This is a genomic window from Alteromonas sp. KUL106 (genome assembly GCF_009811415.1).
Taxonomy (GTDB): domain Bacteria; phylum Pseudomonadota; class Gammaproteobacteria; order Enterobacterales; family Alteromonadaceae; genus Alteromonas.
Genome location: NZ_BLIG01000037.1, coordinates 57,672 through 115,342 on the forward strand (window position 1 = coordinate 57,672; position 57,671 = coordinate 115,342).

The 57,671-nt window shown below is 45.5% G+C and carries 54 protein-coding genes (2 of these 54 cut by a window edge); 19 read left to right on the top strand and 35 right to left on the bottom strand.

What is annotated here, in order from left to right:
• From parC to GVO63_RS13380, 3 genes are all read left to right on the top strand, one after another.
• Positions 1 to 1,466, top strand: the 3' portion of a protein-coding gene (parC, locus tag GVO63_RS13370; RefSeq protein ID WP_159580504.1) for a DNA topoisomerase IV subunit A. 814 nt of this gene lie to the left of the window's left edge; only the last 1,466 of its 2,280 coding nucleotides appear in the window; the start codon falls outside the window, past its left edge; it ends in the stop codon at positions 1,464 to 1,466.
• A 121-nt stretch (positions 1,467 to 1,587) separates the two neighbouring features.
• Positions 1,588 to 2,124 (top strand): heme NO-binding domain-containing protein, encoded by a 537-nt coding sequence (locus tag GVO63_RS13375; protein ID WP_159580506.1) that lies wholly within the window; start codon positions 1,588 to 1,590, stop codon positions 2,122 to 2,124.
• A gap of 11 nt (positions 2,125 to 2,135) precedes the next feature.
• A complete protein-coding gene (locus GVO63_RS13380; protein WP_159580508.1) occupies positions 2,136 to 4,304 on the top strand; it encodes a bifunctional diguanylate cyclase/phosphodiesterase in 2,169 nt (722 codons plus the stop codon).
• A gap of 56 nt (positions 4,305 to 4,360) precedes the next feature.
• Here GVO63_RS13380 and GVO63_RS13385 read toward each other — a convergent pair whose 3' ends face one another.
• From GVO63_RS13385 to rpe, 8 genes are all read right to left on the bottom strand, one after another.
• Positions 4,361 to 5,167, bottom strand: a complete 807-nt coding sequence (locus GVO63_RS13385; RefSeq protein WP_159580510.1) for a DUF1338 domain-containing protein — start codon at positions 5,165 to 5,167, stop codon at positions 4,361 to 4,363.
• A 116-nt stretch (positions 5,168 to 5,283) separates the two neighbouring features.
• A complete protein-coding gene (gene astD / locus GVO63_RS13390) occupies positions 5,284 to 6,753 on the bottom strand; it encodes a succinylglutamate-semialdehyde dehydrogenase (RefSeq protein ID WP_159580512.1) in 1,470 nt (489 codons plus the stop codon).
• A 14-nt stretch (positions 6,754 to 6,767) separates the two neighbouring features.
• Complete coding sequence (astA, locus tag GVO63_RS13395; protein WP_159493157.1) at positions 6,768 to 7,805, bottom strand: arginine N-succinyltransferase; 1,038 nt, start codon at positions 7,803 to 7,805, stop codon at positions 6,768 to 6,770.
• 20 nt (positions 7,806 to 7,825) lie between these two features.
• Complete coding sequence (locus GVO63_RS13400; RefSeq protein ID WP_159580514.1) at positions 7,826 to 9,034, bottom strand: aspartate aminotransferase family protein; 1,209 nt, start codon at positions 9,032 to 9,034, stop codon at positions 7,826 to 7,828.
• Between the two features lie 471 nt (positions 9,035 to 9,505).
• A complete protein-coding gene (locus GVO63_RS13405; RefSeq protein WP_159580516.1) occupies positions 9,506 to 10,663 on the bottom strand; it encodes an HDOD domain-containing protein in 1,158 nt (385 codons plus the stop codon).
• A 291-nt stretch (positions 10,664 to 10,954) separates the two neighbouring features.
• On the bottom strand, positions 10,955 to 11,539 hold the full coding sequence (locus tag GVO63_RS13410; RefSeq protein ID WP_159580518.1) for an aminodeoxychorismate/anthranilate synthase component II: 585 nt from the start codon (positions 11,537 to 11,539) through the stop codon (positions 10,955 to 10,957).
• A 100-nt stretch (positions 11,540 to 11,639) separates the two neighbouring features.
• Positions 11,640 to 12,647 (bottom strand): tryptophan--tRNA ligase, encoded by a 1,008-nt coding sequence (trpS, locus tag GVO63_RS13415; RefSeq protein WP_159493160.1) that lies wholly within the window; start codon positions 12,645 to 12,647, stop codon positions 11,640 to 11,642.
• Between the two features lie 37 nt (positions 12,648 to 12,684).
• Positions 12,685 to 13,362: a ribulose-phosphate 3-epimerase gene (gene rpe, locus GVO63_RS13420; RefSeq protein WP_159493161.1), complete on the bottom strand. Its 678-nt coding sequence runs from the start codon at positions 13,360 to 13,362 to the stop codon at positions 12,685 to 12,687.
• Between the two features lie 408 nt (positions 13,363 to 13,770).
• Here rpe and GVO63_RS13425 point away from each other — a divergent pair, with 408 nt between their 5' ends.
• From GVO63_RS13425 to GVO63_RS13435, 3 genes are all read left to right on the top strand, one after another.
• Complete coding sequence (locus GVO63_RS13425) at positions 13,771 to 14,496, top strand: TorF family putative porin (RefSeq protein WP_159580520.1); 726 nt, start codon at positions 13,771 to 13,773, stop codon at positions 14,494 to 14,496.
• 173 nt (positions 14,497 to 14,669) lie between these two features.
• The gene (locus tag GVO63_RS13430) at positions 14,670 to 14,978 is read left to right on the top strand and encodes a hypothetical protein (protein ID WP_159493163.1); all 309 of its coding nucleotides are present in this window, start codon (positions 14,670 to 14,672) and stop codon (positions 14,976 to 14,978) included.
• A 9-nt stretch (positions 14,979 to 14,987) separates the two neighbouring features.
• On the top strand, positions 14,988 to 15,188 hold the full coding sequence (locus tag GVO63_RS13435; protein WP_159493164.1) for a DUF2970 domain-containing protein: 201 nt from the start codon (positions 14,988 to 14,990) through the stop codon (positions 15,186 to 15,188).
• A 74-nt stretch (positions 15,189 to 15,262) separates the two neighbouring features.
• On the opposite strand, the gene GVO63_RS13440 is transcribed toward GVO63_RS13435, so the two are convergent.
• The 9 genes from GVO63_RS13440 to pilM all read right to left on the bottom strand — a co-directional run bounded on the left by GVO63_RS13440 (position 15,263) and on the right by pilM (position 24,428).
• Complete coding sequence (locus tag GVO63_RS13440; protein ID WP_159493165.1) at positions 15,263 to 16,141, bottom strand: Dam family site-specific DNA-(adenine-N6)-methyltransferase; 879 nt, start codon at positions 16,139 to 16,141, stop codon at positions 15,263 to 15,265.
• A 225-nt stretch (positions 16,142 to 16,366) separates the two neighbouring features.
• Positions 16,367 to 17,833, bottom strand: coding sequence for an SPOR domain-containing protein (locus GVO63_RS13445; RefSeq protein ID WP_159580522.1), 1,467 nt, complete (start codon positions 17,831 to 17,833; stop codon positions 16,367 to 16,369).
• 164 nt (positions 17,834 to 17,997) lie between these two features.
• Complete coding sequence (gene aroB / locus GVO63_RS13450) at positions 17,998 to 19,065, bottom strand: 3-dehydroquinate synthase (protein ID WP_159580524.1); 1,068 nt, start codon at positions 19,063 to 19,065, stop codon at positions 17,998 to 18,000.
• A gap of 30 nt (positions 19,066 to 19,095) precedes the next feature.
• Positions 19,096 to 19,611: a shikimate kinase AroK gene (aroK, locus tag GVO63_RS13455; protein WP_159493168.1), complete on the bottom strand. Its 516-nt coding sequence runs from the start codon at positions 19,609 to 19,611 to the stop codon at positions 19,096 to 19,098.
• Positions 19,612 to 19,881: 270 nt separating this feature from the next.
• Positions 19,882 to 21,654 (bottom strand): type IV pilus secretin PilQ, encoded by a 1,773-nt coding sequence (locus GVO63_RS13460; RefSeq protein WP_159580526.1) that lies wholly within the window; start codon positions 21,652 to 21,654, stop codon positions 19,882 to 19,884.
• A gap of 2 nt (positions 21,655 to 21,656) precedes the next feature.
• Positions 21,657 to 22,184, bottom strand: coding sequence for a pilus assembly protein PilP (locus GVO63_RS13465; RefSeq protein WP_159493170.1), 528 nt, complete (start codon positions 22,182 to 22,184; stop codon positions 21,657 to 21,659).
• Positions 22,181 to 22,792 (bottom strand): type 4a pilus biogenesis protein PilO, encoded by a 612-nt coding sequence (locus GVO63_RS13470; RefSeq protein ID WP_159493171.1) that lies wholly within the window; start codon positions 22,790 to 22,792, stop codon positions 22,181 to 22,183. The genes GVO63_RS13465 and GVO63_RS13470 overlap by 4 nt, the downstream gene beginning before the upstream one ends.
• Positions 22,792 to 23,373, bottom strand: a complete 582-nt coding sequence (locus GVO63_RS13475) for a PilN domain-containing protein (protein WP_159493172.1) — start codon at positions 23,371 to 23,373, stop codon at positions 22,792 to 22,794. Before GVO63_RS13475 ends, GVO63_RS13470 begins: the two co-directional genes overlap by 1 nt.
• Positions 23,361 to 24,428: a type IV pilus assembly protein PilM gene (gene pilM / locus GVO63_RS13480; protein ID WP_159493173.1), complete on the bottom strand. Its 1,068-nt coding sequence runs from the start codon at positions 24,426 to 24,428 to the stop codon at positions 23,361 to 23,363. The genes GVO63_RS13475 and pilM overlap by 13 nt, the downstream gene beginning before the upstream one ends.
• Before the next feature lie 135 nt (positions 24,429 to 24,563).
• Between pilM and GVO63_RS13485 the strand changes: the two genes are divergently transcribed.
• From GVO63_RS13485 to yghU, 3 genes are all read left to right on the top strand, one after another.
• Entirely contained in the window at positions 24,564 to 27,227 is a 2,664-nt protein-coding gene (locus tag GVO63_RS13485; protein ID WP_159580528.1) for a penicillin-binding protein 1A, read from the top strand.
• Between the two features lie 77 nt (positions 27,228 to 27,304).
• Positions 27,305 to 28,996 (top strand): NAD-dependent malic enzyme, encoded by a 1,692-nt coding sequence (locus GVO63_RS13490; protein WP_159580530.1) that lies wholly within the window; start codon positions 27,305 to 27,307, stop codon positions 28,994 to 28,996.
• Between the two features lie 649 nt (positions 28,997 to 29,645).
• Positions 29,646 to 30,503 (top strand): glutathione-dependent disulfide-bond oxidoreductase, encoded by an 858-nt coding sequence (gene yghU / locus GVO63_RS13495; RefSeq protein WP_159580532.1) that lies wholly within the window; start codon positions 29,646 to 29,648, stop codon positions 30,501 to 30,503.
• Positions 30,504 to 30,636: 133 nt separating this feature from the next.
• Here yghU and GVO63_RS13500 read toward each other — a convergent pair whose 3' ends face one another.
• The 9 genes from GVO63_RS13500 to argC all read right to left on the bottom strand — a co-directional run bounded on the left by GVO63_RS13500 (position 30,637) and on the right by argC (position 41,302).
• Positions 30,637 to 31,128: a hypothetical protein gene (locus GVO63_RS13500; RefSeq protein WP_236552149.1), complete on the bottom strand. Its 492-nt coding sequence runs from the start codon at positions 31,126 to 31,128 to the stop codon at positions 30,637 to 30,639.
• A 209-nt stretch (positions 31,129 to 31,337) separates the two neighbouring features.
• Complete coding sequence (locus GVO63_RS13505; protein WP_159493178.1) at positions 31,338 to 31,910, bottom strand: TetR/AcrR family transcriptional regulator; 573 nt, start codon at positions 31,908 to 31,910, stop codon at positions 31,338 to 31,340.
• Positions 31,911 to 32,120: 210 nt separating this feature from the next.
• Positions 32,121 to 34,343, bottom strand: a complete 2,223-nt coding sequence (locus GVO63_RS13510; RefSeq protein WP_236552150.1) for an EAL domain-containing protein — start codon at positions 34,341 to 34,343, stop codon at positions 32,121 to 32,123.
• 221 nt (positions 34,344 to 34,564) lie between these two features.
• Positions 34,565 to 35,875: an amino-acid N-acetyltransferase gene (gene argA / locus GVO63_RS13515; protein ID WP_159493180.1), complete on the bottom strand. Its 1,311-nt coding sequence runs from the start codon at positions 35,873 to 35,875 to the stop codon at positions 34,565 to 34,567.
• A gap of 18 nt (positions 35,876 to 35,893) precedes the next feature.
• Positions 35,894 to 37,276 (bottom strand): argininosuccinate lyase, encoded by a 1,383-nt coding sequence (gene argH / locus GVO63_RS13520; protein ID WP_159580536.1) that lies wholly within the window; start codon positions 37,274 to 37,276, stop codon positions 35,894 to 35,896.
• 40 nt (positions 37,277 to 37,316) lie between these two features.
• Positions 37,317 to 38,528 (bottom strand): argininosuccinate synthase, encoded by a 1,212-nt coding sequence (locus tag GVO63_RS13525; protein WP_159493182.1) that lies wholly within the window; start codon positions 38,526 to 38,528, stop codon positions 37,317 to 37,319.
• Between the two features lie 25 nt (positions 38,529 to 38,553).
• On the bottom strand, positions 38,554 to 39,465 hold the full coding sequence (locus GVO63_RS13530) for an ornithine carbamoyltransferase (protein WP_159493183.1): 912 nt from the start codon (positions 39,463 to 39,465) through the stop codon (positions 38,554 to 38,556).
• The gene (argB, locus tag GVO63_RS13535; protein ID WP_159580538.1) at positions 39,462 to 40,292 is read right to left on the bottom strand and encodes an acetylglutamate kinase; all 831 of its coding nucleotides are present in this window, start codon (positions 40,290 to 40,292) and stop codon (positions 39,462 to 39,464) included. Before argB ends, GVO63_RS13530 begins: the two co-directional genes overlap by 4 nt.
• Positions 40,289 to 41,302 (bottom strand): N-acetyl-gamma-glutamyl-phosphate reductase, encoded by a 1,014-nt coding sequence (argC, locus tag GVO63_RS13540; protein ID WP_159580540.1) that lies wholly within the window; start codon positions 41,300 to 41,302, stop codon positions 40,289 to 40,291. The genes argB and argC overlap by 4 nt, the downstream gene beginning before the upstream one ends.
• A gap of 593 nt (positions 41,303 to 41,895) precedes the next feature.
• Between argC and GVO63_RS13545 the strand changes: the two genes are divergently transcribed.
• Positions 41,896 to 42,306, top strand: a complete 411-nt coding sequence (locus tag GVO63_RS13545; RefSeq protein WP_159493186.1) for a methylglyoxal synthase — start codon at positions 41,896 to 41,898, stop codon at positions 42,304 to 42,306.
• Positions 42,307 to 42,435: 129 nt separating this feature from the next.
• On the opposite strand, the gene GVO63_RS13550 is transcribed toward GVO63_RS13545, so the two are convergent.
• Complete coding sequence (locus GVO63_RS13550; RefSeq protein WP_159580542.1) at positions 42,436 to 43,317, bottom strand: Spy/CpxP family protein refolding chaperone; 882 nt, start codon at positions 43,315 to 43,317, stop codon at positions 42,436 to 42,438.
• A 210-nt stretch (positions 43,318 to 43,527) separates the two neighbouring features.
• Between GVO63_RS13550 and GVO63_RS13555 the strand changes: the two genes are divergently transcribed.
• The 5 genes from GVO63_RS13555 (at position 43,528) to GVO63_RS13575 (ending at position 47,861) form a co-directional block, all read left to right on the top strand.
• Positions 43,528 to 44,271, top strand: a complete 744-nt coding sequence (locus tag GVO63_RS13555; protein WP_159580544.1) for a response regulator transcription factor — start codon at positions 43,528 to 43,530, stop codon at positions 44,269 to 44,271.
• 77 nt (positions 44,272 to 44,348) lie between these two features.
• A complete protein-coding gene (locus tag GVO63_RS13560) occupies positions 44,349 to 45,644 on the top strand; it encodes an ATP-binding protein (RefSeq protein ID WP_236552151.1) in 1,296 nt (431 codons plus the stop codon).
• Positions 45,645 to 45,694: 50 nt separating this feature from the next.
• Complete coding sequence (locus GVO63_RS13565) at positions 45,695 to 46,672, top strand: alpha/beta fold hydrolase (RefSeq protein WP_159493190.1); 978 nt, start codon at positions 45,695 to 45,697, stop codon at positions 46,670 to 46,672.
• A 176-nt stretch (positions 46,673 to 46,848) separates the two neighbouring features.
• The gene (gene trmL, locus GVO63_RS13570) at positions 46,849 to 47,313 is read left to right on the top strand and encodes a tRNA (uridine(34)/cytosine(34)/5-carboxymethylaminomethyluridine(34)-2'-O)-methyltransferase TrmL (protein ID WP_159493191.1); all 465 of its coding nucleotides are present in this window, start codon (positions 46,849 to 46,851) and stop codon (positions 47,311 to 47,313) included.
• A 155-nt stretch (positions 47,314 to 47,468) separates the two neighbouring features.
• Positions 47,469 to 47,861 (top strand): NAD(FAD)-dependent dehydrogenase, encoded by a 393-nt coding sequence (locus GVO63_RS13575; RefSeq protein ID WP_159493192.1) that lies wholly within the window; start codon positions 47,469 to 47,471, stop codon positions 47,859 to 47,861.
• Between the two features lie 42 nt (positions 47,862 to 47,903).
• On the opposite strand, the gene gpsA is transcribed toward GVO63_RS13575, so the two are convergent.
• From gpsA to GVO63_RS13595, 4 genes are all read right to left on the bottom strand, one after another.
• Positions 47,904 to 48,920 carry an NAD(P)H-dependent glycerol-3-phosphate dehydrogenase gene (gene gpsA / locus GVO63_RS13580; RefSeq protein ID WP_159580548.1) on the bottom strand — a complete coding sequence of 339 codons (1,017 nt, stop codon included), beginning with the start codon at positions 48,918 to 48,920 and terminating at the stop codon, positions 47,904 to 47,906.
• A 10-nt stretch (positions 48,921 to 48,930) separates the two neighbouring features.
• Complete coding sequence (gene secB, locus GVO63_RS13585; protein WP_159493194.1) at positions 48,931 to 49,440, bottom strand: protein-export chaperone SecB; 510 nt, start codon at positions 49,438 to 49,440, stop codon at positions 48,931 to 48,933.
• A gap of 61 nt (positions 49,441 to 49,501) precedes the next feature.
• Entirely contained in the window at positions 49,502 to 49,762 is a 261-nt protein-coding gene (grxC, locus tag GVO63_RS13590; RefSeq protein WP_159580550.1) for a glutaredoxin 3, read from the bottom strand.
• A 12-nt stretch (positions 49,763 to 49,774) separates the two neighbouring features.
• On the bottom strand, positions 49,775 to 50,200 hold the full coding sequence (locus GVO63_RS13595; protein WP_159493196.1) for a rhodanese-like domain-containing protein: 426 nt from the start codon (positions 50,198 to 50,200) through the stop codon (positions 49,775 to 49,777).
• A gap of 257 nt (positions 50,201 to 50,457) precedes the next feature.
• Here GVO63_RS13595 and GVO63_RS13600 point away from each other — a divergent pair, with 257 nt between their 5' ends.
• The 3 genes from GVO63_RS13600 (at position 50,458) to GVO63_RS13610 (ending at position 53,293) form a co-directional block, all read left to right on the top strand.
• On the top strand, positions 50,458 to 51,621 hold the full coding sequence (locus GVO63_RS13600; protein WP_159493197.1) for a murein hydrolase activator EnvC: 1,164 nt from the start codon (positions 50,458 to 50,460) through the stop codon (positions 51,619 to 51,621).
• Between the two features lie 176 nt (positions 51,622 to 51,797).
• Complete coding sequence (locus GVO63_RS13605) at positions 51,798 to 52,709, top strand: divergent polysaccharide deacetylase family protein (RefSeq protein WP_236552152.1); 912 nt, start codon at positions 51,798 to 51,800, stop codon at positions 52,707 to 52,709.
• Between the two features lie 155 nt (positions 52,710 to 52,864).
• On the top strand, positions 52,865 to 53,293 hold the full coding sequence (locus GVO63_RS13610) for a MerC domain-containing protein (RefSeq protein WP_159493205.1): 429 nt from the start codon (positions 52,865 to 52,867) through the stop codon (positions 53,291 to 53,293).
• Positions 53,294 to 53,361: 68 nt separating this feature from the next.
• Here GVO63_RS13610 and GVO63_RS13615 read toward each other — a convergent pair whose 3' ends face one another.
• The 4 genes from GVO63_RS13615 to rsgA all read right to left on the bottom strand — a co-directional run bounded on the left by GVO63_RS13615 (position 53,362) and on the right by rsgA (position 57,177).
• Entirely contained in the window at positions 53,362 to 54,051 is a 690-nt protein-coding gene (locus GVO63_RS13615; protein ID WP_159580552.1) for a glycerophosphodiester phosphodiesterase, read from the bottom strand.
• A gap of 33 nt (positions 54,052 to 54,084) precedes the next feature.
• Positions 54,085 to 54,960 (bottom strand): DMT family transporter, encoded by an 876-nt coding sequence (locus tag GVO63_RS13620; protein ID WP_159493199.1) that lies wholly within the window; start codon positions 54,958 to 54,960, stop codon positions 54,085 to 54,087.
• A 3-nt stretch (positions 54,961 to 54,963) separates the two neighbouring features.
• Complete coding sequence (gene asd, locus GVO63_RS13625; RefSeq protein WP_159580554.1) at positions 54,964 to 55,890, bottom strand: archaetidylserine decarboxylase; 927 nt, start codon at positions 55,888 to 55,890, stop codon at positions 54,964 to 54,966.
• 243 nt (positions 55,891 to 56,133) lie between these two features.
• Positions 56,134 to 57,177 carry a small ribosomal subunit biogenesis GTPase RsgA gene (gene rsgA / locus GVO63_RS13630; RefSeq protein ID WP_159580556.1) on the bottom strand — a complete coding sequence of 348 codons (1,044 nt, stop codon included), beginning with the start codon at positions 57,175 to 57,177 and terminating at the stop codon, positions 56,134 to 56,136.
• Between the two features lie 86 nt (positions 57,178 to 57,263).
• On the opposite strand from rsgA, the gene orn reads away from it, so the two are divergent.
• On the top strand, positions 57,264 to 57,671 hold the 5' portion of the coding sequence (gene orn, locus GVO63_RS13635; RefSeq protein WP_159580558.1) for an oligoribonuclease. Its footprint extends 138 nt past the window's final position; 408 of the gene's 546 nt are visible here — the first part of the coding sequence; its start codon is at positions 57,264 to 57,266; its stop codon lies beyond the right edge, outside the window.

Consider the following 57,671-nt stretch of genomic DNA (forward strand, 5'->3'; position numbering starts at 1 on the left):
AGATCCTAGAGCAAATTGCCGCGCAAATGCAGGCGAAGAAGTTGCCCATGGTGAGTGACCTTCGCGATGAATCTGACCATGAAAATCCAACGCGTCTGGTCATTACTCCGCGTTCAAATCGAATTGATGTTACTCAATTGATGCAGCATTTATTCGCCACCACAGATCTTGAGAAAAACTATCGCGTTAATTTAAACATGATTGGTTTGGACGGTCGACCTCAGGTTAAAGACCTGCGCACTATCTTATCTGAGTGGTTGCAGTATCGAAAAGATACAGTGACCCGCCGATTGCAATACCGACTCGACAAAGTGCTCGCGCGCCTTCATATACTTGAAGGTTTGCTGATTGCTTTTTTAAATATCGATGAAGTTATTGAAATTATCCGAACCTACGACAAGCCCAAACTGGAATTGATGTCGAGATTCGGGTTGAGCGATAAGCAAGCGGAAGCGATTTTAGAATTAAAGCTACGGCATTTAGCGAAGTTAGAAGAAATCAAAATAAAGGGTGAGCAGGATGAGCTTGCCGAAGAGCGCGATAAGCTTCAACAGCTTCTGGGCTCAGACCGCCGCTTAAAAACGCTGATCAAAAAAGAAATTCTTGCTGACGCTGAAAAGTATGGCGATGACAGACGTTCACCCATCGTTGAACGTGGGGAGGCTAAAGCCTTATCTGAAAAAGAACTGGTTCCAGCTGAGTCTGTCACCGTGGTGCTGTCAGAAAAAGGCTGGGCTCGCTGCGCCAAAGGCCACGATATAGATGCAGAAGGACTGAGCTACAAAGCGGGTGACGGTTATCTCTCTAGTGCTGAAGGAAAAAGCAATCAGCCAGCTGTCTTCATGGATAGCTCCGGCCGCACTTTCTCCTGTGATGCCCATGGACTGCCTTCTGCGCGCAGTCAAGGAGAGCCATTGACCGGGCGGTTTAGTCTTGTCGGTGGTGAGTCATTCCAGCATGTCATCATGGCGCATGACGAAAGCAAGTTCTTGGTTGGTTCCGATGCAGGCTATGGCTTTGTCGGTACGTTTAAAGACATGGTCAGTAAGAACAAAGCGGGTAAAGCGTATTTGTCGTTACCTACCGCGGCGAAAGTGATGAAGCCAACGCTTGTCACTAACCCTGACTCCGACTGGTGCCTCAGTATCTCTAACGAAGGGCGCATGTTGATGTTTCCGCTACGCGATTTACCAAGCCTAGGCAAAGGTAAGGGGAATAAACTTATCAATATCCCATCTGCAAAATCTCAGTCGCGCGAAGAGTATGTGAAAGTGCTCGCTGTGGTACCTGATGGTGCGGCGATAAAAGTGGGTGCAGGTAAACGGAGTATGACACTCAGCGCCGCTGATCTTACCCATTATCACGGTGAAAGAGGGCGACGAGGCAATAAGTTACCGCGAGGACTTCAGCGCGTCGACTTTGTTGAAGTCGTGATAGCAAGCAAGGATGAGGAAACAGAAAACTAGGGCGTGTTGATCTTCGCTGCAAAAGTGCACGGCAAAGTTCAACATGCCCTAGGCACAAAGTTTTGTTTGTTCTTATGCTTAGGTGGACTAAACTCAACGAAGGATTTGTTGAGGATTATGTATGCTAGGAATCGTTTTTACGTCGTTAATCGATATGTTAGAGGAGAAAGTGTCTCCCGATTTCGCTGACGACGTTATCATGGAAGCTGAACTAGAAAATGACGGCGCTTATACCGCTGTTGGATACTACCCGTTTGAGCAAATGGAGCGCCTGATAGGTGTTTTAGTTGAAAAAACGGGTAAGTCAGCCAATACGTTGCTTTACGACTTTGGCTATTACCTGTTTGGAAAGCTTGGTGCGGTACATGGAGATGTCCTTGCAAACACCAACGATATATTAGGAATGTTAGAGCATCTTGATGGAGATATTCACGTTCAGGTAAAGAAACTTTATCCCGATGCAGACCTACCGCGATTTAAAGTTCTATCTCGCACCGATAATACCATGCGTTTACAGTATTACTCTGAAAGAGAATTATATCCGCTAGCCGAAGGCTTAATGGACGCAGCTGCAGAGTACTATAACTGTAAGTTAGAGAGAGAAACGCATCAACTCGATATCCCACATACATACGAGTTCAGTATTTCTATCGTGTAACTGGAGGCGCAATGGCACAGGACACTTCGTACGACTCGGCTGAACACAAAGCTCGCACTGAGGTAATGGAGCGGCGTTTAAAACGCGAGCGACGGGCGAGGGAGCAGGCAGAACAATTACTACGAGAAAAAACACAGAGCTTGTATGAGGCGCTCAAAGAAAGCCAAGGTGCCCAAAAGGATTTAGAGCTTGCGCTATGGGCTTCCCAAGAGTCGTTCTGGAGCTGGAAAGCGGATACCGACGTCATGGAGATTCGCTCTTTTTCACTGCACAGTGAAAGCGAGTCGACCTGGTCAGGCACCCTAATCCAAATGATGGAGCGAGTGCATGAAGATGACCTTGATGGCCTACAATTTCACTGGACTATGGCATTGCACGGAAACCGCGATCGCATTGAGTTTTCATTTCGGTTGAGACTCACACGTGAGTATCAGTGGGTGAGGTTAAGGGGAAGGGTGCTGAAGCGTGGGCAGACTGATGAAGCCCTACATATTGTTGGCACCACCAAAGATATCACCGCTCAACGCCAGGCCGAGCAATCTTTTCATTTAATGGCCTCGGCCTTTGCTAGCTCACGAGAGCCTATGCTTGTGCTATCGCCTCAACTTGTCATTACAGAGTGTAATGAAGCGTTCATCCAATTACTTGGCGCCTCTGTTAAAGAGCAATGTATTGGGATGGACTTCAATCAGATATTTCTTGCAGAAAAAGTTGACGAAGCAGTGCTTGCAACAAATAAACAAGCACGTTTTGAATCGTCAATAAAGGTACAAAACGGCAAAGTAAAGAGCGTCGATGTTTCCATTGCTTTATTTGAAACTTATCAGCAAACGTCCTCTTACTTAATCGCTACAATGCGCGACATTACCGATAGAAAACGCAACGAAGCGAAGCTGCGCCAACTCGCGCTTAACGACGAGTTAACCGGTCTTTCAAATAGAAATGCCCTGCGCGAGTCTATCTCTCAATTAGTAAAAAATAAGCAACAATTTACTTTAGCGTTTATTGATTTAGATGGCTTTAAAGCGATCAATGACGCTGCGGGACACGAACAAGGTGATGCCGAGTTAAAGCGCGTTGGTACAGTGCTGATGAATCTATTTGAACCTATTGGCAGCGTAGGCCGATGGGGAGGCGATGAGTTTATAGCCGTGCTACCTCGCCAAAAAGTTGAGAATGTGGCAGAAAAATCTACGCAGCTTATTCAGAAAATTGAAGAAAACGTAATACGCACACAGTCTTCACAGCTCAGGCTATCAGCAAGCATAGGCATTGCTGAGTTTCCTGAACACGGCGACAATATAGAAAGCCTGATACAGTGTGCAGATGCCGCCATGTATAGAGCAAAAGAGCTGGGTAAAGGACAGGCATTTATTTACGAAGCGGGGTTATATGAAAGTATGACCCGACAAGTGAGTATGGTGAATGATTTGCGCAGGACAGTAGAAAATCACCTGTTAGATTTTTATATCCAAGGAAAATACGACCTGCGTGGAGAACTGAAAGGGGGAGAAGTGCTATGCAGATGGATATCCGGTCTGCATGGTGTTGTGTCGCCTGCGATCTTTATCCCCATCGCTGAGGAACATAAATTAGATGGTGAGATAGGCTTACAGGCTTTAGAAGCGGCCTGTGACTACATTTCTATTATGGAATCGCAACAAGGTGAGGCAATTCCGCTATCTGTGAATGTGAGTGCTAATCAGATACTCGATCCGCATTTTCCAGAACAAGCGGCTTCTATTTGTGAAAGTAATCATGTATCTCCTGAATATATCGAACTGGAGCTCACAGAATCTGTATTTCTAAAAGATGAAAAAGCAGCATTTAGAGCATTAAATCGTTTACGAGGTTACGGTTTTAGGCTTTCTCTCGACGATTTCGGCTGCGGCTTTTCTTCACTGAGTTATTTGAGAAGTTTTCAGTTTGAAGTGGTTAAAGTGGATAAAAGCTTGGTGCAAGGCATTCACCAAGATAGCAAAGCCAATGCCCTATTCATGGGGTTAGTGGCGATGTTAAGAAGCCTCAAGATAGATATAGTCGCTGAGGGAATAGAATTAGAGTCTTATCTTCCCTTCATGGAACAAGCAGAAATTCAACTGATGCAGGGTTTCTATTTCGATAAGCCTATGCCCTATGACCAGTTTTTAGCAAGGCACACGACAGAACCGAACCGTTGACATCGCTAAGTTAAAAAAAGCCCAATAATGGGCTTTTTCTTACCTAGATACTGTTGCTATTTCGCATTAGTACTTTCAAAGATTTTATCCGCTGATGCAGCAACAAAACCGGTGTAAAGCTTGCCATTAGGCATTTCATAACGTTGCGCAAATTCATAGAAGCAGCTGGGGATCGCGATTGTCTCGTCGCTGAACGCTACATCGGCACGGTCAGCCATGGTTGAAGACTGCGCTAAGAATACGTCGGGCCCGCCTTTGATTTCGCCGCCTGAGGTGTTTAGCACAAAGCCCGCTTCTTTAAGCAATGTATTCACGTCGGTAAGCTCGTCGGTGCGGCTTAAGTGATTTACACTCACAGTGAAGTGGTTTGCTCGAAATCCCCAAGCTGCCATCCACGCAGCGTATTCTGATTCATTGAGCAAGGTGTCGTATTCTGCCTTGGTCACTTCCCAGTGCTTACCTGAGTATAAGAAGTTATCCGCTTCCACTACGGATTCAGGCATTTGATCAACAAGCTTCTTGATAATGGTTTGGGCTGTCTCAGAAAGCTCGTTTACGCGAAGCTCACTGATGAATACCTTAGGCTTTGTATCGTCAGGGTGCTCGTAGTGTTTCGCCGTAAGCTTTTTCGCTTCAAAGTCATAGTCGCCTTTCGCTTCGTAACCAAGCGCTAAGAAGTGCGCAGCAAGTTTGTCTAAGCGTGTTTTATCAAGAGCAAAAGTTCGAAAAGCTACATGGTCATTGACGATGTCGTTCGTATTTTCTTCACCCGCAAGTAGTGCATGAATTTTATGCGCAGACGGGGTGATGGTCACGTAATCGTCCCACATGTTGCTAAACAACGTATCAATGTTGCTATGCATAGCGGTAGGGTCCTTTCTGTCGTTGACTATTTTAGAAACAATAGTTCGTATAGGGTTGTACTAAATTGGCCGACACGTCATTCGTATCGGCCTTTATCTGACGGAATACGTCTTGGCTACATCGACAAGCCTGGGCTCAATTGACCCGGCAACGTCACTTTCTCAAGTTCAACGGATGCAACGGGATAGGCACAGTAATCTGCCGCATAAAACGCGCTTGCTCTGTGGTTACCGCTGTCGCCTATGCCACCAAATGGCGCAGCGCTGCTTGCACCGGTAATAGGCCTGTTCCAGTTAACAATGCCCGCGCGAATGCGTGCGAAGAAGTAGCGATAATCTTCTTCGTTGTCGCCTAATAATCCGGCTGATAAGCCAAAGCTGGTGTTGTTAGCTTCCTCAATAGCCGCATCGAAGTCGCTGTAGCGGATAACTTTGAGCAAAGGCCCAAAGTGCTCTTCGTCTGGCAATGACGACAGCATGTCGGTGACATCGATAATGCCTGGGGTCACAAAGCCTTTGTTTTCGTCTTTCTGCTGAAGACGAACTAACACCTTCCCGCCTAAATTTTCTAGTTCTTGCTGCGCTTTAACCATAAGCGCTGCAGCGTTGCTTGAGATCATCGCCCCCATAAATGGCTGTTCTTCCGCATCGTAATCGCCAACTTTAATATTATTGGTCACTTCGATTAAACGAGCGAGAATGGCATCACCTTGTGCATCGGCGGGCAAGAACAGGCGGCGAGCACAGGTGCAGCGCTGACCTGATGTAATAAAAGCTGATTGAACGATGTCATGTACCGCAGCATCAATGTCAGCCACATCTTTTACGATGAGTGGATTGTTCCCCCCCATTTCAAGGGCCAATATTTTACCGGGGTGCCCAGCAAACTGCTCATGTAAGATTTTTCCTGTACGTGAACTACCCGTAAAGAAAAGGCCATCGATGTCATTGTGCGAAGCTAATGCTTTGCCTGTTTCCACTTCACCTTGCACCAGGTTAAGTACACCAGCGGGTAAACCTGCAGCGTCCCATAACTTCACCATTTCTTGTGCAACCATAGGCGTTAAATCGCTAGGCTTGAACACAACAGTATTGCCGGCAATAAGTGCTGGAACAATGTGTCCATTAGGAAGGTGCCCTGGGAAATTGTATGGACCGAATACCGCCACAACACCGTGAGGCTTGTGGCGAATAAACGCTTTACCTACAGGCATCGGGTTTTCAACATTGCCAGTTCGCTCAAAGTAAGCTTTTTCCGAGATGCCGATTTTACCCATCATGGCACCCACTTCAGTGGCGGTTTCCCATTCTGGCTTACCGGTTTCTTTTGCCATTACCTTTGCGAGATGCGCTTTGGATTCTTCTAGCTTGGTGCCGTAAACCTTTATAATTTCAAGGCGTTCTTCAACGGTTTTCATGCTCCACGCTACAAGTGCTGTGCGAGCGGCGCTGATAGCCTCATCAATTTGAGAAGCCGTTGCAGACTTACCTTCCCAAATCACTTCGTTTTTTGCAGGGTCAACTGACGTTAAGTCGTGACCTTGTCCGGCAACCCATTCACCGTTTATAAAATGTGTATGTAGCATAGCGGGTGTCCTTTTTAATCTCTGAATGTAACGGGGGCGAAGCGAACGTGCTCGCCCTCTTTGACATTCAATGCAGCAGCAGCTTGGCGAGAAAGCACGGCAACTTGCTTTTCTTCGCTTACCGTCATTTCGGTGGCGACTGCACGAAAATCAGATACTGATGTATTGATGATGTAGTGTGTTTGACCTTGAGCCGCCGCAGTATCATCAATGACAACAGGAAGTTTTAAACTTGCCTGAGCGGTGCGGATATGGCTAAGGTTTGCTTCTACCGTCGGGCCTGCATCGAAAATATCTACGTATCCGCGACATGAAAAGCCTTCTTCCTCTAAAAGCTGAAGTGCAGGACGGGTTTTTTCGTGTACCTCGCCAATAACCTCTTGTGCTTCTTTGCTAAGCAAATTTACGTAAATAGGATATTTCGGCATAAGTTCGGCAATAAAGACTTTATTACCAATACCGGTCAAGTAATCTGCTGTTGGGAAGTCCATTGAGAAGAAATGGGTTTCTAGCCACTCCCAAAACGGTGAGCGGCCTTTTTCATCGCTCACACCGCGCATTTCTGCAATCACTGTTTCCGAGAACCGCTCGCGATGCTCCATCATAAACAAGAAGCGAACCTTAGAAAGGAAGCGGCCGTTTATGCCGCCACGGGCTTGCTCACGAAGAAATAGCGTGCATATCTCGGTGACGCCTGTGTAGTCATTGCAAAACGTTAGGATGTCCACTGTATTGTGAATGTTGAGCTCACGCGACGCATGCACAACTTTACTCAGGTGGTAGTGATAGAACGCATCTTCAATGCCGACAGCAGCTTCAATACCGGTTGTACCTACGACCGTACCGGTCGTAGTATCTTCCATAACAAACAAGTACGACTCATCGCCAGGTTCAGTAACGTTTGGTTTGTTGAACGCGGTTTCTGCACGATCAATTTTACGCTGTAAAAGCTCGTCGTTAACGGGCAAAGACGTAAAGCCAATGCCCGATTCAACGGCAATTTCTTTTAACGCGTTGTAGTCGGCCTTTGTGATAGGGCGAATGATATTCATGTTCGCTACTCGTGTTGTAATTATTCGGCGTTTACAACGGCGGCAACGGCGCGCTCAAAACGTGCAAGACCTTCTTTGATGTCTTCATCAGGGATGACGAGTGAAGGCGCAAAACGAATCACATTCATACCGGCTATCAGACACATAAGATGCTCTTTGGTCGCTGCCATCATGAAGTCACGGGCACGGCCCTGGTATTTTTCATTTAGCGCGCAGCCAAGCAGCATGCCTTGACCACGAATTTCCTCAAACACGTTGTACTTCTCGTTGATCGCACCTAATAGCTCACGGAAAAGCGCTTCTTTTTTCAGTACTCCTTGAAGTACTTCAGGCTGATTAATGATATCTAACGCTTTTTCTGCTACCGCACAAGCGAGTGGGTTACCACCGTACGTACTGCCGTGCGTACCAGGCTTCAAGTGTGCCGCAATATCGGCCGTGGTTAACATTGCACCAATTGGGAAGCCGCCACCAAGGGATTTCGCTGTTGTTAAGATATCTGGGGTTACGCCTAGACCCATATAAGCATATAAATGACCAGTACGACCTACGCCTGACTGTACCTCGTCAAAAATGAGAAGTGCATTGTATTTGTCACACAGTTCACGCACGCCTTTTACGAAATCAACATCAGGCGGGATAATACCCCCTTCGCCCTGAAGAGGTTCCATCATTACTGCACATGTTTTATCAGAGATAAGTGCTTCAAATGCAGCAAGGTCATTGTAGTCACAGTGTTCAATCGCGCCTGGTTTTGGACCAAATCCATCAGAGTAGGCTGCTTGGCCTCCTACTGTCACAGTAAAGAAAGTACGGCCGTGAAAACCTTTGTTAAAGGCAATGATTTGGTTTTTATCCTCACCATGCTTATCTAATGCCCAGCGGCGTGCCAGCTTTAACGCAGCTTCGTTGGCTTCCGCACCAGAGTTAGCAAAATAAACCTTGTCAGAGAAAGTGGCATCGTTAAGCTTTTTGGCAAGACGAAGCGCAGGTTCATTTGTGAATACGTTGCTCAAATGCCAAAGTTTGTTCCCTTGGTCATTAAGTGCTTTCACAAGCTCTGGGTGGCAGTGACCTAAAACGTTAACTGCAATACCGCCTGCAAAGTCGATGTACTCAGCCCCATCTTGGTCCCATACACGAGAACCTTCACCGCGCACAGGAACCATATCTGCCGGGTTATAGTTAGGAACCATTACATCATCAAATGTAGCGCGAGTTACGTTCATCTTTGTTACCTCTGCATTGGGCGCTTAATCACACTATGTGGACATGCGTATCGAGAAGGCGGGTTTATATCGATCTTGACCCTTTCACGAAACGCTATTTCAGCGCATAAAAACTAATCGGAATTGATTGACAGTATGCCATTTTTTTTAACATTTGTCTTCTTTCAAAAAGGCTGCAGCCCTTTATTTACAAGGACTGTGGCTTATTTTGCAGGAAAAGTGAATAACTATTAACTACTGGGCTATATCATTTAGTAATAGTTGTTAACACGCACGTAAAAAGGCACGGCGGTGGTATTGAGTGCTCTGTTGGGCGCCCTTATAAAAGGGGGAAGGGACAAAACAACATTGTAACCAATGAGCGTCGAGACGGCGATAGCACGAGAAAACGCGGATTTCGATTTTGCTCAGTGCTGATGTTTGGCAACTTGCATAATAGATGCATGAATATCCACTAAATTTTTAATGATTTTATTCATTTTTCACCAATGGAAGGGTGAAAATATCGACAGATTTAAGTTTTTCGAGGGCGCCAGTAGGGAACTTTTGCTCGTTAAAAAGCGGCGTTACTTCCTTCTTTTCAACCAGTTTAAGTTGGTGCAACATTCTTACCTGCGTGTATGTACGCGATTGATGTAGAACTTTGCAAAGCGTTCCTCGTTCCGCGGGCGCCTTGTTAGCACACGCACGCATAGGAGCCGCTATTGGAAGACGTTTTAATTGCATCGATTCCAATATGTCAGCACTCACTGCGTCAGCAAACTCTTGTTGCATTGCAATAAGGTGATTGGCGGATGGGACGATTTTTAGCAGAGCATCGTGTCGCTTTTGCTCTTTATCTTTTTGACATTCTTGTAAAAGGTGAAGCTGAATTTTGTCAAATAACTTGAAGTAAAGCCGGGTTACCGCACAGCGACCTAAGTTACTAAGAACGCCTAGTGTGTAGGCTTCATTTTTATTGATGTCACTCATGGCCGCTAATCGTTTTGCCGTAAGCGCTACACCCGTAGCGTACTGGACGAGCTTCTGTTTGATCAGAGGGTGAGGATCTGTAATTTGCGGAATGGCGCGTTTTAAAATAAGCGAAGGAATTAATGTACGAAGGTTTTCAATACCTAAAAAGCTAAGTGCTGTTCGCAGAGTTTCCACAATTATGATGCGACCGCGAGAGTCTTTGCGTCGGAACTGAGGAGTATTGACGATGACAATAAGTTCATCAAAGAGCCACGGCATCGTCGCCGCAATAGGTTCCAATTTGGAAACAGAGCACGCTCTTACAGAGAGCGCGTCAAGCAGCTCACCTACATTTTCAGGTAAATTAAGAATGTTTTGAACCAGTTCATCGGTAGCGCTTAATTGTTCAGTCAGTTCTTCTAGCAGCACTTCATGAAGCTGGTGGCTAACTGATTCAAGGTAAGATGCCTCTGTTTTTGCCTGCAGTCGTTTATTTTCGATCGCGATTTTTTCGACGTTGAGAAGCAATCTGCGCGCATCGCCTTGTTCAGATTGTTCAAAAGTGACTTCACCAACGCGACGTTTCCCTAGCATTTCGAGTACCCGCTCGGGCGAAATGAGCATATTTTCAAAACGATCATCAATAGTGGGCGATGTCGTTGCACCCATTGTCATAGTAAAAGCTCTCCTGCTCATAACTTTTTGGTGAACGGCAATATTATCGTACATCAGGGGCCTTATCGTTTTCTTATCAGCAATGCATTAACTGATGGTTAACTTCAAGGACAATACAGTCCCTTGCAATCATTGATTACCCGTACGCTCTACATTTCATTTTTTATCTGAACTGCCAATACAAAACAGATTGAAGAAAGTTAAACGAAAAATCAGTAAATTGCGAGCAGTACTGCTCGGGAAGCATCACCCTTTACACTATAAGAGCGTATCGGCCCAACTCCAAATATCTTAAGGGGTTTTGAACTGTAAAAAAGCGTCTAATACACTGTGGCCATGCTCAGTGAGCAGAGACTCAGGATGGTACTGCACCCCCCAAATAGGGTGGAGCTTATGTGAAACTGCCATAATTTCCTTTGTACCATGAGCGGTTTCACACCATGCATCAACACGAAGTGATAAGGGCAGCGTCGCTGGCTCTAATACCAATGAATGATAGCGTGTGACGTTAAACGTTGTGGGGAGTCCTTTGAATAGACCGGTATTGCTATGGGTTAAAGACGAGACTTTTCCATGTTTAATTTCTTGTGCGCCAACCACATTAGCACCGAACACCTGCCCAATGGCTTGATGACCTAAGCAAACACCGAGAATAGGAATTTTGCCGGCAAAGTGTGAGATAGCAGATAAACTGATCCCCGCTTCATTGGGTGTACAGGGGCCCGGCGAGATAACAAGCTGAGAAGGGGCTAAGCGCTCGATATCACTGAGGGTTAGCGCATTATTTCGAACCACTTCTACGCTAGCGCCAAGCTCTGTGAAGTAACGGGCGAGGTTATGGGTAAATGAATCGAAGTTATCAATTAACAGCAACACAGCAGCGCTAATCCTTGGTATTTCTCATGTGCGATGCGCAGGCGTGTGAAGGGAAACGCAAACCCTTCACAGCGTGTACATATGCGTTACGATCTTACGGTTATGGCTTTGGAATAAAGCCAACAGCGTTGTAAACTTTCGCTAGTGTTTCAGCCGCGCGTGCAGAGGCTTTTTCAGCACCTTGGCGCATTACATCATCAAGGTACGCTCTGTCGGCGCGAATTTCAGCGTAGCGGGTTTGAATGGGTTCAAGTAACGCAACCACAGCGTCTGCAACATCGCCTTTAAGGTGGCCGTACATTTTATCGGTATATTCAGGTTCAAGATCTTTCACTGATTTACCTGTGGCAAGAGAAAGCAGGGTAAGTAAGTTCGATACGCCTGGTTTTTCTGCTGGATTAAAATAAATATTGGCCTGTTCGTCAGAGTCAGTCACCGCACGTTTAATTTTCTTAGCCAGCTTCTTAGGCTCTTCTAATAGGCCGATAAAGTTATTCGGATTGCTGTCTGATTTAGACATCTTCTTTTCTGGTTCTTGCAGGCTCATGATGCGAGCGCCAAACTCTGGAATATAAGGGTCTGGTAAGCGGAAAACGTCGCCGTATAAATTATTGACGCGTGTTGCAATGTCGCGCGTTAACTCAAGGTGCTGCTTTTGGTCCTCACCCACTGGCACTTTATCCGCTTGATAAAGCAAGATGTCCGCCGCTTGAAGCACTGGATAGCTATATAAGCCGACGTTAATGTTGTTCTCGTTTTTTGCAGACTTATCTTTGAACTGGGTCATGCGGTTTAGCTCACCCATTTGAGCATAGCAATTTAATACCCACGACAGCTGCGCATGCTCTGGCACGTGCGATTGTAAAAATAGCGTACTTTTTTGCGGGTCAATGCCACAGGCCAGATAAAGAGAAAGGCCATCTAAGCAAGCTTCGGCTAGCTGCTTCGGATCTTGTCTGACGGTTATCGCATGCAAATCTACAATCATATATAAACAGTCGTGATCGTCTTGCATGGAAACCCACTGTTTAAGTGCACCCATATAATTACCAAGGGTAAGTTGTCCTGAAGGCTGACAGCCACTTAATACAACGGGTTTATTACTCATTTCTTTTTACCTGTAATACGTTAAATTCTGTTAAAAACTATGCTTTAGAGAGTGATGAAAGTTCACTGCGCATTTGTGCAATGACATCGTCGTAATTGTCTTGAGAAAAAATGGCTGACCCAGCCACGAACATATCTGCACCAGCCTCTGCTATTTCGCGAATGTTATCGACTTTTACGCCACCGTCAATTTCAATTCGAATATCATAGCCACTATCCAATACGCGCTGTTTAACTGCGCGCACTTTATCTAGGGTAGTAGGAATAAACTTCTGCCCGCCAAAGCCAGGGTTCACCGACATAACAAGAATGTGGTGCAGCTTATCCATGACATGGTCAAGATAATGTAATGACGTGGCAGGGTTAAACACCAAACCCGGTTTGCAGCCTGAATCAATAATTAGCTGAAGAGAACGGTCGATATGCTCAGACGCTTCCGGGTGAAAACTAATATAGCTTGCACCGGCATCAGCAAACTTCTCAATAAGATCATCTACCGGCTTAACCATAAGGTGAACATCAATGGGCGCGGTAATACCGTATTTTCGTAATGCCTCGCAAATCATCGGCCCAAACGTAAGGTTTGGCACATAGTGGTTATCCATTACATCGAAATGCACCACATCGGCGCCAGCGTCTAGTACTTTCTCTACGTCTTCACCAAGCCTTGCGAAGTCTGCAGAGAGTATTGATGGTGCAATTAAAAACGGTTTCATTGCATGTCCTTTAAATCAAAAATAACAAGGTGCGTTGACACTTACGTTTAAGGTAGTGAAAGTTTACCCAAAACCGTCCTTCTTTACTATGTAAAGGACTCATCAACGTTAAACTCACAAGAAATTAAGACGAATAATAAAACGAGGACAGCACAAACGAAAAATTGCCCTACTTTGGTGAGGGTGCGTTTAATTGGTGCGACCACGATCGTCTTACACGTTATTTAAAATTCGCTGACAATAAAATAAGCATTTATAAATCCTTTAAATACAATGATTTAAAATATTTTTTGTGATTTTTTTTGATGAACCATAAATGGGCACCAACTTTGCGTTATCCAGTCCAAAAAGAAAACACAGACAGAAAAAACGAATTACAACAAGTTTGAATTTGACTGGAGAACACACATGAAAACATCTACAAAAAGAACTCTACTTGCCGCTGCTATATCTTCAGCGTGTTTACTAACTGCAATGCCTAGCTACGCAGAAGGTTCATTCACAGCGAATGCTAGCGCGACCAGTAACTACATTTGGCGTGGTTTAACACAAACCGTTAACGAAGCGGCTGTTCAGGGCGGTATCGATTACGCGCACGAAAGTGGCTTCTATGCAGGTACTTGGGCGTCAAACGTGAGCTACGCATCAGATGACATTTATTCATATGAGCACGATATGTATTTTGGTTTCTCTGGTGAGTCTGACGGCATTTCATACGATTTCGGTTACCTTTACTACAACTACGACGCAGAAGCAGAATTTGATTTTGCAGAAGTCTACGGCTCAGTAGGCATGGGTGGTTTAAGCCTGACGGTTTACCTACTAGCGCACACGGAAGCTGACGAAGGTGAAGGACAAGACTTTGGTTTTGCACAAGCATCTTACACATCACTTGATTACAGCATGGAAGTATTGAATGGCACCGAACTCGGTTTCCATGTCGGTTACCACGAAGGTGATTTTGCTGAAGCGTTCAATGGTGTTGAAGGTTATGTTGATTACGGCGTTTCAATTGCCAAAGACGGATTTAGTTTCGCGATAACAGGTACAGACGTTGACGATGTTGGTGCTGACGCACTAGATAACGACGAGTTGAAATTCACCGTTGCTTATTCAGTTGATTTCGAACTTTAATGGTTGATAGGGGCCGCTAGACAGGCCTCTTAATAAGAACGTTGAGTAGTAAGAGCCTAATGTATTTTCATTAGGCTTTTCATTTTTTTAAGGCAATGCAATTTTAGCTTGTTCGTAACCTACTTTTGTCTATAATGAGTTTAAATTTTAAACGAGTGTAAGGGGTCATAGGGATGAAAATTCTTCCTTTTTTCGCGGTATGTGGAGCCGTAGCGCTAGCTAGCGTTGCTGTTACTAGTGCGCCGAAGTCACACTCGTCTGTTTGCGAATTTCAACCTGTCACTGAGTTTAACCCCAAACTTCCCGCAAGCCACATTCAAAATCAATGCGCCCGTTATCAAGAGGGTGTTGAAGAAGTAAGCTGGCTTTCATGGATAGCTGGTAAGTCATTTTCTTTTCAGTTCCACTTTTTAGATCTACTTGAGTTGTTGCACAGCGACGAAAGTAATCGAGATTTCACCTCACCCTCAAACGACGCGTAAGGGGGCATTATGCAATCTGGTACTGGTTTTTGGTCAGTTCTAGGTAGTGTAGTGGCCAGCTTGTTTGGTGTTCAAAGCCAGAAAAATTATGAACGCGATTTCACTAAAGGCACGTTTATTAGCTTTGCGATTATTGGCGTTATTTTGGTTGGCTTGTTCGTTGTTTCACTTTTCATGTTTGTGAAGTGGTATACCGGATTAAGCGGGTAGCACATTTCCCTATCATCGCTTATTAGACGCAAGGGTGCGGCTCCGTTTTTTTCTTACGTGATTTTCTCTTTAAACTAGGGCGTGTTGCTCTTTTTTGTTCGCTTTTTCAGCAGTTTGTGCGCCCTAACGTCAGAAGGGGGGAAATAAGCCAATATTTCGTCTACCGGTTGTCGCTTGGCGCCATTTTGGCTAATAGAACGTTTCACGGACAGCATACTAAAATCGGCACCTTGATATAGCGCACGAGTAACAGGCAAGTCATGATTCGACACCAGCACTGGAATACCGCGCTTTTTCGATGCCCGCGAGGCAAGTTCAGCGAGCTTTTCTTGAGATTCTTGGCCAAAGCTGCGAGCTGCATAACTTGTAAATGCCGCCGTTTTACTTATCGGTGCATAGGGTGGGTCGCAATAAATGACGTTGCCGCGTCTGGCTCGAGAAAACACCTTTTCAAAAGGCAAACAGGTAAACGTGGCTTTTTGTGACTTCTCAGCAAAAACAAACATTTCGTCTTCGGGAAAGTAAGGTTTCTTGTAACGACCAAAGGGGACGTTGAAACGGCCTTGAAGGCTATAGCGACACAAACCGTTATACCCGTGTCGGTTCAAATAAAGAAAAAGGATCGCGCGATAGTATTCGTCTTGCGTTGCGTTGAATTCTTCTCGCAAGTCATAGTACATTTTCTCTTCATTACGCTTGCCGTCAAAAAAGGTGCGCGCGTCGTTAATAAGCGCGTCTGGTTGCGCTTTTAAGAAGTTATACAGGTTAATGAGGTCGGGGTTGATGTCATTTAGCAGGTAGCGTTTGTATTGGGTATTCAAAAATACAGAGCCTGCACCAACAAACGGTTCGATGAGTTTGTTAGCTTGCGGTAATCTGGCCTGAATATGCTCAACCAAGCTGTATTTGCCACCGGCCCATTTTAAAAAGGCCCGGTTTTTTTTCTGCATCATGCTTAAACGTTACTACCTAGACGGAATGAAGACGGTGGTTTTTCCGTGCGCCGCCGTTCCAAGGGAAAGGGTCGTCTTTATACTTTTATGCTGAACAGTATCAGATATCACCACGCTAAAAGTAGATTGTAACTTTCATCAGTAAAACGGACAACCAACAAGTGTCGCCAGAACCGATTTTTGCGTATTTAGCGCGTAGAACCGTCGATAATCATAAGAAACGATTTAATTTTCTACTTTGTTTATTTCTGAACGGATTTGGCGGCCACTTTTCACAAATGCATTTTGTTGGCCTGGGTAGTTCGGTAAGGCAGCGCGGCCCTTCTGAGCTTGAGAGGCTGATGAATAAATCTGCTTATCTACAACCACAAACCAGTCACCGCCATAACGCACGGTCTTGTATATTCTTGTGCGTTTTAGTAAGTCATTTTCGCTAAGGAAAGCGTTAAGCACAGATTCATCCTTCATGGCGAGCATTTGAATAGCGTAATCATTATCCGTTATCCAGTCGACTTTCTCAGATGAGGTGAGTTCACCCCGGTTGATCGTTGTTTGGGTATTAGGACTTAGGGAGTTCGATTGTGCGATTTCTTTTGAATTATCGCTTATAACTTCTTGGTGCTTGAACGCCTTTTCTTGGTCACGCTCATTGCTCTCGGTAGCAATGCCATCTGTTGTGGCTTGGGCGTCGTCTTGTTGCTCTGGTGCGTCAGAGGCTGATGGGAGTGCAGACACTGCGTCATTCCAACCGGTGACAAGAGGATCAGATTCAGTCGTCACCGTTGTTGTTTTTTCTCTACCTTGCTCTGCTAAGAGAGCGTCCACGTTAGTCGTTTTATCCACTGGTGCGACGGTCATTGGATTGTCATTACTGGCGGAATCATTAATTTGTGAATAAGTGCCACTAAGCAAAGTGTCGTAAGCAGAACCTGGTTCAACCTGCGCTGTCTCAGACGCTGCTCTTTGCTTGTCTATTGGAGAGAATAGGCTCGCTAGCTTGTCACCATACTGCCAATAAATTAACCCTGAAAAAGTCATAAGGAAAAGGCAAGCGACTACCACGTAAAACCAAGTAGTTTTCAGTGGATTGCTAAAGGACGGCGTATTATCACGCTGTCTATTTTCTAGATGTGCTTGAAATGCTTCCCGCCTTGAGGCAATCATTTTGTCGAGGTCAGACGCAAAGCTTGGTTGCTCACTCATGACCGACTGGCTGCTTATAATAAGCGGTGTTTCGGTATTTTTAGCGGGAAGCCATTGTTTAGCGCGCTCTGCCCAATCATTGTTAGCAAATAGTAATACATTTAAATGTTGTTTATTGCCTGCAAATCGACTCTGCAGTACCAGGTCCCACAATTCTTGCAGTAAAACGTCTGGGAGATTGTGCGCCTGGGTTATCGCTAAAAGAATAGGCCCTTCATGGTTATTTAAGTCGGAAAGGAGTTCATTGAGCGGTCTGACAAAACTACCTACTACTTGACCGAGTAGCTGTCTACAGAGCTGCCGACGGTAATCTGACGGCTCCATATTATCTTGTGCGGTCAAGTATGCAATTTCAGTATCGTCGTGTTGTTGAAAAACAAAGGCTTCTAAGGTTTTTTGCTGTTGAGCAATAGAGTCACCGCTGACAAAAATCAGTTGAGATGAGTAATTGACCAAGTATTCCAAACGATCATGCAGTTCGCTTTGCATGGGAGTTTGCCCTTATAAACCGTTGCTATTCAACTTATTGACGACCGAACGCTGCGTTGTATCCGAAGATTCAAACGGGGTGGCTCAAGTCGTAATCAATACCAGAGCCAAACAACCGCAGATGCAGCGAAAACGTTCTTTGACAATGTTTCGCGATTGATTAACTAGGAAAGGATGTCGGTAAGGATGTTGTCGGTAACATCCTTAGTAACCACCGCTTTGCCAATACCCTGAGGAAGTACAAATCGAATGCTGCCTGCTTCCACTTTTTTATCGCGCTTCATATGTTTAACGTAGTCATCCTTCGTCATACTAGTTGGCCCTTTAATAGGCAACGCAAATGCCTCAAATAATGCAGACACGCGACGTGTTTCTGACGCCGTAAACCACGATAAACGTTCAGCTGCTATACAAGCAATAATAGTACCAGCTGCTACTGCTTCACCGTGCAGCCAGTTTCCATAACCTTGTTCGGCTTCAATAGCGTGACCAAAGGTATGGCCGAGATTAAGGATAGCGCGCAGGCCACCCTCTCGTTCATCTTTTGCTACCACTTCAGCCTTGATTTCACAGCAACGCGATATCGCTTGGGTAAGAATGTGGGTATTGAGTGAGGTAAGCGCATCAACGTTGTTTTCGAGCCACGTAAAAAACTCGGCGTCGTAGATAATGCCGTATTTGATGACTTCAGCCATCCCTGCTGCGAATTCCCGTGGGGGTAAAGTCGCAAGTGAGTCAGTGTCGATAGCTACATAAACGGGTTGATAAAACGCGCCAATCATGTTTTTGCCAAGCGGATGGTTCACAGCGGTTTTTCCACCCACCGAAGAATCTACCTGAGACAATAACGTCGTCGGAACTTGAATAAACGGGACGCCGCGTTGATAGGTTGCAGCGACAAAGCCAGTGAGATCGCCGATAACACCGCCACCTAATGCGATAAGCGTGGTGTCTCGCGCAGCGTTAAGTTCGAGAAGCCGTGTCATAACGACTTCAAATTGCGCTAAATTCTTGTACTGCTCACCGTCTGGCAAAACTATTGTTTCAACCTGAACGTTGCCACACGCCGCTTTAGCGGTTTCTAAATACAGTGGAGCAACGGTTTCGTTAGTAACAATAACGGCGAGCGGGCCTTTTATGTAGGCACTAAAAAGGCCGGGTTGCGAAAGCAGCCCAGCCTCTATCTGTATAGGATAGCTACGTTCTCCAAGTTCCACAGTTAAGGTTGACATTGGCGCAGCACCTCCTATTACATATTTAATTTATAAACCGATTTTACTAATGATTTGATTTGCTACAGCACGCGCGCTTTGGTCGTCTGTATCAACAATGTAGTCAGCAACCTCTTCATAAAGCGGGTTGCGCATCTCTGCAAGCTCGCGAAGTACTTGCTCTGGATCATCGTTTTGTAGCAAAGGGCGACGCTTGTCGCGTTGTGTACGGGCAACTTGCTTGTCTATCGTAGTTTGTAAGTAAACCACGATGCCACGGGCAGATAAACGATTGCGCACAGCTTTGGTCACAATAGAACCGCCACCAGTGGCCAGTACGATCCCTTGCTTATCTGTCAAATCATTGATGACGTTCTCTTCGCGTACACGAAAGCCGTCTTCGCCTTCAAGATCAAAGATCCAAGCGATGTCAGCACCTGTTCGGCGCTCAATTTCCTGATCAGAATCAAAAAAGTCTAGGTGAAGTTCGTCTGCTAGATGTCTACCGATGGTACTTTTGCCAGCACCCATTGGGCCAACTAAAAAGATATTACGTTTTTCAGCCATATTTGCTTATATCACAACTTAATCATGTTAGGGGCAGTGCACTGTTGCCTTACCAGCCTACCCATTGACTCGTGCCTATTTAGTGTCCAATAAGCACCACTCCTTAAACCTCGCTTAAATTTCGAGGCGGGGATTATCTCAGTTTCATGCAAGGCGTTGCAAGTTTTGTTACTAACAAATAGTGTATACCTGTAAATTTAGTTACAAAAAAGACCTTAAAATAAAAAATGCGCCGTTAAAAGCGCATTTTCTTTTCTAAAAAACTAACAGTTAGGGTCTTTCAGTCACAATCTTGGGCGTAACAAAGATAAGAAGCTCTCGTTTTTGCTGCAACTGTGATGAATTTCTAAAAAGAGCCCCTACAACGGGTAGGTCTCCAAATAGAGGAACTTTAGAAACGCCATCAGAACTGGTTTGTTGGAATATTCCGCCTAGCACGATGGTTTCCCCATTTTCCACTAACACCTGCGTTTTGATTTCTTGAGTATCAATAGCAACAGCATCACCTGTTGAGGTTGACACTGTCTCACCGCGCGTATCCTGTGTAACAACCAAGTCAAGAATAATGCGATTATCAGGCGTGATATGAGGCGTTACTTTGAGTGACAATACCGCTTTTTTAAATTCCACTGACGTGGCACCACTTGACGTCGCCTGTACATAGGGGATTTCGGTACCTTGCTCAATGTAAGCCTCGTGCTGGTTCGCAACGGTAATGCGCGGGCTTGCGATAATTTCACCTTTATTTTCCGATTCTAAAGCAGAAAGCTCCAAATCGAGTATGGTGCCATCGACTAAACTGGCAATTTGAAAACCAATGCTGCCAGCAGCGCTGCTTACAGGGAGATTCACATTCAAGCGATTCTCAATACTAGGTACTACGCCGCCAGCAATGGTGTCTGCCCCTTCAATGCTACCAGAAACACCGTTATCATCTTGGCGGTCACTGAAGCCCCAGCGCACACCTAGCTGCTCGTCTACATCGTCTAGCACTGTAACCATGCGGCTTTCGATAAGAACTTGTTTAACAGGAATATCTAACGCTTCAATGGTTTTTCGTGCTTCGTCAATGGATGCGAGAGTGTCACGAATGAGCAAGGTGTTGGTGCGCTCGTCTACTGTAACGCCTCCTCTTTCAGACAAAATCCCGCCCTCAGTTGATTTTAAAATCGTAGCAAGAGCCGCAGCTTTAGCGTAATTAACCGAGATATTGACGGTGTGAAGTGGCGCAAGGTCTGACACTTGTTTTTTAGACTGAAGTGCTTGGGTCTCTCGAGCGGCAAGTTCTTCCGCAGGCGCAATCAACAAAATATTCCCTTCTAAACGCTTATCTAGCCCTTTGACTCGCAGAATCATATCTAAGGCTTGATCCCATGGCACACCAGATAAACTAATTGTTACGTTTCCTGACACCGTATCTGTAGTGACGAGGTTAAAACCATTAACCTGCGCAATTATCTGTAAAACTTGTCTAACGGGTACGTCTTGGAAGTCGAGAGAAATAGGGTCGCCCGTATAGACTTTCTCTGCTTCAAGGGCTTCTTGCTGCGCGCTGTCCATAGGTGAAATGGTCACGCTCAACACACCCTCTTTAACCGTGTTTCTCACCGTGACCTGACCGGTGTAATTGACTTCTATTCGCGCGCCATTCTTTTCCTCGAAGGTTTCTATAGTAGAAACCATGGTGCCAAAGTCAGCAACGTTCAGCTCTAATAATTGATCTTCGCCCAACGCAGTATCAGGAAGGGTGAGTGTTACCTTCCCCTGTGATTCTATCAACTGCACTTTTGGTGCCTGGCCATCAAAATTGACGACCGTTACCGCTGTGTTGTTCGCAGCTTGGGTAAAGTCGATATTGGTGATCGTTGTGCCGAATGTAGCAGCATTGCGCTTACTGTTTGGGTCTACCAATAGCGGCTCTTGCGCTTTAACTGGCGAGATAAGCACAGTGAGTGAAAGTACAGCCGTTGCCGTTAAGGCTAGCCAATACCATTTTGTAGCTCTACGATTCAGAGACTTATTGAATATGTATCGTTCGGCCATGCTTACTCTCCCGCCTTCGATGCTGTAGTCATTGTTGTTGTTTTCCTTTGCCAGCAGCCTGCACCATCAGGTAATAATTGTTCAATAGTAATCGAGTCGGCGCCAATTTGTGTAATTTTGCCATAAAACAAGCCGATACGACTCCCTACTTTAGCTTTATGTAAAACGCCATCGTTACTTTTCAAAAGCGCCCACTTGTCTCCCTTCACCACAAAACTACCAGACAGAGCGAGGGCATCTACGCCATAGGCCTCCAATGCCTCTTTACGACGTTGAAATTCAGGTTGTAGACAGTTTTCAACGCGGGGCGATGCGACGGGGGCCGCTTCGTTGCGAAGTCGGTCAAACGGGCTGCGCAGTTCACTTGCTGAATAGTTAAAAGGTGGATGACTCTTAAATTCCGGATAGGGCTCAACCTTCGGCTGGGCACGCTCTTTTACGCTTTGCGTATACGCTTGCAAGTCGTCAAGTTTAGGTGAGCAACCTGTCACTAAGAGCAGAACGATAAAAGGTAAAAACGAACGGATCATTTTTCGTCTCCTTCAAGTTCTGATGCGCTTTCAGAGCGATAGGTTTTAGCCTGCAGCTTGAGCGATAAGGTATTAGCCTGACGCTTTATTTCAAAGTCGTGAAGCGTCACAATGCGTGGTAAATCAGCCACCTTTGAAACAAATTCGCCAAAATTATGGTAGCCACCGCTTACTTCCATTTCGATGGGGAGCTCGGTGTAAAATTCCTTCGGAACCTCTTGCTGCCAGTTGAGCAGTTCAAATGTAAGGCCTGAAGCCGTACCTACATAAGTAATGTCATCGAGTAGCCCTGGGGTTTCATTGCTGGTAGGCAGGCTTTTCAGCATGGAAGAAAAGTCTTCTCTTATCTGTTTTAACTGCGCTTCATAGGCCTCTAAATTCGCTGCGATGCGATACTTTGCTTCAAATTGAAGCTTCAGTTCTTGCTCTTTCAACTCGACCGCATCTTTTATGGGTAGCTTAGGACTCACTAACATGTAGTAACTTATCGCACCCACCAAAATAGCCACAAACGCTGCCACAACAATGCGCACTTCGTTTGGCCATATCGCTATCTGTTCGAAATCGAGTTCGTTTAATTCTTTTAGTTTTGAAACGTCAAACTTCATTATTTTTGCGCCTCACTATCTTCACGTTCCACAGGAGCAACATTCGGATTAATTGAGAAGGTAAGCGTGAAATTGCTGATTGCTCTGGCTGCGCTGCTGTCAGACTTAATCGTAGAGAGTTCTGCAGAAACGAACACCTTCGAGTTGTCTAAAGCGCGCATGAAGTCAGACAGACGATTATTGGAATCGCTGATACCTTCTATCTCAATGCGATTGTTGCTACGTGTCATTGTTTCGAAAGCAACACCTGGCGGGACTAACTTGGCGAGCTCATCGAACACAATAGGTGCAATATTGCGGCTGGCCTGGAGCTGTTCGATTAATGCCATTCGTTGCTCCACCGCACTTTTTCTTTCTTTTACTTTCTTAATCTCACCAATCTGGGCATCGAGAATGGCGATTTCACGTTCGAGAAATTGGTTGCGGGAGTTTTGGTTGCTGATCTGTTGATCGATGGCTTGACCGATAAACCAGAAAATGAGACCTACGATGGCGGCAACGGCCACCAAGCCAGCAAGATATTGTTGTTTTTGATGTTGACGCTGCTTTTCACGCCAAGGCAATAAGTTTACATGTGCCATGGCGTAAAGCTCCGGCTAGCCAGTCCTGCAGCAATCGCAAGTTGAGGCGCTATTTTATTAAGTCTTGTGACATCAAGTTTAGGGTTAATTGTCATATTACTAAAGGGATTAAAGCAATTAACATCTAGTCCCAGGTCTTGTTTTAAAATATCGACAAGAGGTTCAATTGTCGCTGCACCGCCGCAGAACAGTATATTCGTGGGTCGCTCAGCATGCAGTGTACTCATATACATCTGTATCGCACGATTAATGTTTTGCTGTAGGTTTGCCGCGAATATGGGGAGTGTATCCTCAACCCAATTGCCTGAAAGCGTGCCGTCTAGAAGCTGTCTCTCTGCGCTTTCCCGCTCTACCATGTGAATGGCGCTGATATCATTGATGAGTTGGTTGAGGCCGAATGCGTGTTCCTTGGTGTATACAACGTCGCCATTTTTAATAACGCATATTTGCAGCAGTGACGCTCCAACGTTAATACAGCAAAGCGGCGTGTCCTCTTCATGGGCGGAAGAAAAGAAGTCAAGGGCATTGCCTAAGGCAAAATTTTCCATATCGACAATTTTGGGCTCAAAGTTAGCTTCTCTAGCTAACAGTAGTCTGCTGTCCACCAAATCCTTGTGAGCCGCCGTTAAAAGTACGTTTACTTTCCCTGTATGGGTAGCGCTAGGCCCCAGTTCTTCAAAGTCTAAATACACTTCCTCGAGCGGGTAAGGGATAAGACTGTCTGCTTCTATTTCGATTTGATTTTCTAAATCATAATCGTTTTGCTCAGGGTCCATATAAACGATTTTGCTAATTACCGACGTGCCTGCAACGGCGACATTAGCCAGCTTTATTTTCGTTTTTAGCGATTTACGGATCTTTTTCAGCGCAATACTGATTGACTCATAGTCTTTAATATCACGCTCTGAAAATGCAATCTTACTTATCGGTTCACAGGCATACCCTTGAAGGATGAATCCGTCTTTTGATTGCTCTAACCACACCGCTTTTATTTGACGCGTGCCTATGTCTAAGCCCACAATGGGTGGCAGCTTTTTCTTGAACAGCGATTTCATGTGTAAGTGTCCAGTTTCAAAGGTAGTTGCTCTAAAGTACAATATTACTCTATTAGTATAATGCGTATGGTTCTAATGTAAGCACATACGTATAAATATACGTCATTTCAACACAATGTCTTGGTATCCGTTACAGTGAAGTACATCAAACCATTAATTTTATTTAGTTTCCTATCAGGCCTTATTGGTTTCGCTGCGCTGGTAGGTATTTACTTTTATATCAAACCTGACCTACCAAGTGTTACTGTACTTAAGGATGTACGGCTGCAAACGCCAATGCAGATATATACCAAAGATGGAAAACTTATTTCACAGTATGGAGTTAAACGGCGGATCCCAGTAAAACTTGAGGAAGTTCCGCAAGAATTAATCGACGCCATACTCGCCACCGAGGACAGTCGTTTTTACGAACATCACGGAATTGATCCCATCGGCATCGTTCGAGCGGCGGTGAGCCTTGTGCTGACCGGCGAGAAACGACAAGGGGCAAGTACGCTTACCATGCAGCTAGCGCGAGGCTTCTTTTTAAGCCGTGAAAAAACCTATGTGAGAAAGGTAAAAGAAATTTTTATCGCTCTGCATATGGAGCAAGAGCTGTCAAAGCAAGAAATCTTAGAGCTGTACTTAAACAAAATCGAGTTAGGCCATAGAGCGTTTGGTTTTGGCGCCGCAGCTCAAGTGTATTACGGAAAAGAGCTTAACGAGCTCACGCTGGCACAAATTGCAACCATTGCTGGTCTTCCTAAAGCGCCTTCGGTGTTAAACCCAGTGAGTGGACCCGAGCGTTCCGTAGAGCGCAGAAGAGTGGTGTTACTTCGTATGCTTGACGAAGAATATATTACTAAGGCCCAATTTGACGAAGCCGTGAGTGCGCCGGTGACAGCCAGAAAACACGGTGCGGAAATTGAAGTCGATGCGCCTTATCTAGCAGATACCATTTACAATGAGATGGTGGAAATCTACGGTAAGGAAGAAGCGGAAACTGGCGGTTATCAAGTTTTTGCAACCGCTACGTCAGACATGCAGCTAGCCGCTCAAAGAGCCGTGGTAAGAAATCTTCATGATTACGATGAACGCCACGGATATAAAGGTGCACTCGGCTATCTATGGGATATTCCCGAATCCGAAACAAAAGACGATGCTATTCCTCAACTGGCATTAAGTTTTGACGTCAGCAATAAAACCTCAAAAGACCAGTGGGACAAAGCGTCAATGCTCAAAGTGCTAGAGGAGATCCCTTACATCAAACCTTTACTACCCTCTGTGGTAACTAAGGTCAATGAACAGTCAATAGAAGTGTTGTCCGTTGATGGTAAAATGCGAACCGTGGAATGGGGAGGTCTTGATTGGGCCCGCCGTTACATTACTGACTTCAGACAAGGCAGCGATCCCCAAACAGCCACTGATGTTACTCAGGAAGGTGCAGTGGTTTATATCAGGGAGCAAGACGGTCAATGGCGTATTTCGCAAATTCCTGAAGTAAGCGGGGCGTTTATAGCTATCAATCCTCAAAACGGCGCTGTTGAAGCAGTGGTGGGAGGATACAGCTTCTATCAAAGTCAATTCAACAGAGCAACACAGGCGAAGCGTCAAGTTGGTTCTAACATCAAACCTTTCATTTATTCTGCAGCGCTAGACAGTGGCTATACGCTGGCATCTATCATTAACGATGCTCCTATAAACCAGTGGAACGCAGCAACGGGGGTAGCGTGGCGTCCTCAAAATTCGCCTGCTGAGTATGATGGCCCAATTAGAATGCGCAAAGCTCTTGGTAAATCAAAGAACGTTGTGTCAGTCAGGCTGCTGCGTGGTGTTGGATTAAGAGAAACGGCTGACTATTTGACCCGGTTTGGTTTCAACAAAGACGATATTCCGCTTGATGAAACGGTGTCGTTAGGTTCGAGCTCGCATACTCCGTTAGAGGTAGTGAGAGGAATGTCGGTTATCGCCAACGGTGGGTATCTGGTAAACCCGCATTTCATAAGTAAAGTGCTAGACGAAAATGGCGATGAACTTTGGAAAGCGAACCCCGTTTGGGCATGTCATCGCTGTGAAAGTCAAAGTGAGGCTGACATGTTGCCAGAAGATGAGGACGCGGATATTGAGGCATTGTTAGCCGCAGAGCTCAATCAAGATATCGTGTTAGGTGATTCAAGTGAGGACGAACATGCCGAAAAGGTCATCGCGCCTCAGGTTATCAGCGCACAAAATGCCTTTCTCGTGGGTGAAATGATGCGTACTGCCGTTCGGGCAAACGGTGATTGGAATAAAAAAACCTACTGGTTAGGTACGGGATGGCGTGCCCGTAATATTCTCCAGCGCACTGATATTGCAGGTAAAACAGGTACAACCAATGATTCACGTGATACGTGGTTCAGTGGTTTTCACAAAGATATCGTTGCTACGGCTTGGGTGGGCTTTGACAATATGGGGAGACAATTGGGCCGCGCCACACGCAATCAGAACCTCATTAACAAAGACCCTGAGAAGTTTAATTGGATAGGCAACGCTATGATAGGTATTGAGGATGGGGCGAAAGCGGCGCAGCCTGCTTGGATCAGATTTATGCAGTATGCGCTTGAAAGTAAACCGCATACACCTATGCCCGTTCCTGAAAATATAGTGCGTGTACGCATTGATCGTACCAGTGGAAAGTTGACCCGACGGACAGATCATACGACACTATTTGAGTACTTCCTGCAAGGCACTGAGCCAACGACTTACGTGCGTGACGATGAAGTACTGGACCCTGCCACACAGGATAAGATTACCGCGCCAGAGCCAGAAGAAATATTCTAGTTACTAAAGGCACGCCACTGGCGTGCCGCTTCAGGCTCGAGGCCATGTATTTGCCTGAACACATTATCGGAAAACTAATGTCAGAAGATTCACAGCGATATCTTTATATTCCTCATGCCGGCCCTTCATTGCTGGAAACCCCCCTACTGAATAAAGGTAGTGCCTTTACGGCACGGGAACGTGCGGCGTTCAACTTAACAGGTTTAGTACCACCAAGATATGAAACCATCGAAGAGCAGGTTGAGCGTGCTTATATGCAATACAGCAGCTTTGATGAAACGCTCAATAAACATATTTATCTTCGAGCTATTCAAGACAACAACGAAACCTTGTTCTATCGCCTCATTCAAAAGCATATCGATGAGATGATGCCAATTATTTACACCCCTACCGTGGGTGATGCATGTGAACAGTTTTCCGATATCTACCGCAGTTCACGCGGTTTGTTCGTGTCGTATGAAGAACGGCATCAGCTAGATGATATTGTACGCAATGCCACCAAGCGCAAAGTGAAAGTGATTGTAGTGACTGATGGTGAACGTATTTTGGGCTTGGGAGACCAAGGTATTGGCGGTATGGGCATTCCTATAGGTAAGCTTTCATTGTATACCGCATGTGGCGGCATTAGTCCTGCGTATACCTTGCCCGTCATGCTCGATGTGGGTACCAACAACGAAAAGTTACTGAATGACCCTATGTACATGGGAGCACGTCATCCCCGTATTGGCCAAGAAGAATACGATGAATTTGTAGATATGTTCATTAACGCTGTGAAGCGACGCTGGCCTGAAGTCATGATTCAGTTTGAAGATTTTGCCCAGCCAAACGCAATGCCGCTATTGAATCGCTATCGTCACAACGTATGCTGCTTTAACGATGATATTCAAGGTACCGCAGCGGTTACACTCGGTACTATACTCGCGGCGTGTAAAACGAAGCAGCAAAAGCTTAGCGATATGAAAGTTGTCTTCGTAGGCGCGGGTTCCGCTGGCTGCGGCATCGCCGAAATGCTAATTCAGCAAATGGTGTTTGAAGGCCTTACCGACGAGCAAGCCCGCAGGCAAGTCTTCATGGTTGACCGTTTTGGTTTGGTCTCCGAAGGTATGGAAGGACTGCGTGACTTCCAGCAAAAGCTTCAGCAGAAAAATGCAGACTTGGCGGATTGGACGTTCAGTGGAGACTATGCGTCACTGTTAGATGTGATGCACTGTGCGCAGCCAGACGTACTGATTGGCGTGTCAGGCCAGCCAGGCTTATTTACCGAGCAAGTTATTCGCGCAATGAAGCAAGGCTGTGAATTGCCTATTATTTTCCCGTTGAGTAATCCTTCTCGCCAAGTTGAAGCACGACCTGAGCAAGTTATTGAATGGACAAACGGTGAAGTGATCATTGCTACAGGTAGTCCGTTTAAACCTGTTGAGTACGAAGGAAAAATATTCCCCATCGCGCAGTGTAATAACTCATATATCTTCCCTGGCATTGGTCTTGGCGTTGTCGCGTCAAAAGCGAAGCTCATTAGCGATGAAATGCTGATGGCAGCAAGTAACGCTCTTGCTTCAGCGTCGCCATTAGTCAACACAGGGCAAGGCTCACTGTTACCTCCTCTTTCTGCGATTGCTGAGATTAGCCGAGAGATCGCTTTTGAAGTGGGGAGAGTTGCGATGGAACAGGGTCTTGCCCTTGAAAGGTCTGACGACGCATTGCGCGCCAGTATCGAGCGCAACTTCTGGAAAGCTGAATATCGCCCTTATAAGCGCGTCAGCATTTAACTGAAATTGACGTTTTTGAAAAGCAGGCTCAGCCTGCTTTTTTTTGCGTGTCGCGTTTTATACCAGTCCGCATAGATAACTACCCAGCACCTTCTGAGTGGGGAATTATCTATGTGGATTAATGGTATTAGAACCGCTCATCGATTCACTAAATCACTGCAAAATTGCTTGAATATTACCCAAGTTGAATATTCACAGCTGCTTTATGTAAAAAGGTGTTGCTTATGCGCAACAACTTCTTCCCTTAGTGCACCCTGCATATCACTTTAAATAAGATAAATTATTGATAAGTATGGTTTATTTCGTTTTGGCATAAACATTGAAGTCAAGACCGTAAAATAAGAGATGACATGTAGGTGGTAAAAATGAAAAAAACGAAAATCCAATCCAAATTTTTACAAACTATCGATAGCACCACTGTTGTTGCGGGTGAAACCACCACAGTGACTATTGAATAGTAACAGTTTGCGGGCAAAGGACTGCTCGCCTTTTATACATCAAGCCGTGCTTTATATTTTTATGTAGCGCGGCTTTTTTATGTCAGTAAACGTATATCAACGTTTGTTAGTCGACAGCGTTGAGCCATAAGTCTTTGAAAGCAGTTCTTATTGTACTAACTTAAAACATGAAACTATTCAAAGGAATTGCTATGTCGACAGAAAGTAATTACACACCACCAGAAGTATGGACTCAGGCAGAAGATGACGGCAACAAGTGGGCCAGTATAAATCGTCCTGTGTCGGGCGCTACCCATGAGAAGGCGCGGCCAAAGGGTGAGCATGGTTTGCAACTTTATTCGTTAGCCACACCTAATGGTCAGAAAGTGACTATCATGTTGGAAGAGTTACTGGCTGCTGGGGTTAGCGAGGCAGAGTACGACGCCTGGTTAATAAACATTGGTGAGGGCGATCAGTTCTCTTCTGGTTTTGTCGACGTTAATCCGAATAGTAAAATTCCTGCCATGGTCGATACAACAACGTCGCCAGAAACCAAGCTTTTTGAGTCGGGCTCTATCTTGGTTTATCTAGCCGAGAAGTTCGGTAAATTTATTCCACAAGATGCTCACGCCAAGGCGGAATGCTTCAACTGGCTGTTCTGGCAGGTGGGTTCAGCGCCATACTTAGGCGGTGGCTTTGGGCATTTCTATAGCTATGCGCCTTATCCGATGGAGTACCCTATCAATCGCTTCACCATGGAAACAAAGCGCCAGCTAGATGTGCTAGACAAGCATTTAGCAAACAATGCGTTCATGGCGGGGAGTGAGTATAGCATTGCCGATATCGCGATATGGCCATGGTACGGCAACCTTGTGCTGGGAAATTTATACGACGCGGCAACGTTCCTTCAGGTTCACGAGTACACGAACTTGGTCCGTTGGGCTAAGCAACTAGAGCAGCGAGAGGGCGTTAAACGCGGTCGTATTGTTAATAAGACCTGGGGCGATGATGGCCAGTTAGAAAACCGCCATAGTGCGAAAGATATTGACGACGCACTCGCCAACGCCTAGACAATGGGGGCAGAGTACATTAGCTGTGTTAATCGCCTTTTTAGCATCAGCATGGCTAGCGAAGGGCATCAACAAAAAGCGGTGCCAGAAATCACGCTTCTCCCTACGCTAAAAAGTACTCTGACCCAAATTTTTAGATAAGCTCTGCCACACTCTTTAAATAGGCTTGTTGAAGCGGGGTGAAATCCCATTCACTTAAGGCTTCATTAAATTCAAAGTTGCCCACGCGGCCTTGCCAACGCTCAGTAGGTACCGTTGACCAGCTTTTCATATACACCAGCTTTCCGTGTAGGCAGTGCAAAACTTCAAGTTTTGCGTGTTCCGCATCGTTATAAATTACTCTCTCAGAGACAATAGCGCCTTCTTCGCAATCTTGGTCAAAAAACACAAAGCCGCGATAGTCGCCGTTTTGTGTAATGGTAACAAGCGATGCATATTCTTTATTCTCTGAAACTTTTCTCATCGCAGGCAAATGGCCCTCCACTTTCTTTATTTGAAGTCCTTGTGACTTATCATGCCACTGCCAACCGGAGCTCCCCATAAACGTAAGCTCAAGGTTTTTATCCTCTACCTGAATTAAAAAGCGAAAGGTATTCCACGATGCTATGGCAATAATGAAAAGCATCGTAGCCCCTGTTATATAGATTAGCGGCTTAGTCATTGTCATCATGCGAAGTAATTTATTTGCTTCTACGTTTTTAAGCGGTCACTAGACCTTTATTGCAAAAAAGTAATGCTGAGCGTGTTCGATGGGTAAAAATACAATTAGCCGCTACTACTCAATCGCTAGAAAACGGTATGGCAAGTTCTTATAACGGTTGTCTCGATTTGACGCTATTGGGTAGCGACTATCGCGTAAACATGAAGCCGCACTGACTGAATTGCTTTATCTTTCCAATTGTCCTGATTGAGTAGGGGCGTATGATTGCTTTGATGGAAATGGATAAACCCATGAGTTAGGGCCATTACTTGGGTGGCTATCGTCATTGCTTTGTCATCTGATGCCTGATTTTTCGGAAGCGCTTTGCACAAGCCTGCCATAGCTTCGACTAATTTTGCTTTAGCAGTGATAGTGTCCTCAGACATCGTGAAAAAAGTGGGCGTGGCACCAAATATCAACTGATAATGTGCGGTGCTAACTTCGGCGTAGCGCAGTATATTCTCGCAGGCATCTAAAACTTTATCGGAAGCCGTATTTCCGCTTGCTCGAAGAATGCTGTCGGTCAGTTCTTCGCACGCTCTTTGACATAAAGCGTTAAGGATACCCTGTTTGCCTTTAAAGTGACTGTAAATGCCGATGGTAGATAAATTAGCGCGCTTTGCAATGTTACGTACGCTCAACGCATCGTACCCTTTTTCAGTAAAGAGTTCTGATGCCGACTGCAGTATTTTTTCTTTGTTTTCCATATGATTTTATCAAGTAGAAGTAATGGTCTATAACGCAGTTATAACTATAGATTAAGAATCGGCGAGTTGCGCAACTGACTGTACTTTTTTATGTTTTTATCGTCTCCAGTACTGCCGAATGCGCAGAGCGTTGTTCAATGCGCTTTGCATTGGCGATGCCATAAGAATAGGGAGATCGCGCTTGGTATGGCTCGGCTTTTCGTTAGTTTTCTATGCTTGCGCTTTTATCGCGTTAGACCAATATTCAATGGGCGCAGGCTTACCAAACAGGAAACCTTGAAAATGTTTAAAGCCCATCTCTTTGAGTACCGACAATTGAGCAGGTGTCTCTACACCCTCTGCGATGGTTTGCATTTCTAAACTCTTAGCGAGATCTAATGTCATCTTGACAATTTTTCGATGCCTTTCAGACGTCTCAACGCGATCAATAAATTCTCTATCAACTTTTATAACGCTAGCCGACATATCTATTAGCTGAGAGAGTGATGCGTGGCCCGTGCCAAAATCATCAATTATGATTGTCGCCCCTACATTAGCTAACGATGTTAAACGCCGTTTTGTTTCATTGTGGCTGGCCAAAACCGAGGTTTCAGTGAGCTCTAATTTTAAGCTCTGGCACAGTTTAGGGCTTTCAGAAAAGCGTCGTAAAAGCTTTTCATAGAAAAGGTCGTTGAGTAGTTCTGGGCCAGATAGGTTGATAGCAACAGGCACTCGCGGCAAGTTCGAAGGCCATGTATCCAGAAGAGAGAGGGTAGCGTCAATAATTTTTTGAGTGAACAGCACTTCCCATTGATTCACTTCTACCAATGGAAGAAACTGATGTGGTTGCAATATTGACCCAGATGACGGTTCTTTCAAACGAGCGAGTACTTCATACCCAATTATCGTTTCGTCTATAGACACTTGAGGCTGCAAATATATTGCAAGGCAGCCATTATCAAGCAGCGCTTTCACTCTGTCCTTTTGCTGAGTATTTTCCCTAATGGACTTCACTGTATTTGCACTAAACGACATATAGGGTAGTAATTCAGTGCTTTGACTCAATGCTATTGAGCAACATTCCGCTGCGGCATCAACACTGACATCTCGACTCACATGATAATGGCCCGCTCGCCATTTTAGCGTATGATCTACCTCGCTGTTGCCCAAATTAATGGCGATAGTAGCGGGTAGTTTACGGTTTAAATAGTGTTCAATGGTGTGTGAAGATAGCTGATTAGCATTAAGGATAATCAAGAACTTAGCGCCAGGGAACTGATAAATCTTTACGTTACTGGCGAATTCATTCTGTAGCAGAGCTGCTACGTTCACGATGAGCTTATTACCTTGGCTATAACCATACTGAAGATTTATTTCACGAAGGTTGGAAAGTTTTAAAAGTATTATGTGGCGATTGAAAATGCTATCGCTAGACTCTGCCTTTTTCCAAAAGTGATGATTCTTCAAGCCTGTAAGCTCATTAAAGTAATGCTTTTCGTACTGTTGCTTTTTGAAAGCATCGAGTTCCATCAGGCTCTTTTTATTAGCAGATAAATCGTGGCAATGAATAAGCTGTTTTTTATGGTGCATTAAACTCGCTGGCTGGATTTCAAACTCTTGCTCTGGATTATCATAAATTGAGGCGGTTTGGTTCACCCCCCGTGTAATAGGAAGCGTTAACGTAAACAAATCTTGAATGTATTCGCTGTTGGGGCGAAATTTTTTGACTAACGCTCTGGCAGCTTTATTTGCTTGTAGAATTCGGCCCTGCTCATCACAAAAGAATGAAGGGGTCCCGCCGTTATTAAATATCTCTTGGTATCCTTTCACCAGTTTATTTAGCTTTCGGCTTTGTAACTGATTATGTTCCGACTGTTTTTCCAACGAGGACATAACACGCAACACAGCCATTGGAACGCAGAAATTAAAGAATAGGAAGAGTAGCGACGCAAGGTAAGTGTGCGTATACGGCAACGTAATATCGATACCAAATAAAGGCGAAAGCTTGACATTGTTTATCAGTAAATAATAAGGAACAAGGTTGAAAAGCATGGCAGCAATAGAGGCTTTTACACCGTACACAACGCGAACAATAATGGGAAGGGTGAAAAGGAAAAGTAAGCCGTATTGGGCTGACGGTAAATCGATAGTAAAAGACATAATGCATAAAGAGGCTGCGAGCACTATCGCAACTAAAAGGGCTGAAGCGATTTTGATGTGTTTTATGCCGACAGCTAAGGCCGTAAAAAGGAATGGAGCAAAACCTATTATTATGTAAAGAACATAATAAAGCTCTTGTACATAGGCAGTATAGGAAGAGTGTAAAACGATGGCAGAGGTGAGAACGACCGCCATGAGTAATATTGAGCGCAGTACGCTAAGCCGCCATATGTTAGCGTCAGTGGTTTTAAGATTTTCTTCGTTTAGGAGAAGATAGTTTTTTATTATTTTCATTGCCCAAGACATCACTATTAACTGCTGAGTGTTGTATTAGCCCAAAGTGAGTGTATTGAGACTAATTCGCATTTACACGTGAGTTAATATAACCGTTTAGCAAAGAGAGTGATAGGCAATAATTAGAAATTAGCTTATTTTTTACAGCGCGTTACGACGGCACACGAAACACTTTCTCTATTAACAAAAAAAGTGTTTCGCTGTTTATAAGGAAGGAGAAATTACACTGCCAAAGTAAACACTTTAGAGTTGCGCTGGAAGTTATATAGCTCTTTTTTCACGGCCGGCAGCGCGCTAATGTCTGCAGGCTCAAAGCCTTGTTCTAAGAACCAGTGTGCGGTAACAGTGGTCAATACAAAAATGCGGTTAATCTCAGCTTCTTTTGCCCGTGCACGCACTTCATCTAAAATCCGTTCTCCACGGTTTTTGCCTCGATAATCTTGATGAGTTGCTACGCAGGCCAGTTCGGCACAGCCGTCTTCCGGGTATAAATACAAGGCAGCACAGGCGATGATCATGCCGTCACGCACGATAACAATAAACTGGTTTATTTCACTTTCTAAGCGCTCACGAGAACGCTTCACTAATACGCCGCTTTCTTCTAGTGGTTTTATTAGTTTTAAGATACCGCCCACATCTTCAATAGTGGCTGCACGCAGTTGTTCATAATGGTGTTCCATTACCAGTGAGCCTGTACCGTCTCGAGTAAACAGTTCTTGTAGCAATGCGCCGTCTTTCTCATAGCTGATACAGTGAGCGCGAGGAACCCCAGCGGCGACGCTGGTGGTAAGGGCGCTTAATACGGTATCTTCTGTGGTAATGTCACCTGCCATGATCAGTTGTTCAAGCTGAGGGCGTTCTATAGTACGAAGCAGTCGACCCTCGCGGTTATAGATGCCATCAAAGTTCGAAAATACGATAAGTTTATCTGCTTTTAAGGCAATTGCCGCTTGGGTAGCTACATCTTCATGGGATAAGTTAAACACTTCTCCCGTTGATGAGTAGCCCATAGGCGAAAGCAGCACAATTGAGCCATCGTTTAAATGATCGTTAATGCCGGTGGTATCGATGCGACGCACTAAACCGGTGTTTTCAAAGTCAACACCGCCTCTTACGCCCATCGGCTTTGCAACAACCAAGTTGCCTGAACACACGCGTATCTGTGAACCGTGCATAGGCGAGTTGGGAAGCCCCATAGTGAGCAGGGCTTCTACCTGAGAGCGCACTGAGCCAGCCGCATCTTTCACGCACTCAAGGGTTTGTTTGTCGGTAATGCGTACGCCACTTTCAAAGCGACCTTCGATGTTGCGAAGGGCAACGCGCTGATCGATTTGGGGGCGGGCACCGTGTACCACAACAACGCGCACGCCCAAGCTGTTAAGCAGGGCAATGTCGTGAATAATATTGGGGAAATTAGGATGTTCAATGGCTTCGCCACCGAACATCAATACGAAGGTTTTTCCCTGGTGAGCATTAATATAGGGCAGTGAACTGCGAAACAGTTTTATGCCGTCATGATGCGCTAATACCATCTAAGCAGTTCCTTGTCGCTACCCTTGCTTATCCAAGTCTTCCAGCTCTTGATACAGTGCTTTCGTCACGGTTTCTTTGCTGGTGCCGCCCAAGATATTGCGTTGGTTAACGCCATACTCTAGCTGTAGTACTGGGTAAACATCATCTTCGATTTTGTCGCAAATTGCTTGCATGTCGCTCAGTGGCAAGTCTTCTATGGCACAGCCTTTTTCGATGGCTTGAAGCACAACGCGCCCTGCAATATCATGACCTGTTCTAAACGGTACACCTTTACCAACCAAGTAATCGGCAAGCTCAGTTGCGTTAGAAAAGCCTTGGGTTGCGGCAACACGGCAGCGTTCTTCGTTAAGCTGCAGCGAGTCAAGCACTTCGCTGGCAATGCACAAACAGATGTGCCACTGATTTACTGTATCGATAGCGCCTTCTTTGTCTTCCTGCATATCTTTATTGTACGCAAGAGGAAGGCCTTTCATGGTAACTAGCAGGGCTTGCAAAGAGCCAAACACACGGCCGCATTTACCGCGCATTAACTCGAGCGCATCAGGGTTTTTCTTCTGTGGCATAAGTGATGAGCCTGAGGTCACGCTATCACCAAGCTGTAAGAATCCCGCTTCACCAGAGTTGTAGAAAATCATGTCTTCGGCAAGACGTGATAAGTGCATCATGCTGGTACTGGCCACAAATAAAAGCTCAAGTACAAAGTCTCGGTCTGACACAGCATCTAAGCTGTTTAGGCATGGTGAATCAAAGCCGAGTTCTTCTGCAATAGCATGGCGGTCCACTGGAAACGTGGTGCCTGCTAGCGCGCCTGAGCCTAAAGGGCACTGGTTCATGCGCACTTTTAAGTCGTCTAGACGACTCAAGTCGCGCTTAAGCATTTCAACATACGCTAAGCACCAGTGTGCAAAGTGAATAGGCTGTGCGCGCTGTAAGTGCGTATAACCGGGAATAATCGCTTCTTGATGACGGCTTGCGGCATTAAGAAGCGACTTAATAACACCTAATACATCACTGCGAAGTGAGGCAATATGTTCTCGTACCCACAGGCGAAAGTCAGTGGCAACCTGATCGTTACGGCTACGCCCCGTGTGAAGCTTACGACCAATGTCACCCAGCTTCTCGATAAGCGCGGCTTCAACGAAGCTGTGAATGTCTTCTTCACTAGACGCGTTAAAGTCTAATTCACCCGCATCAGCCTTGGCTTTCAACTCACTAAGTGCCGCTTCAAGCTGGGCTTGTTCGTCAGTGGTCAATACGCCTGCTTTTTGCAGTGCGCGCGACCAGCTGATAGAGCCTTGAATATCTTGGCTTGCCATAACTTGGTCAAACGGCAGTGAGTCGTTAACCTGTTTAAACATACTACTTGCACCGGATTCAAACCGGCCACCCCACAACGCCATGTGATGCTCCTTAAATGCTGTTCTTACCTAAACGTTACGTTTACTGTTCGCTTTGTTTTTTTAGTGCTTCGATACGACTTGAAAGGCTGAATAGGCGGATAAAGCCTTCAGCGTGCTTCTGGTCGTAAACATCATCAGCACCAAAGGTAGCAAAGTCTTCAGAGTAAAGGCTGTTAGGTGAGCGGCGTTGTGTAACCGTAGCTTGACCTTTGTACAGTTTAACCACGATATCGCCGGTGACTTTCTTGGCAAAGGAAGCGGCACCTGCAAGTAGCGCGTCGTTAAGCGCAGTAAACCAACGGCCATCGTACATGACGTGAGAGAACTCAAGACCAATTTGCTCACGGTACTTAAGGGCTGCTTTGTCTAGCACCATGGTTTCTAGGGCTTTATATGCTTTAAGCAGTACGGTGCCTCCTGGCGTTTCATAACAGCCACGGGACTTCATACCGACAAGGCGGTTTTCAACAATGTCGATGCGTCCGACACCATGGGCCGCTGCTACGGTATTGAGTTTGACCAGCGCTTGATACGGCGATAATGCTTCACCGTCAACATGAGTCAGCTTACCTTCGTCAAACGACAGCGTTACGCGCTCAGGGGTATCCGGTGCATCTTCTGGATCTACCGTTAGCGTCCACACTTGCTTGGTAGGCTCTTGCCATGGATCTTCTAGCTCGCCACCTTCGTGTGAAATGTGCCACGCGTTAGCATCGCGGCTGTAAATTTTTGTGGCTGACGCGGTAGTTGGAATATTGCGCTCAGCTAGATAAGCCAATAAGTCTTCACGGCTTACCATGTCCCACTCGCGCCATGGGGCAATAACGGTAAGATCTGGGGCAAGAGCAGCAAAGGTGCTTTCAAAGCGCACTTGGTCGTTACCTTTACCGGTACAACCGTGGCATAGCGCGTCCGCACCTACTTTACGGGCAATCTCAACTTGCGCTTTGGCGATAACTGGGCGCGCCATTGACGTACCTAATAGGTATTCACCTTCGTAAACCGCACCAGTAGTGATAGTAGGGAAAATGTATTCGCTTACGAATTCTTCTTTCAAATCAACAATGTGGCACTCGCTTGCGCCAGATGCGATAGCTTTTTCGTGAAGACCTTCAAGCTCTTCATCACCTTGGCCTACGTCGGCCGCAAATGCGACAACTTCACAGCCATAGTTTTCTTTTAGCCATGGAATGATGGCTGATGTATCAAGCCCGCCTGAATAGGCCAGCACGATTTTTTTAACGTTTTGCATCTAAGTAGACTCCTTAGGCGCCCGTTTAGGCATTAAGTAATTGAGTAAGGATGGCGTTTTGGCCATGCATTCTATTTTCGGCTTGCTGCATTAATAGCGACTTGTCGCTATCAATTAACGAGCCTGTAATTTCTAAATCGCGATGGGCAGGTTGGCAATGCATTACGTAACGTGCACCGGTTGCCTCCATCAGCGCTTCATTTACCTGATAAGGCATGAATTTTTCTTTGATCACTTCAAGTGGCGTGTCGTCACCCATTGAAAGCCATGTATCGGCATAAATAACGTCTGCACCATTAGCGGCACTAAGATCTGTACTTTCAACAATCGATACGCCCGTTTTCTCCGCTATCGCTTTCGCTTGCGCCACAATTTCCGGTACGGCTTCATGACCTTCTGGCGTCACTACAACTTGGTTGCAACCTAGAAGCGCGCCAACAATTAACAGCGAATGGGTGACATTATTGCCGTCGCCTACATAAGCCATGGTAAGACCTTCGGTTTTGCCAAATCGCTCAAACATCGTGAGGTAGTCGGCAAGGCCTTGGCACGGGTGGTATTTATCACACAGAGCATTAATAACAGGCACGTTGGCTGCCTTAGAAAAGGTTTCAAGAGTGCTATGAGAAAACACACGAGCCACAATTGCATCAGCCCAACACGCTAGGTTAGCCGCAGTATCTACAGCGTCTTCACGACCAGCCAATTTACCTGACTGCACATCTAAATACACCATATGGCCGCCAAGCTTGTTAATACCAATATCAAAGCTTACGCGGGTGCGCAGAGACGGCTTTTCAAACAGGGCAACAATGGATTTTCCCGCTAGCACGTTACTGTAACTTGCGGGAGCTTGTTTAATTTCTACAGCCAATTGCAGCAAGTTTTTCATTGCGTCGGGTGTCCAGTCTGCAAAGGTGAGTAGGTCCTGTTTCATTGTACTTCTCCGGCATTGCCTTTTATTAAGTCCGTGTTTGTTGACTTTGTATTTGTCAGGGCTGAGGGCAGTATTTGCGTGCCCGTTTTCTTATTTAAAATGTCGTTGATATCGGCGGCCCAACTCGCGATGTAAACCGCGCGATCTAGGCTTTCAGCAGACGCCAGTGCGGCATCTACTTTCACTTTCATTCCGTCGGTGATCACGCCTTCATCTGCGTACTTCGATATGCTTGCAGCGTTAAGTTCGCTAATTAGCAATTTGTCACCGTCTAGCACACCGTCAACATTGGAAAGAAGTAAAAGCTCAGCATTAAGAAGTTCTGCGATAACCGTAGCGGCCTGATCGGCATTGACATTCAGCAGCCTGCCTTGCGGGCTAGAGCCAATAGAACTGATAATCGGCAGCGTTGATTGAGCTAACACGCTTTTTAGAAACGATGCATCTGCTGTTGACGGCACGCCAACGGCGCCATACTGGTCAGCCAATGGCTCGCACACCACCATATTGCCGTCTAGTAACGATAAACCAACTGGAGTAATACCAGCAGCAAGCGCCGCTGCGCAAAGCTGTTTGTTTGCAGAGCCTGCGAGTGCACCGCAGATGTAGGGCATGTGCTCATCCGGTGTAACCCGAAGGCCATCAATTTTTGTACTTTGTAAACCAAGACTGGCCATAAGTGTTTCCACTAATGGACCACCGCCATGCACGACAACAACGGGGCGTGTGGCTTGTACGTCTTTAACGCTTAGAAATAAACGGGTCATTGCCGCTGCATCGTCAAGCAATGCACCGCCAACTTTAATTACAATTGGTGAAACACTCATAGCACTAACCCTGTCTCTACTGGTTGTTTCGTCATTATATTAAGGCACTGAATAGCCTGAGAGGCTGCACCTTTCATTACGTTATCTATTGCTGCTGTTACCACTGCGTATCCAGACGCTTCGTCTAGCTTCCAATGAAGATCAACAAATGGAGTATGAGCAACGTCGTCAATTTTTGGAAAACTCTTGCGCAAACGCACAATAGGCTTATCAGCATAGGCGTCAGTGTACGCTTGTTCAAGTTGCTCGCTGGTGGTACCAGCTTTAACTTTCACGGTCACGGTTGCCAATATCCCGCGTTTAAAATTACCTAAGTGCGGCGTAAAAATAACAGGCGTACCTAAGTAAGCTTCAATTTCAGGGGTATGACGGTGGCCGAGCACGCCATAGGCCTGCAGGCTCACCTCAAAAAAGCTGGTAGTTAGGCTTGCTTTTCGGCCTGCACCCGATACACCAGACACGGCGTTAATTACAGGGCGCACGCTGTCATCCAGCAAATTATGGGTCGCAAGGGGTTTAAGCGCACTAAGACTCGCCGTGGGATAACAACCCGGCACAGCTATAACGTCTGCGTTTGCGATCTGCTCTTCGTGCCATTCGGCAAGACCATACACAGCCTGAGCCAAGCTTTGTCCCTGCGTATGAGGAAAACCATAAAATTGCTCGAAGACTTGGGTGTCTTTTAGCCTAAACGCGCCCGATAAATCGAGCACTTTAGCTTTACCTGAAGACAAGATAGGCATCCAGTCGTGGCTGGCCTCGTGAGGCGTAGCCAGAAAAATAAAGTCGACGCCATTGGCCATTTCTTTAAGCGCTGCGTCTGAAATAGGCGTAAGCGTGGCGTTCACGTGAGCCAAGTTGCCGTGAAGCTCAGCAATATTTCTACCAGCATCGCTACTATTTTCAGATACATAAGTACCAGCCAACGCGAGTTTAGGGTGTTGAATAACCAACTGAACAAGTTGTGCCCCTGTGTAACCACTGGCACCAATAATTGAAACGCTGTACATAATTTAAAAATTCAATAAAAGGAGAAAAAAATCACTTTTTACCTTTGTAAACTGGTTTGGCGAATATCCTTGCCCAACCGCGACCACATTACAAAGGTAAAAAGTGTGCTACCGAATAAGCATAGATGTGCACACGCATCGTCGTGCGCTATGCAGGGAGTAGCCAGCCAGGGGAGAGGTAAACTCTTTATCGCTGTTAGTGGTTGAACCAACAACGCGAGTTGGTTGTGTCATCATCAATTCCTATCGTGTTACAACCCACATTTTCGGGTTGGATGCTTTAACCGTTGACTAGTTTAACGTTATTGAATTTTTATTCAATAAAAATGTATAAATATTTTGTTTTTATTGTTTATTTGATTTGCTATTAACAATTTCAGCAATAATACCTCTATAGTTATGACAGTCTGTTGACAACGTTTGCAAGAGAACTGAATATTTATACCAGTCCGCACAATCAATGAGCGTATAAACGTTTCGTTTGTTTACGTTGAGTTTTTAGCTATGCATTTAGCTAAACTATTGAACTTGCTATGAGTGGATGGCGTGACAAAGACGGGCTGAGAATTTTTTTTGGGATAAATGGAAATCAAATGGGCAAATTAACCTTGGCGCTTGTCGCGCATGATCATAAAAAACCTGAATTGCTAGCATGGGTTAAGCAGCACATTGATGTGTTAAAACAGTGCAATTTAGTTGGTACAGGAACCACAGGCGGTTTGATTGCCAGCGAAACCGGACTAGAAGTCACACGCTATAAAAGTGGCCCACTTGGCGGTGATCAGCAAATAGGAGCGCTTATTGCTGAAAACAAGTTAGATGCACTTTTCTTCTTTTGGGATCCGCTGAATCCAGCCCCTCACGACCCTGACGTGAAAGCGCTGTTGCGTCTGTGTTCGGTATGGAATGTACCGGTGGCCTGCACACCAGCAACAGCTGATCTGATAATAACGTCGCCGCTTTTCTTGTCACCAGACTACAAGCCGGTAAAACCGAATTTTTAGCGTCGGCGTTCATCTCAAACTGGGTCGCAACAACTATGATTGACGAAACGGAATTTGTTTGAAAACCAGCGATAAAAAAGGCTGGCAAAGGCCAGCCTTTAGTACAGTGAGTTGGGGTATTATTGACTGTTATGAACGCAGTAAATCACGCAGTTTTCTAGCATCTTCACGCTGTGCTTTTAACTCAGCTTGCTGCTGGGGCGTGAGTATGGCAAACATGGCTTGGCGCTGTTTGGCTTTCTCTACTCCAGCACTGACAAGGCGATCTTTGTATTGAGCGATAAGCGCGTTCCACGCGTCTTGTGAGAAAGACGAGCTCCTAATGAGGTCGCGTTGGGCATCCTTGAAGCTACGAAGTGTTTCTCTATTCGCTTTCGATGTTTCCTTGAATGATTCACGAAGCTCAGCAAGATAGGCCAGTTGATCATCGGTCAGCGCTATGCCTCTAAACGGCATACTATTGCGCTCGTGTTCTTTGCCGCTGCTTTCACCTTTTCCGTGACCGTGGAATTTTTTGCTTTTGCCCTCGCTATTCATACGTTTCGCAAATTGTGATTTTTGCTCGTCAGATGCGTCGCGACGCTTATTGCCTCTCGCTGCTTTTTTTTCTTCCCTACTTTTCTCTCGCGCTACCACTTTGGCTTGCTGCTCTTCATTTAGCACGTTAAAAATATCGTGGCGCAGTTGCGCCAGCGCAAAATGTTTCGACTCACGGTTTTCAATTTGAGAGTGAACAAAGGTACTGATTTGGCTTTCAGTGGCGTTCTCAAAATCGAAGTTTGGCTTCTCAAAAGCACCGCGCTCAGGTCGAGGGTGAGCGTCTTTGAAGGCACTCACGAGTGTTTTTATCTCTTCACGCTGGAGGTCACTTAATTCAAGGCCGCGAAGGTGTTTAACCATTTCTTTAATCGGTTCGTGGTGACGCATACCAAGGCCCGAAGGCTTGGCCCACGTAAGGCCACTTAAGCTAATCGCCGCTACCGTTGCACTAGCAATTAATAACTTTTTCATTATCGTCTCCTTGTTGTTCGGACACGATAATAGTAGCGCTCATCAAAAAGAAAGCTGTCAACACACTGTAAAGCTTATGTAAAGGTGATGCCGTTTCGTGATGGTAACGGTCTGAAAAGATATAGTATGCGTTTGAATATGGCTTTCGATAACTCTTGAAAGACTCGCTTCAAGCGTGGGTTGAAGTTTATTTCGTTTACAGGCACTTTCATGAATCTAGCAGCTAAAGAGTTTAATACCATGAGTTCAGATTTTCACTTGCAGTCTATCCTTGTTATTGATGATGACCTTGAGTTAACCGACATGCTTTCTACTTACTTGTCGGGTATGGGCTATCAGGTACAGGTGCAAAATGATGGATATGATGGCTTGTCGGAGGCTGTATCAGGGCGTCATTACGACCTTATCCTTCTGGATGTGATGATGCCTAAAATGGACGGCTTTGATGTATTGAAAAAGCTCAGAGCAAGCCACAGCACACCGGTGCTTATGCTTACCGCACGAGGCGATGATTACGACCGCATTTTAGGCCTTGAAATGGGCGCGGATGATTATTTGCCTAAACCATTTAATCACAGAGAATTGGTGGCCCGCATAAAAGCCATTGTTCGTCGTCATAACCTGTCAGCGTCGGGAGGGGCTGTTGAGCAAGACTTATATGTAAATGGCGTTTTCTTAAGCCCGAGTAGCCAACTGGCCAAAGTAGACGATGTAGAGTTAACCCTCACCACGACAGAGTTTTTAATTTTACGTCTGCTTATGCTCAATGCTGCGCAGCGAGTGACCAAAGAAGAAATAAGTTTAAAGGTACTCGGTAAGCCGCTACAAGCGTTTGACAGAAGTATTGATATGCATGTGAGTAATTTACGCAAGAAAATCAGTGCAGTGGCCGTTGATGAAAAAATCAAAACCATTCGAGGGGTAGGGTATATGTTAATTGTTGGAAACCGATAATGGTAAAAATCTTACGCAGTTTAAACCCTACACGAGCTATTATGGGCCGGCTGTTTCTTTGGTTTTGGGCGACCTTTATGGTTACCTCACTTTTGGCGATATGGGGAAGTCGTCTTTTTTTCGAAGATCTTCAAGTTGTGCAAATAAAGCCCCGTGAAGTTGCTGATTTAAATCAGGCCATTGAACGCATGGAACGTGAGCGTTTTCAAAATATGCCATTCGAGGAAGCGCTGGATCGAAGTTCACGGGGAATAAGAGGAAGGCTCATTGCGATCGATGTGTTGGATAATCGTTTAATTTCAGGCGGGGGACCACCACTGCGTAATAACGACAAAGACGATTTGTTACGTTTAATAGGCCAAACGTCACCTATTGCTGTTGAGCGCGGGGCGTTTAAAATTATAGGCCCTTTATTCTTTGAACGTAATGGCAAGCGATATGCACTTTTCTCAGTAAAGTTTGATATGCCTGAGAAGAGAACGCCTCCTGTATTACTTTTTCTGTCTATCGCTGTTATTACCACTATTCTCTTAAGCTGGCTGTTTGCTAAGTCACTCACAACGCCTATCTTGCATATTCAAAGCTCGGCAAGGCGCATTGCGGGTGGAGACTGGCAATCTCGAGTGGGCAGCGCTGCGAGGCGTCAGGATGAGCTAGGGCAACTCGCTCGCGACTTTAACAAAATGGCAGAACAGTTAGAGACGATGTGGGGGGCGCAAAAGCGACTGTTGGCCGATGTATCCCACGAGCTGCGTTCGCCGCTTGCTCGCCTGCAGATGGCGTTAGGCCTTGCTTATCAGCAAAATGTAGACCCTGATACGTTATCACGGGTTGAGCGAGAAGCTGACCGCATGGAAGCACTCATTGCGCAGTTGCTCACCTTAAGCCGCGCTGAATCTGGTGAGGCAACTATCCAAAAGCAAGCATTAACGCTTGTGCTAAACGATGTGCTCACCGATGCGAACTTTGAAGCGGCTAACAGAAACAAGCAGTTACAAATAGACGAAATACCTAAAATGACCGTACTTATTGACAGTATGATGTTTTGTCGCGCCGTTGAGAATGTTCTGCGCAACGCCATCCGCCATAGTAAGTTCATGACACATATATCGTTTAGCGAAAATAATAAGCACTGGTGTATTCATATCACAGACGATGGTGATGGGCTCACGGCTGAAGAATGCGAACGGATATTTTCCCCATTTTATCGCGCAACCCTTGCTCGGGAACGAGAGTCCGGCGGTGTCGGCCTGGGTTTATCCATTGCAAAAGCGGCAGTTGAGTTGCATCATGGGCGCATTATTGCTGAACCTGCTGAGCGCGGTGGGCTGCGTGTTACCTTGTCTTTTCCAAAGTCTTTAGATGATGAATGACAGGGACAATGGCCATCTATGAGCGCGCCGTGATTGTATAAAGGATATTTATGAACTGGACGCTTACGTCTGAAAATAACTTAGCAAGCACCTTTGCCTCACATATCAATCCTTTTTGGCTCGACCGTGTTACTGAGGGGCATTTCCTTGGCAAAGGAAACATTAAGGTGCGTTTCGCTCACTGCATTCCCGAATCGCCGAGGGCAACCATTGTTATTTGCTCGGGGCGCATTGAATCGTATCTGAAATACAAAGAGTTTATTTACGATTTATATCAAAATGGCTTTGCCGTATTTATCTTAGATCATAGAGGGCAGGGCCTGTCAGATAGAATGACAAGCGATCCACAGCACGGCTACGTTGAGCATTTTGATGACTATGTTGACGACTTCGTCATGTTTGTAGACTCAATCGTTAAGCCTTTGCAGCAAGGACCTTTGTTTTTGGTTTGTCATTCAATGGGGGGAGCGATTGGCGCGCTTACATTATTGCGTCTGCCTAATCTGTTTTCCAAAGCAGTACTTGCCTCTCCAATGTTTGGTATAAAACCTTCGTTACCAAATTGGTTAGCAAACGGTTTAATTCGCACAGGCCTCGCCGTTAACAGGATGGCAAAGAAAGACGCCGGTTACTTTTTTGGCCAAACCCCGTATATCGCGTTTCCTTTTTCATTGAATAAGCTCACCCACAGCAAAACACGCTATGCGTTATTTCGAGAGCTCTATGATGAAGAGCAAGATATCCAGCTTGGCGGCGTAACCACAGAGTGGCTAGCCGCCGCGCACCAAGCAATGAACAAGATTGAAAGTAGTGCGCGAGCCATAACAACACCAACGCTAGTGTTAAGCGCAGATGATGACGCAATAATAGATAACAAACGCCAGCGCCGTGTTGCGCAACAGATGCCAAATGCCACATTAGAAATTGTGCCTCGAGCGTATCATGAGCTGTTTACAGAGTCTGACGAAATTCGTGAGCGTTCGCTTTCTCGTATTCTCGACTTTTTGGCAAATGAGCAGGACCTGTAGTTCTTGCGTGCATCGTCGCCTCAGACTCAGACGAGTAAATTAGCTGCTGCTCGCTAAGCGTTTAAGGCCGCTTTTTTATGTTCACTCGTTATAAAAAGCGGGTGTAAAGGTGATGAATCGCAGTGTTTCGTTATAAAATAAACCGGTTATCAATTATTAAGGTAGTTTAGTAAAGCATGCTCGATATCGTACTTTATCAGCCAGAGATTCCGCCGAATACTGGAAATATCATCCGTTTATGCGCAAACAGTGGCTTCACCTTACACCTGATTGAACCTTTAGGGTTTGAATGGGACGACAAGCGGGTACGTCGCGCTGGCTTAGACTATCACGAATTTGCACACGTCAAGCGCCACGCGAGTTTAGACGCATACCTTGAAGAGGCGAAACCTAAGCGTGTCTTTGCTTGCACAACGAAGGGGAAAGCGTTTCATAGCGATGTAGCGTATCAAAAAGGCGATGCGCTTATCTTTGGGCCAGAAACGCGAGGTTTACCGGATGACTACATTCAATCTCTTCCTCCCGAGCAGCGTGTTCGCATTCCTATGTTGCCAGACAGTCGCAGTATGAACTTGTCTAATGCGGTCTCTGTGTTCGTGTACGAAAGCTGGCGTCAGATGGGATATGAAGGAGCGCGCTAGCGGCTTTGAAACCATCGTTTTTCTCTACGACTTGTCATCAGGGACTCATGTTACTTAACGTAAAGACTTCGTAAAGCGCCAGAGAGTCAGCTTTCGTTCAGCTTCACTCATTAATATAGCCTGTGAACATGTACAAATGAGTTAGGAGTAGCACTATGAAACGCATGACACTGGGTATTATTACTGGCGTTTGTTTACTGGTTGCGGGGCAAGCAAGCGCGCATTCGGGTCATCATTCTCACGCTCAAAGAGGAATAAGTGACGGTGTGACGGTGATTACGCAGCCTGTTCGCGCTCTCGTCGATGTAGCAATTAGCATTCCTGAAATTGGGCTTTACGTTAACGTGTTACCCGGCGCGCATAGGGTTGAGGTTATCGATAATCATCGTTACTACGTTGCCAATGATCATTATTATCGAAAACATGGCAACCGTTATGTGGTGGTCGACTCACCCTACAAAAAGGCGAAAAAAGTTAAACGGCATAAACGCAATCATCAAAGCTACAGGGACAATTCAAAAGTTATTGTGGTGAGGGAAGGTCGCTAATTGCTCGCTGAATTAGCAAGATAAAAAAGAAGCGTAATTTGATTACGCTTCTTTTTTGAGATCTCGACCAAGCAGGGTTAAAGCCGCTTCTTTAGGTGATTTACCATGATAAAGCACAGCGTATATCTGTTCACAAATCGGCATTTCTACGCCCACTTTTTCAGATAATACATGCACTTCTTCCGTATTGCGGTACCCTTCAACAACCTGACCAATTTCTTCCATGGCTACATCTACGCTTTTACCTTGGCCTAATGCCAAACCAAAGCGACGATTGCGCGATTGATTGTCTGTGCAGGTTAATACTAAATCACCAAGGCCCGCCATACCCATAAACGTTTCTGGGTTTGCACCTAGCTTCACCCCCAAACGAGTGAGTTCTGCTAAGCCTCGGGTGATCAAAGCAGTACGCGCATTCGCACCAAAACCAAGGCCATCTGCCAAGCCTGCGCCAATCGCGATGACGTTTTTGACCGCGCCGCCTAGTTGAACACCAGTGAAATCAGCGTTTTTGTAAACGCGGAACGACTTTGCGCAGTGGAGCTTTTCCGCAAACTCGTCGCTTAGCGTATCGTCTGTGGAAGAGAGTGAAATAGCGGTAGGTAAACCGGCCACCATTTCTTTAGCAAAGGTGGGGCCCGATAACACGGCTAGGGGGTAATCGGTTCCCAATATTTCCTCTGCTACATCACGCAGCAAACGACCGGTTTTGGGTTCAAGCCCTTTGGTCGCCCAAATAATACGATGATGCGGTTTAAGTAAAGGCTTTAAGCTGTGAAGCATTGTCGAAAATGCATGACTAGGGACAACGACTAGAATGTCTTTGCTAGCCGCTACCACTTCTTCAAGATTGGCATTGACCACTAACGCATCGGGAAACGTTGCGCCTGGAAGGTAACGGGCATTTTCTCGGCTCGCATCCATTTCAGCAATGTGATTTTCATCACGCCCCCAAAGGAGCGTTGGGTTGCCGTTTCTGGCCAGACAAAAAGCAAGGGCGGTGCCGTAAGACCCCGCCCCTAATACTGAAACTGGTGCTGAAACCTGATTCGACTTCATGTTCACCTAATTAGGCGTCCATCTTTGGCGCTTCGCCTTGCGCTTGCTGTGCACGTTTTTGAACGTAAGCGGCAAAAATAGCGTCAAAGTTTACAGGTGCTAAGTTAAGTGGAGGGAAAGTTCCACGGTTAACCAAGTTAGAAATCGCTTCACGCGCATACGGGAAAAGCATGTTCGGGCAGAACGAACCTAACGTGTGTGCTTTGTTCTGGTCAGGCATTTCACCAATGGCAAATATACCTGCTTGTTGAACTTCACAAAGGAACGCGGTCTCTTCACCTAGCGTCGCCGTTACGGTTACTGAAAGCACAACTTCAAATACATTCTCGTCTAGCTTGTTCGTGCTAGTGTCGATATCAAGTTTAATTTCTGGCTTCCACTCTTTTGTGAATATAGCCGGTGCGTTTGGAGATTCAAAAGAGATGTCTTTTGTATAGATACGCTGAACATTGAACTGAGCACCCTGCTGTGCCTGTGCGCCTGTTGCTTCACCGTTGTTTGTCTGATTTTCGTCAGCCATGGTATTTCCTATTTAATTGTCGTTTTAATTTAATGTAGTGCGTTGCTGTATGCGCTGACGCTTACGCTAAACCTAACATGGGGTTTAGTTTGCTTTGGGCTTCTAACGCCATCATATCATCACAGCCACCAATGTGCTGGTCGTCTATGAAAATTTGCGGAACAGTCCAGCCGCCGTTAGCGCGCTCGATCATTTCGTCGCGAAGTTCAGGCTTTACATCTATCGGATATTCAATAAATTCTACACCTTTTTGCGTTAACAGTGCTTTTGCACGGTGGCAATAAGGACAATGTCCCTTGGTGTAAAGTTCTACTTTGCTCATAAAGGTTACCTGTTATTTAGAAACGGGAAGGCTGGCGCTTTGCCATGCGTTCATTCCGCCTTTTAATACATTCACATTAGCGAAGCCATCTTTCTGCATCGCATTTGCCGTACCACGAGCCTGATTACCCATAGCGCATACTACGATAATGGGTGTGTCTTTACTGTTTTCAAGTTTCTTGAAGTTTTTCTCACGCAACTCTTCAGGTTTAATTTGTCTGGCTCCTAAAATGTGACCAGCCTTAAACTCTTTTGCGGGGCGTATGTCTAACACTATTGCATCATTTTTGTTTATTAAAAGTGTTGCTTCGTGTGTACTTAATTCTTTAACTGGCGATGTCCATGCGCTGATATAGCTAAATATCAACATCGCCACAAGTGCAACCCAAATACCAGCAAGAATAAAATTGTTGCTAGCAAATTCAATTAGTTGATCCATTACCTCTAACCCTGTCTACAGACCATGAAAAGTGTGCAAAGTATATAGAAAACTGGGCGAGAAACCAGCCTACCTTCGCGTAAGATGCGTGTAAGACCTAATGTATCTTTGGCAAATACTTTAGATGATTGATATTACGAATAAATTGCACTGGGCTTATGGATAGTCGTCAGATACACTTGATTTGAGTATTAGCAGCAATGATGGACATTCGGTATTTCATTATTGACTTTTAGTTGAGGTTCTAAGCGCACGTTATGTCAGCACGGTCATTACTTTCAATCATTGGGTGCATCATAGCCCTTTTTATTCTGCCGATTGGAAGCGGTGCTCATGCACAGTTAAATACTGCAACAGCGCAAAAAGAGAAGCTGGCTGAACTTCAGGCTGAACTTCGCGCTCGCCAACAGGTACTAGAAAATAACAAGGCCAGTGCTCAGGAACTCGAGAATGTTCTAAAAAAATCGGAGCTTGAGATTGCAAAAGTAGCGAAGGCTTTGTCTACCACACGACAGGCGCTTCAAAACGTTGAGCAAGAGCAAAGTAAACTTGAAGAAGAGCAGGAAGGCCTGAAAGCCGCGATTCGAAATCAGCAGTCGTTGTTGTCCAGTCAGCTTAAAAGCGCATTTATGGCAGGGCATTACGACTATGCGAAAATGTTATTCTATCAAGATGATGCTCGCACATTTGAACGAATAATTACCTATTATCAATACGTTGCAAAAGCCCGCCAAGAGGAAATTGAAAGTTTTAGAAGTAACGTAGCGCGATTAGAAGAAGTGAACGCCGAACTTGATGAAAAGGCTCAGTCGCTTTTAGCGCTTAGAGAAGAACAGGAAGGCCAGCGTGCTGTTTTAATCACGCGTCAGGACGATAGGAAGACCACGCTTAAAAAGATAAACAAAACTATTGCGTCTGAAAATCAGAAAATTGCGTCATTGCAGGCTGACGAGCAAGCGCTCAAAGAGGCTATTGAAGCTGCGCAAATTGCTGCAGAACGGGCTGCGCGTGAGGCCGAGGTCAGCATGAACGGACTGGTCAAATTAAAGGGTAAAATGAGCGCTCCGGTAAAAGGCAGGATCCGCAATCTTTTTGGAAGCCGTCGCCAGGGACAGGTCTCGTGGAAAGGCATCGTAATTGATGGCGCAGAAGGCGACCCGGTGAATAGTATTGCGCCAGGTAGGGTATTATATGCGGATTGGCTTCGCGGGTTCGGTTTGGTTGCTATCGTTGATCACGGCGAAGGCTACATGAGCGTTTACGGCCACAACCAAGCCTTACTTAAACAAGCTGGAGATGATGTAAGGCAAGGTGAACGCATCGCTCTTGTCGGGCGAAGCGGAGGTCAGGAATATCCTAATCTCTACTTTGAAATTCGCCACAAAGGTAAAGCACTTAATCCAAGAGCTTGGTTAGACTAGGGCGTGTTGATCTTTGCTGCAAAAATGCACAGAAAAGACCAATACGGCCTGATTTTGCTATTTAAGAATATCCTCAAACTAAGTTGAAACTGAGTCAGTTGTTGGTATTCTAGAAAAAACACAGCATTGTGTAGTGTGCGCTTAAATAATAATGATGAAAAACGGATGTGACTTAGATGCTTTTGCGTCTGCTAATGCCTTGTTTAATCTTTGTTTTATGCGGGCTAGTTAGCCCTAAAGTAAAAGCAAAGTCAGACATAATCATAATTTTAGATGACCTGGGTTACAGGCCGTCCGATGTCGCTGCTTTCTCTCTTCCTAAAGAAATTACATTCTCTATTCTTCCGCAAACACCTTTAGCGTCTGAAATTGCGCAACGCGCCGATAAAGAGGGCAGAGCTGTCATGCTGCACATGCCTATGCAAGCGCAAAACGGAAAGAATATGGGGCCCCTCGGACTAACCACTGATATGTTCGCAGGAGCCATTACTCATAACCTGCGAAAAGCGATAAAAAGTGTGCCTAACGCCGTGGGCGTTAATAATCATATGGGAAGCGCATTCACTGGGCAGCCAAAAGCCATGGAAGCGCTTTTAAAAGAAGTGAAGCGGCAAGGGTTATTTTTTGTAGATAGTCGGACTACGGTACTCACTAAAGGTGAAGAAATAGCTGAGCGACTTGGTGTACCTAACGCTAGCCGACAGGTTTTTCTGGATCATAAGCTAGAGCCAGCATTTTTGCTTAAGCAGTTTAACCAGATGAAACGCATTGCCAAAAAGAATGGGCACGTTGTGGTTATCGGTCACCCTCATCCAGAAACCGTCGATTTCTTGAAAACCTATTTACCCTCACTTGAAAAAGAAGGCTTCACCCTAACCTCGGTGGCCGACTACTTCTCACATGCACCTAAAGTGGCCAAACAGTTTCCGCAAAAATATGTGGATACTGCAGCGCTGTTTGACGCTGTAAGTACTGAAAGTGGTCAGGTTGAGGAGCAAGGCGAGACATCGTCGTTAAACACTGAGCTTGCAGAGAGTGTGACTTCAAAAGGTACGTCAGTGGCATTGATTGTGAGCCCAGACGCTTAGCACTTCAGTCTTATTCCTCCCCAATTAGTCTATTTTAATCTCGTTAAGATCAAAATTTAATGCGGGAACGTTTCGTATTTTTAAGAGTCTGTTATAATATAACGTCTCTGGCGATTTTATCGCGAACAAATTATTGAATGGTGGTAATTAGAGTAATGACTCCAATTGACGAGAATCCAACAAAACTAGACAAACTTGGCATTTGGGTGTCGAGTTTGTGTGCGCTGCATTGTCTCGCGCTGCCTGTTTTGGTGCCTCTACTACCGCTCATTGGCTCAAGCTTTTTTGCACAAGTGTGGTTCGAACGAACTATTCTCACCTTTTCTCTGATTGTTGGGTCCGTCGCTTTGCTGAGTGGCGCTATTCGTTACCACGGCAAATACTACCCACTCGCATTGCTATTCACAGGTGGTGCTATCTACTGGCATAAAGATATTTTTGGGCATCACTATGAGCCCTTTACCATAGCTATTGGTGCATTCTTAATCGTAGCAGGGCACTGGGTAAATATGCGTTTGTGTAGGCAGTGTAAGTGCTGTAAGCGCACCGTTTTTTCGGAACACCTGTCTACTGAACTCAAATAATCAGTGCCCGTTGTTTATAAATAAAAAACGAGCCAACGGCTCGTTTTTCTTATTTGTCGGCGCTTGTCCTAGAACAGTACTTTACGAGCCGTATCAGGTACATTGGTAAATATACCTGTCACACCCCATTCCCTAAGCATTAGCATGTCTCTGGGCTCGTCAACGGTATAAACGAAAACGTCAAATCCATCTTGTTGGGCTGTTTTAACAAACTGCTTATCAACCGCATCTAACGCTATATTTACCGAATATGCGTTAAGCGTTCTTGCGCTTGCTGTACAGTCTAGTTCGTAACTGGCAGACAAGGCACCAATCTTTATTTCCGGCCACTGGTGTGTAATAGCCTGTAACCAATGATGGTTGAACGACGAGATAAGAAGCTTATCAATACTAATGCCGCTTTCCTGCACCGCCGTTTTAACGTCTTTAACCCAGCTATCAACGTCATGTAAATGTTTAATTTCAATATTGCACCATTTATCACACGGGACACAGTCAAGCGTTTCAGTCAGGGTTGGTATATGTTCTCCCTCACCGATGTCCATTTTTTTTAGCGCTTCCCATGTCACGTCCAACAAATAGCCTGGCTCGCGGGCTCTGCGCGCAAGCGTTCTATCGTGAAACACAATAATGCCACTTTCGTGCTGATAGGTATCAAATTCAATGCCGTCAGCATTTTGTTTAAAGGCAAGATTAAACGCTTTGATTGAGTTTTCGGGGGCGACTTTACTGGCCCCACGGTGCGCAAAAATTAGCATAGGTAACACTATCCTTACGTGTAATATCGAGCGCTACGAATTATTAGCGTTGTGCAACTTATGGGTGTTGAGCGTTTCATAAATTGATGCTGACGTTATAAGTATTCCGCCAATCAACGCACTCCATCCGGGCTTTTCATTTAGCAAAATTATTGCGAGAAAAACGCCATAGAGTGGCTGCATACAAGCAATAAGAGAAAACGTTTTTGCCCTAAGGTGTCGAAGACTTGCGGCAATTAATGCATGAGGAAGGGCAGTGAAAACCGTACCCAATAGTATTAGCATTATCCACGCGTCAACTGAAGCAGAGGCAATGGCTTCACTTCCTACCGGTAACATTAATACACTGATAACCAGTGTCTGCCATGCCATAGCCTGCGCGCCGCTGTAGTGCTTGAAATGCTTGCGATGAATCAAATTTCTAAACGAATACAACACGGCCGAAGCAATACCGATTAACACACCAAGAGTCACATCATTTTCCAGTGACGTTTCAGGCACGATTAAATAGACGCCAATGACCACAGTAAGGGTAGAAACGATGTCTTGCCAAACCAGCCTTACACGTTCGAAAAAGGGCTCGATAAGTACCGTGATAACGGGAAATGTAAACAAGGCAATCATGCCAACAGACACGCCGGCATACTGCATAGCGGCAAAATAGGTGACCCAATGCAGCGCCATTATCACGCCTAAGCCAAGGGCAACGCCGTAGTCTTTTCTGGAATTTAGCTTTATTTTGTTCTTTGCCAGCTTCAAAAAGGCAAATAACGCTATGCAGGCAAATACCGACCGAACAAGAGTAATGTCACTGGCACTAAGTGGTACAAGCCGAGAGAAAAGGGCGGTACCACCAAGTAAAATTACCGTGAAATGAAGTGATATCAGGCTTTTTTTAACAGCATCCATAAGTTAGCTGTCAGCGCCCTCTGACGGATTCTCATTATCTTCTTCAATGCCCGTTTCATCTGCGGCTAGCTCCGTTGACTTTAGCGCCATGGGTTCGCCAAGACGAGTGACCATACCAGGAGCAAGATCTTCAAAGTCAATCATGTCTTTTTCGAAACATACCACAATGGTAGAGCCTAGTTTAAAGCGGCCAAGTTCAGCTCCCTTCTTTAGAAAAACCGCTGCTTCGCTGTCTTTTTCATACGACCAGTGCTGAACATTTTTGCCAGCAGGTGGGGTAACCGTACCTGCCCAAACAGTCTCGATGCTTGCCACAATAGTCGCGCCAACAAGTACCATCGCCATTTTGCCTACAGGGGTGTCGAACAGCGCTACTACACGTTCATTACGTGCAAACAGACCCGGAATATTTTGTGCTGTAAGTGGGTTTACCGAAAACAGTTCGCCTGGCACATACAACATGTCAGTAAGCGTGCCTTCAACAGGCATATGAATTCTGTGATAGTCGCGAGGGGCAAGATAAATCGTAGCAAATTTACCATTTTTAAACGGCGCAGCTACGTCAGGCTTTCCGCCTAATAATGTGGTCAGGCTAAAGTCGTGCCCCTTCGCTTGAAAAATGCTGTCGCTATGAATGTCGCCAAATTGGCTTACTGTTCCGTCAACGGCGTGGATAAGTACGTCATCGTTTTCATCAATAGTTCGCGCTTCAGGTTTAAGCGGGCGCGTGAAGAATTTATTAAAGCTGCGATAATGCTCTGGTTTTTCATGCAGCGCTTCAGTCATATCAACATTGTATTGCTTGATAAACAGCTTGATGAAAAAAGTGGTTACGCTACCCATTTCCGCTTCGGCAAGCTTGCCTACAAGTCGTGAAAGCAGGTGCTTTGGTGTTACGTATTGTAAATTAACTTTAAGCCAATCTAACACAAAATATCTCCGATTCTTTTATGCAAGTCATAACGCATTGCATACATGGCGTTATTGTATCGTAAGTCGTGGTATTAAGAGCAACTTTAGGGTTATGAGTGCTTACACAAAAGCATAAGCACATGGTTCAAGCTGCAATATTTCGTCACCGTGCCAACAATGTAGTACATAAAGCGCGTGAACTACATTGTTAGCCCGCTAATGAATTTGGTGCTACACGAGGTTATATGCCAAAGGCGGTTATTAAGCCCCAGGTGGCTGACTGTGGCTGGGACGCTGCTCTTCCATCGTTGTTAAAATTCGATGGTAGCTGTCGAAGCGTTCAGCGCTGATTTTCCCTTCTTCTACCGCTTCTCTTAGTAAACAGCCGGGGTCGTTGAGGTGTTTGCAGTCTCTAAATTTACAGCCGCCTAGATAATCTCTGAACTCAATAAAACCCCATGTAATTCGTTCGGTGGGAATATGCCATAAGCCAAATTCACGTACTCCGGGAGAATCAATTAAATCACCGCCAGCGGGGAGGTGAAGCAATTTTGCGGCGGTGGTTGTGTGTTGGCCTAGCCCTGAGTTATCAGAAATATCACCGGTTAATTCATCGGCGTCAGGAAGTACTTGGTTAATAAGGCTTGATTTACCTACGCCAGACTGGCCTACGAAAACACTGATGCTATCGTTAAGATATTCATTGAGTTTGTCGATGCCTTCGCCGGTTTTACAGCTGGTGAATAGCACTTCGTAGCCTAAGTTTTCGTAGGTTCTAAGCTGCGTTGTGACGGTTGCCCGTTCATCTTCGCTAAGCAGCTCTACTTTATTCAGTACAATAAGTGGCGTGATGCCTATGTCTTCACAGGCCACCAAATAGCGGTCGATAATATTCAGAGACAAGGTAGGTAAAATAGCGCTTACAACAATAATACGGTCGATATTCGCCGCTATAGGTTTAATACCATCGTAATAATCTGGGCGGGTAAGGACAGAGTGCCTGTCTTTAACAATTTCAATAACTCCACTTACACCCGATTCAGCGTCATCCCCTTTACTGAAAAATACCTTGTCGCCACATACGACAGAGTCTACCGTGCGGCGAATATGGCAGCGAGACACAACGCCGCTGATATCTTCAACATCAGCATGTTTTCCGAACCGACCAATAACAGTCCCGCTCTCAAGCGTACTTTCATCTAGATTTGCTGCGCCCTTAGATGCGTGCTTTTCAAGCAAGCGTTTGCTTCTGTTGGCCGCAACTTGCCGTTTCTGTCTTTGTGTAAGTTTTGGTTTTTTCGCCACGATTCTTTTCTAGTTTGACGTATACTGTGACAATAATACCGTTTGTAGGGCATGGTTGCCATGTCTGTAGCGCAAAGAGGAAAGTAATGAGTAAACACGATACTAATCTTGTCTGGATAGACATGGAGATGACGGGACTGGATCCTGAGACTTGTGTAGTAATGGAAATTGCTACTATCGTCACTGATGCGCAGCTAAATATTTTGGCCGAAGGCCCAGTAATAGCAGTGCATCAAAGTGATGAGATATTAAATAATATGGACGAGTGGTGCACTCGCGTTCACGGAGAAAGTGGGTTAACCGCCCGTTGCCGAGACAGTAAAATAAGTGTAGATGAAGCATCTGCCCAGACCATTGCTTTTTTAGAGCAGTGGGTGGATGCAGGTAAATCACCGTTATGTGGAAACACAATCGGGCAAGACAGACGCTTTATGGTGAAGTATATGCCAGAACTTGAGGCTTACTTTCACTATAGAAATATTGATGTAAGCACC

Coding starts and splice junctions, on each gene's coding strand:
- GVO63_RS13375 (WP_159580506.1), top strand. CDS start 1,588: ATGCTAGGAATCGTTTTTACGTCGTTAATCGATATGTTAGAGGAGAAA.
- GVO63_RS13380 (WP_159580508.1), top strand. CDS start 2,136: ATGGCACAGGACACTTCGTACGACTCGGCTGAACACAAAGCTCGCACT.
- GVO63_RS13385 (WP_159580510.1), bottom strand. CDS start 5,167: ATGCATAGCAACATTGATACGTTGTTTAGCAACATGTGGGACGATTAC.
- astD (WP_159580512.1), bottom strand. CDS start 6,753: ATGCTACATACACATTTTATAAACGGTGAATGGGTTGCCGGACAAGGT.
- astA (WP_159493157.1), bottom strand. CDS start 7,805: ATGAATATCATTCGCCCTATCACAAAGGCCGACTACAACGCGTTAAAA.
- GVO63_RS13400 (WP_159580514.1), bottom strand. CDS start 9,034: ATGAACGTAACTCGCGCTACATTTGATGATGTAATGGTTCCTAACTAT.
- GVO63_RS13405 (WP_159580516.1), bottom strand. CDS start 10,663: ATGACAATGGGTGCAACGACATCGCCCACTATTGATGATCGTTTTGAA.
- trpS (WP_159493160.1), bottom strand. CDS start 12,647: ATGAGTAATAAACCCGTTGTATTAAGTGGCTGTCAGCCTTCAGGACAA.
- rpe (WP_159493161.1), bottom strand. CDS start 13,362: ATGAAACCGTTTTTAATTGCACCATCAATACTCTCTGCAGACTTCGCA.
- GVO63_RS13425 (WP_159580520.1), top strand. CDS start 13,771: ATGAAAACATCTACAAAAAGAACTCTACTTGCCGCTGCTATATCTTCA.
- GVO63_RS13430 (WP_159493163.1), top strand. CDS start 14,670: ATGAAAATTCTTCCTTTTTTCGCGGTATGTGGAGCCGTAGCGCTAGCT.
- GVO63_RS13435 (WP_159493164.1), top strand. CDS start 14,988: ATGCAATCTGGTACTGGTTTTTGGTCAGTTCTAGGTAGTGTAGTGGCC.
- GVO63_RS13440 (WP_159493165.1), bottom strand. CDS start 16,141: ATGATGCAGAAAAAAAACCGGGCCTTTTTAAAATGGGCCGGTGGCAAA.
- GVO63_RS13445 (WP_159580522.1), bottom strand. CDS start 17,833: ATGCAAAGCGAACTGCATGATCGTTTGGAATACTTGGTCAATTACTCA.
- aroB (WP_159580524.1), bottom strand. CDS start 19,065: ATGTCAACCTTAACTGTGGAACTTGGAGAACGTAGCTATCCTATACAG.
- aroK (WP_159493168.1), bottom strand. CDS start 19,611: ATGGCTGAAAAACGTAATATCTTTTTAGTTGGCCCAATGGGTGCTGGC.
- GVO63_RS13460 (WP_159580526.1), bottom strand. CDS start 21,654: ATGGCCGAACGATACATATTCAATAAGTCTCTGAATCGTAGAGCTACA.
- GVO63_RS13465 (WP_159493170.1), bottom strand. CDS start 22,184: ATGATCCGTTCGTTTTTACCTTTTATCGTTCTGCTCTTAGTGACAGGT.
- GVO63_RS13470 (WP_159493171.1), bottom strand. CDS start 22,792: ATGAAGTTTGACGTTTCAAAACTAAAAGAATTAAACGAACTCGATTTC.
- GVO63_RS13475 (WP_159493172.1), bottom strand. CDS start 23,373: ATGGCACATGTAAACTTATTGCCTTGGCGTGAAAAGCAGCGTCAACAT.
- pilM (WP_159493173.1), bottom strand. CDS start 24,428: ATGAAATCGCTGTTCAAGAAAAAGCTGCCACCCATTGTGGGCTTAGAC.
- GVO63_RS13490 (WP_159580530.1), top strand. CDS start 27,305: ATGTCAGAAGATTCACAGCGATATCTTTATATTCCTCATGCCGGCCCT.
- yghU (WP_159580532.1), top strand. CDS start 29,646: ATGTCGACAGAAAGTAATTACACACCACCAGAAGTATGGACTCAGGCA.
- GVO63_RS13500 (WP_236552149.1), bottom strand. CDS start 31,128: ATGCTTTTCATTATTGCCATAGCATCGTGGAATACCTTTCGCTTTTTA.
- GVO63_RS13505 (WP_159493178.1), bottom strand. CDS start 31,910: ATGGAAAACAAAGAAAAAATACTGCAGTCGGCATCAGAACTCTTTACT.
- GVO63_RS13510 (WP_236552150.1), bottom strand. CDS start 34,343: ATGAAAATAATAAAAAACTATCTTCTCCTAAACGAAGAAAATCTTAAA.
- argA (WP_159493180.1), bottom strand. CDS start 35,875: ATGGTATTAGCGCATCATGACGGCATAAAACTGTTTCGCAGTTCACTG.
- argH (WP_159580536.1), bottom strand. CDS start 37,276: ATGGCGTTGTGGGGTGGCCGGTTTGAATCCGGTGCAAGTAGTATGTTT.
- GVO63_RS13525 (WP_159493182.1), bottom strand. CDS start 38,528: ATGCAAAACGTTAAAAAAATCGTGCTGGCCTATTCAGGCGGGCTTGAT.
- GVO63_RS13530 (WP_159493183.1), bottom strand. CDS start 39,465: ATGAAACAGGACCTACTCACCTTTGCAGACTGGACACCCGACGCAATG.
- argB (WP_159580538.1), bottom strand. CDS start 40,292: ATGAGTGTTTCACCAATTGTAATTAAAGTTGGCGGTGCATTGCTTGAC.
- argC (WP_159580540.1), bottom strand. CDS start 41,302: ATGTACAGCGTTTCAATTATTGGTGCCAGTGGTTACACAGGGGCACAA.
- GVO63_RS13545 (WP_159493186.1), top strand. CDS start 41,896: ATGGGCAAATTAACCTTGGCGCTTGTCGCGCATGATCATAAAAAACCT.
- GVO63_RS13550 (WP_159580542.1), bottom strand. CDS start 43,317: ATGAAAAAGTTATTAATTGCTAGTGCAACGGTAGCGGCGATTAGCTTA.
- GVO63_RS13555 (WP_159580544.1), top strand. CDS start 43,528: ATGAATCTAGCAGCTAAAGAGTTTAATACCATGAGTTCAGATTTTCAC.
- GVO63_RS13560 (WP_236552151.1), top strand. CDS start 44,349: ATGGTTACCTCACTTTTGGCGATATGGGGAAGTCGTCTTTTTTTCGAA.
- GVO63_RS13565 (WP_159493190.1), top strand. CDS start 45,695: ATGAACTGGACGCTTACGTCTGAAAATAACTTAGCAAGCACCTTTGCC.
- trmL (WP_159493191.1), top strand. CDS start 46,849: ATGCTCGATATCGTACTTTATCAGCCAGAGATTCCGCCGAATACTGGA.
- GVO63_RS13575 (WP_159493192.1), top strand. CDS start 47,469: ATGAAACGCATGACACTGGGTATTATTACTGGCGTTTGTTTACTGGTT.
- gpsA (WP_159580548.1), bottom strand. CDS start 48,920: ATGAAGTCGAATCAGGTTTCAGCACCAGTTTCAGTATTAGGGGCGGGG.
- secB (WP_159493194.1), bottom strand. CDS start 49,440: ATGGCTGACGAAAATCAGACAAACAACGGTGAAGCAACAGGCGCACAG.
- grxC (WP_159580550.1), bottom strand. CDS start 49,762: ATGAGCAAAGTAGAACTTTACACCAAGGGACATTGTCCTTATTGCCAC.
- GVO63_RS13595 (WP_159493196.1), bottom strand. CDS start 50,200: ATGGATCAACTAATTGAATTTGCTAGCAACAATTTTATTCTTGCTGGT.
- GVO63_RS13600 (WP_159493197.1), top strand. CDS start 50,458: ATGTCAGCACGGTCATTACTTTCAATCATTGGGTGCATCATAGCCCTT.
- GVO63_RS13605 (WP_236552152.1), top strand. CDS start 51,798: ATGCTTTTGCGTCTGCTAATGCCTTGTTTAATCTTTGTTTTATGCGGG.
- GVO63_RS13610 (WP_159493205.1), top strand. CDS start 52,865: ATGACTCCAATTGACGAGAATCCAACAAAACTAGACAAACTTGGCATT.
- GVO63_RS13615 (WP_159580552.1), bottom strand. CDS start 54,051: ATGCTAATTTTTGCGCACCGTGGGGCCAGTAAAGTCGCCCCCGAAAAC.
- GVO63_RS13620 (WP_159493199.1), bottom strand. CDS start 54,960: ATGGATGCTGTTAAAAAAAGCCTGATATCACTTCATTTCACGGTAATT.